The sequence below is a fragment of the Butyrivibrio sp. AE2005 genome (assembly GCF_000686965.1).
Taxonomy (GTDB): Bacteria; Bacillota; Clostridia; order Lachnospirales; family Lachnospiraceae; genus Butyrivibrio; species Butyrivibrio hungatei_A.
Window position 1 is genome coordinate 3836 of the sequence record NZ_KK366047.1, and the last position, 41127, is coordinate 44962.

Here is a 41127-nt window from a genome sequence, read left to right on the forward strand (position 1 = left end):
GTAGAAGCTGTACGGTGCGAAAAAGAGAACGAGCACCACACAGAATCATCGTGTAGAAGCTGTACGGTGTGAAAAAGAGAATATGCACCACACAGATTATTGGCATGGCCTCACGTAAGAAGTTTTCTTCGGCATTTTCGGAGGGACGGAGGGATAATGATTGTGCGCAGGTGACAGATTTTACTTATGAAACGAAAAGTGTTTATCGTTGCAAAGTTAAAATGATTCATATTATATTATAACTATGCTAACGTACGATTTTACAAAGGGGGAAGGTCCTCTTTATCAGAAGCTGTACAACTTTATAAAAGATGATATTACAAAGGGAGTTCTTTTGCCCGGAGAAAAGCTTCCGTCGAGGAGAAGCCTGTCGGAGAATCTTGGGATAAGCACGGTTACGGTTGATAATGCCTATGACCAGCTTGTGGAAGAGGGCTATATCAATGCGTTTCCCAAGAAGGGATATTTTGTAGCGGTAACTATGACGGTATCTTTTCCAAAGGAGAAAAAGCGCGAGTTTAAGATTGCGACAAAGAGATCGAAGGATGAGTACGACTTTGATTTTTCTTCAAGTCGCCTGGATGCGGAGTCTTTTCCTTTTTCCGTATGGGCGAAGCTCACGAGAGAAAACGTTGCGGGAAGAAGCGATAAGCTACTTGAGGTGTCTGAAAGTAGCGGCATATATGAGCTTAGAGAAGCTATAGCGGGGCATCTGTCGTCGTTTAGAGGACTTAATGTTTCACCGGATCAGATTGTCGTAGGGGCAGGAACTGAGTATCTTTACGGTCTTATCATCAAGCTCCTTGGAAAAGATAAGAAATACTGCGTTGAGGATCCCGGCTATCGCAAGATAAGCCAGATATACGAGACTGAAGGCGTTAGACACGCTTTTGGACGAATGGATGAATCGGGACTTCTTGTTTCAGAGCTTGTAAGGACAAAGGCGGATATAGCACATATAAGTCCTACGCATCACTTCCCTACGGGCATAACGATGCCGATAGGACGCCGCAATGAGATAATGGCGTGGGCGAGCGAGAAGGAAGGCAGATACATTGTTGAGGACGATTACGACAGTGAATTCAGGCTTCGAGGCAATCCGATACCGCCGATGCAGAGTATGGATAGGATGGATAAGGTCATTTACATAAACACTTTTTCAAAATCCCTTGCATCCACCATAAGAATTGGGTACATGGTGCTTCCGGAGCACCTTGCGGAGCGGTTCTATGAGAAACTTGCCTTTTATTCCTGCACGGTTCCAACGTTTGATCAGTATACATTGTCGGACTTTATCAAAAAGGGATATTTCGAGAAACACATAAACAGGATGCGTCATCAGTACACCAGAAAGCGTGAGAGTGTACTTGAGATAATAAAAAAAGAGCTTGATGGAATTGATTACAGGCTGATCGAGAACGATTCCGGACTTCATTTTATCTTGCAGCTTTTTACAAAGCAGACGGACAGAGATATTGAAGACAGGCTTAAAAAGAGCAAAATTAAAATATCAGCTGTTTCCGATTACTGCATGGAGACACCTGAAAAACAGCTCCAAGGCAGGTTTATAATAGACTATTCAAATCTTGATGTAGGTCTTTTGCCCGGTGCGCTGAAAGCGCTCAGAAAGTGCTTGTGAAAACTGGTATTTAAAAATAAAATATAATTACGTATTATACAAATACCAGTGAAGTGATATATTTTATCCTGAATTATTTAGTAAAAGGAGAAAAAATATGGATCAGGCACAAAACAATGACTTAAAGGGCTTTAAATATGCGAGATGGATCGCGCTGACAGGATTGTTTATGGGAATCAATATTATAATGTCGAGTTTCGGCATACCCGTTCCCGGAGGACACTTATATCTGTGCGACCTGATAATATGCACGGCGGCGCTTTTGTTTGATCCGCTTTCTGCATTCATAGTGGGAGGAATCGGATCTTTTGTCGGAGATATTCTCTTTTACCCGGCTCCCATGTTTGTATCGCTTGTTACACATGGACTTCAGGCGGCTGTCATTTCGCTCATAGTTAATTCGAAATTTGGCAGGAATAAAAAGACGCATTTTATTACGGCTTTGATTGCAACGCTTATTGGCGCTGTTATAATGGTTGTTGGATATACATTGGGCAAGATCTATGTGTATAGCACATTTGAATATGCCATGGTAAAGTTACCCTATGAGATAGCACAGGCACTTTTGGGAGTTGTCGGCTCGCTGTTCTTGTGCTTCAAACTTGGGCTTATCAAAATATTTAAGAGAATGGAATATGAATAAAGGGGATAATAACATGGATTTTAAAGAGATAACAGAGCAGAGCAGACAGGCAGTTACGGAGATACTTGAGAAAGCCGGTCTTACGCCCGGTTCGATTTTTGTGGTTGGCTGTTCATCAAGCGAGATATTGGGTGACCAGATAGGAACCGCGACAAATCTTGATTCTGCGAACGCAGTGTTTGACGGAATTGTTCCCGTTCTTGAGGAAAAGAAAATTCTTCTTGCGGCACAGTGCTGTGAGCACCTTAACAGGGCACTTGTCGTTGAAAGAGAGACGATGGAAAAGTACGGATTTGAACAAGTCAATGCGATCCCGCAACCAAATCATGCCGGCGGAGCTTTTGCAACCGTTTGTTATCAGAGATTCAAAAATCCTGTGCTTGTAGAATCTATTAACGGAAAGGCAGACGCAGGCATAGATATCGGAGGAACCATGATCGGTATGCATATGCATTCAGTTGTTGTTCCAATGAGAATATCTCTTAGAAAGATCGGAGCTGCTCCAATCATATGTGCCCGCCACCGTCCCAAGTACGTCGGCGGCCAGAGAGCCATCTACGACGAGAAGCTCATGTAAGGACAAGAGCAAGTCTAAGATTATATTAGTGGATGCGGTTTTGTTTTGAGAAGATATGAGATATTATACAAACGGCTGAAGTGTTTGTATAATATTTCATATCTGGTAAACGAAACATAGCAAACATCTTAAATTACTGTAAATATCAATTATCGTGCAATTCTTGTGATATAATATTTGTGATTGTACGATAATTGATATTTTTATTTGCGTTAATAAGGTACAGGTCGACAATTTTCGGAGGCTATAGAGACGTTATGAAGCAAATGGAAGATGTTATAACTATCGAAGAAAAAAATCATATAGATGAACTTACGGGACTGCACAATCTTACAGGTATCCTTGAGCATCTCCGGGGGCATGACAAATACTCTGCATCCGAAGATACAGTTATCATCTACATAAATGTTATGAATTTCAAGGTGTTCAATCAGAAATACGGCTTCGCGGGAGGCAACGATTTTCTGAGAGGAATGGCACATGAACTCAAAAACATTTTCCCTGATGAACTGGTTGCGCGAACAAGCGGAGATCAGTTTATTGTCCTTGGAAAATCCATTGATAAAGAAGAGCTTCTTGATAAATTGGATGATTTCAGAGAAGCCGTACATAATTACGAGAAGGGCCTTAAGATGAAGGTTAAGGCCGGTATTTACCGCGCCACGGGCACTGAGGAAGATCCCGTTATAATGGTCGACAGAGCCAAGATGGCGTGCGACGACATCATAAGAGTTTACGATAGAGACAACAACCTGTACACGGAGGAGCTGGACAAAAGAAATGAGCTTCGCCGGTACGTTATCGATAATTTTGAAAATGCTTTTAAACAGAGATATTTCCAGGTTTATTATCAGAAAGAAATAAGAGCGGTCACGAGAAAAGTCTGCGGATATGAGGCGCTTGCAAGGTGGCTCGATCCGACTTACGGTATCATTTCTCCGGCTGTTTTTATTGAGGTGCTTGAGAGCGTTCATCTTATACACAGGCTTGATATATACATGATAGATCAGGTTTGCTCGGATCTAAGGGATGACATAGATTCGGGATATGCCGTTGAGCCGATTTCCGTAAACCTCTCAAGGCTTGATTTTGAGCTTTGTGACATTATGAGTGAGATTGATAAGTGCAGGGCAAAATATGACATTCCCAAAAAGCTTCTCCACATTGAGGTTACGGAGAGTGCTATCGCATCCGGAGCAGATTTTTTGGGCAAACATATAAAGAAATTCAGGGATGCAGGATATGAAGTCTGGATGGACGATTTCGGCGCAGGATACAGTTCTTTTAACAACCTGAAAGATTATGACTTCGATGTTATCAAGATCGATATGGGCTTTTTGCGCGAGTTTGAGACGAATCAGAAATCGAGGATAATTCTTGCATCCATAGTAAATATGGCAAAAGAGCTAGGAATACATACGCTCGCAGAGGGTGTTGAGACGGAAGAACAGTATGAATTTCTTTTGAACATAGGATGCGAAAAGATGCAGGGATATCTTTTTGGCAAGCCTAAGCCTGTCTCTGAATTTGTAAGGAGTGTTGATTGCAGCTTTGAGAACAATGAGGAGTTTGATTTCAGCTCGTATTACGATGATATCGGTACAGTCAATTTCCTGAACAGCACGCCGCTTGAAACAAAGAGTATGGAGATCATGATAAAACTTCCGATTGCCATAGCGGAGCTACATGGCGATCAAGTGAGTTTTGTATACGCAAATGAAGCCTATATTGATTTCTTGAAGACTATAGGTGCGGAGAATCTGGACAGGGCAAATGAGATAGGAAGGTCCAAGGAAAGGGATAATGCCAGCGGATTTGCAAATATCCTGAAGATGGCGGAATCATCTTATAACCAGAGAAGTGAGGCCGACCTTGTTGCAAACGGTTATGTGATAAATACCAAGGTGAGGTTTCTTTCAAGACACGGGGAAAAAGCAGCATTTGCGCTTGTTTCACGAAACGTCACCGCGCAGAAGGAAGCACATTCCGCAGATGATTACAGTGCCGTGCTCATGCATCTTTTGAATTTGTATAACCGTATAGATCTGTTTAATGAGGAGGGAATGTTTGAAAATCTTTTCCTTTGCGGAAATCAGAAGGCTCTTTCGGATATAGAGAGAAAGGCCGTTTTAGCGGTGCAGATGTATTTGGATACGCATATCATGGAAGCTGACAGGGAACGGTTCAAAAAATTCTTTGATATCACTACCGTTCACGACCGGATTGAAAGTTCGGGCAAGCATTACCTCGTTGATTACTACAGGTCTGCGCTTCCCGGAGATGAGGACAGAATCCTGATGTACATCATTCTTCCTTTCCACTATAATGGTAAATGGAGATTCATTGCGGGATGCAGGTATATGGATGAACTTGATGAGCTGAAAAGAGTTCTTAAACAGATTGAGAGCACTTGACCGTGAATCTTTAAAAAGGCAGATTGAGGTGGCAGAGCATAAATGCTTAGGTTTTGTTTTGGGGCATCCGGTGCGGGGAAGAGCACGGGGCTGATAGAAGAGATAATTAAAAGAAGTTTTAATAACACCGGTAATGATTTTTTACTTATTGTTCCGGATCAGTTTACGATGCAAACGCAGAAGGATGTGGTAAGAATGCACCCTTCGCATGCGATAATGAACATTGATGTATTGAGCTTTGGACGTCTTTCACACAGAGTTTTGGAAGAGACGTCTAAAAGCTCTTTTTCTGTGCTCGATGATGTGGGAAAGAGTCTTGTATTACGCCGAGTAGCCGATATTCTGGGTGACAGACTTCCCGTAATAGGCGGAAATATGCATAAGCCCGGATATATCGATGAAGTTAAGTCCACAATTTCAGAGTTTATGCAGTACGGAATAGGAGACGAGGCGCTTGCCATCCTTGAGGAAAAGAGCTCTTCCAAGGCTGCACTCAATTCCAAGATAAAAGATCTTAGACTCCTTTACGGAGAATTTCTTCGCTACATCCAAGGAAAATTCATAACTACAGAAGAAACGCTTGATATTTTATGTAAGGCGATTCCAAAGTCACCTCTTTTAAAAGACAGTGTCATTGTATTCGACGGATTCACAGGTTTTACGCCGATTCAGTACAGGGTTATAAAAGAGCTCCTTCGGGTATCAAAGGAAGTGTGTGTGTCCCTTACTATCGGACCTAATGAAAATCCGTACGCAGGCTCTTTTGAAGAACAGGAACTGTTCATGCTCACGAAAAAGACCGTGCGTGACCTTGAGAAGATAGAATATGAGCTTTGCAAGGAAGCGGGTGCAATCTCGCAGGGAAGCCTTGATTTTGAAGCGTGGAGAAATATCAGAAACGACGAGATGAGCAAAAAGGCTTCGGGCGGGGATATCTTCATAAGAGATGAGAAGGTAATGAGGCTTAAGAATAACCCGCCGCTTGCGTTTCTTGAGCAGAATCTTTTCAGATATAATTCATGCAAGTACAGCAAAGAGCAGGATTCCATACAGATATTCGAGACGCAGACGACCGAAGAGGAAGTTCGTAGAACCATGATGAAAATCCGCTCACTTGTTAGGGATGAGGGATATGCATACAGAGATATCGCTGTGGTGTGCGGAGGTTTGAGCTCGTACGGTAATCTGGTGAAAAGAGCTGCGAGAAAGTTTGACATTCCCGTTTATATAGACCAAAACACCGGACTGCTACTGAATCCGTTTATCGAGTACATCACAAGTGCGATAAACATTGTTATATCGGGATACAGATACGAAGACGTATTTCATTATATGCGAAGCGGAATGACGGATTTCTCCAAGGAGGACACCGACATTCTTGAAAACTACGTAAGGGCACTTGGCATAAAGGGAAGAAAGCAGTGGGAAGACCGCTTTATGCGCAGGATGCCGACTAAGTTCAAGAGAAAAAAAGGCAAAGAAGACGATACATCGGAACTTGAGCTTATTGAGAAACTTGACGGAATGAGAGCTGCGATCAGTGCGGAGCTTAAGCCTCTTTTTGATGCAAAAGGAGGAACGGCTGCGGAGATCACGGAAGCTCTTTTCAAAATGATAGAGGGAAATGACTGCAGCACAAAGCTTGAGCGCTATAAAGAGAAGTTTGAAAAGTTCGGAGACAGGGAGAAGGCCAAAGAGTACGACCAGGTTTACAAGAAGGTTTCCGATATCCTGAAGCAGATTGCGGCGCTTATCGGGGATGATAAGCTGGAGCTTAAAGAATATAAGGACATTCTGAATGTCGGATTCGGAGATATTGAGGTTGGAACGATTCCTCAGGATGTGGACAGGGTCATTGTCGGAGATATTGAGAGAACGAGACTTCGTGAAATCAAAGCTCTTTTCTTTATGGGAGTCAACGACGGACTTATTCCGGCAAATACGGGTGGCGGAGGAATTCTTTCCGATATGGACAGGCAGTTTTTGCTTGACCTTGATACGGGAGTTGAGCTTGCGCCGACACCGAGACAGCAGATGTACATTCAGAGGCTCTATCTGTATATGAACCTCACAAAGCCTACGGACAGGCTTGTTTTGTCGTACTCTGAACTTGGAACCGACGGAAAGAGCGTGCGACCGGCTTATCTTATTTCGAAGATAGAGTCATTGTATGAAGGAATTGAGGTTGAGCGGCCTGAGGATGCGCCTTTTGAGGAGCAGGTTTCCTGTGTTAACGACAGTCTCGATAATCTTGCTGAGATGATGAGAGAATATTCACTCGGAATACTCGGAGATAAGGAAAAGACAGAGCTTTCAACGCTCTATGAGATCGTTGGAAAGAAGTATGAAGAGAAATCTCTTTTGGATAAGCTGACAGAGGCTGCATTTAAGCATTATGAAGACAAACCTCTTGCCAAGAATATTGCGCTTGCGCTCTACGGGGCAAATCTCGAGAACAGTGTGAGCAGACTTGAGAAGTTTGCTTCATGTTGCTATTCACATTTCTTAAGATACGGAATGGGGCTGTCCGAGAGAAAAGAGTATGACTTTGCTTCGGCAGATCTCGGAAATGTTTTCCATGAAGTCCTTGAAAAATATACAAGCGAGATTATAAACAGGAATATATCGTGGAAAGACTTGTCTAAAGAGGAGTCTGATGAGATATTAAATCGTGCCTTAACAGAAAGCGTCGATGCATACGGAGAGACCATCCTTTTAAGTAACGCGCGTAATGAATTCATGGTTGAACGCATAAAAAGGATACTTATAAGGACGGTTGATACGCTTAAATACCAGATTTCCAAAGGAAGTTTTGAGCCTGCGTATGTCGAGATGGATTTCAGGGAAGCGGGCAAAATCGAAGAGATCGATATAACTCTTTCGGAAGATGAGAAACGCGGAATAGTTGAGAGCATGAAATTGCACGGAAGGATTGACCGCGTTGATCTGTATGAAGATTCGGATCATGTTTATGTCAAGGTCATCGATTTTAAATCGGGCGGAAAAAAACTGAGTCTTGCATCGTTATATTACGGCCTTCAGCTTCAGCTCGTTATGTATATGAACGTAGCGACCGCCGCAAGCAAGAAAATCTATAACGGAAAAGAAGCCGTTCCCGCCGCTGTTTTGTATTATCATGTGGACGACCCGATGATAAGCGGTTCGGGAGATTTGCAACCGGACGTTATCAATAAAGAGATAATCAAGGCACTTCGTACGACCGGATTGGTCAACGGAAACAGGGATATCATAAATATGCTTGACAACAGCATAAACGGTACATCTGACGTTATACCGGTCGGCTTTAACAAGAGCGGAGACCTGACAGCGGCTTCAAGTGCCGTTTCAAATGAGGATTATTCCGCTATTTCCAAGTATGTAGATAAGAAGATCCGCGAATTCGGTAAGTCCATTTTAAACGGAGATATTAAGGTGAATCCTTATGAGATGGATGTAAAGGGATCTTGCAAGTACTGCGAGTATAAGGGAATATGCGGATTTGACGATAAGATTCCGGGATATTCCAGAAGAAAACTTGATCTTGACGATAAAGAAGCAATGGAGCTTATAAGGAATGAAAGTTGAGTTTACTGATGAACAGAAGGCGGTAATAAACGCCAGGAAATGTAATGTGCTGGTTTCAGCCGCCGCCGGATCCGGAAAGACGGCGGTTCTTGTCGAGCGCATCATACAGATGATAAATGAAGGTGTGGATATCGACCACCTTCTTGTCGTTACTTTTACCAAAGCGGCAGCTTCGCAGATGAAGGAGAAGATTACTCTTGCCATTCAGGACAAGCTTTTGGAGGATCCGGAGAATACACATCTGCAGAAGCAGGAGACGCTTATTCATAATGCCCAGATAACTACGATAGATTCTTTTTGCCAGTATATTATTAAAAATAACTTTAATTTTGTCGGGCTTGATCCGTCTTACAGTGTCGGAGATGAAGGTGAGCTCAGGCTTCTTCAGGAAGATGTTATGAAGAACATGCTTGAGGAAGAGTATACTAAGGCAAAAGAAGGCAGCAACGAAGATTTCATCTATTGCATGGAATATTTCGGCACGGGAAGCAACGACAAGGCCGTTGAAGAGTATATCGAAAGGCTCTATCGCTTTTCCATGAGTATGCCGTGGCCTGAGACTTATATCAAGGAGAGGGCGCTTGATTACGACATCGAGGGAAAGAATTTTGATGAGCTTGAATGGGTAAAAGAATGTGTTACTTCGGTAAAAAGAATGCTTCTTGAGGCGCAGGATAAGTTGAGCGCGGCTCATGAGCTGACTCTTTTGCCCGACGGACCGTATATGTACGGAGAGCTGCTTGAGAAAGAAGCGGAGATGATGGGGCGTGCTGCGGCTTACGAGTCGTATGATGAGCTGTATGACGCGGTAAGAGGGATTTCTTTTGACAGATTGCCTGCAAAGAAGGACGAGAGCGTATCGCCTGAGAAAAAAGAGCGCGCAAAGGAACTTCGTGACAGCGTAAAAAAGGACATAAAGAAAATCACCGAGAACTACCTGGTGCTTACGTCCGATATGGTCGCCGAACAGATGAAGCTTTGCGACAGGGCGGTGAAGGAGCTCTGCAGGCTGACTCTTCGTTACATACAGCTTTTTGATGAAAAGAAAAGAGAAGAGCGCCTGATCGACTTTTCCGATATGGAGCATTTTGCGCTTAATATTCTCATTGATTATGAGACGGGGGAGCCGACGCATGTGGCGCTTGAATATAGGGAATTCTTTAAAGAAGTTTTAATTGATGAGTATCAGGACAGTAATGCTGTGCAGGAGCTTATTTTGCAGGCAATATCAGGAATAAAAGCGGGATCCTCCGAGAGGTTCATGGTTGGTGACGTGAAGCAGAGTATTTATAAGTTTAGGCTTGCGCGTCCCGAGATTTTTATGAAGAAGCTTGCTACTTACAGTAAGGATGAGTCTGCAAGTGACAGGAGAATCGACCTTCATAAGAATTTCCGAAGCAGGGAAGAGGTTCTTGAGGGAACCAACTACATCTTCAGGAAGATAATGGGGAAGGATCTTGGAAGCGTTGAGTATGACAAGGACGCGGAGCTTGTGACGGGTGCGGGATATGACGAGCCCTCTTTTGACATGACTCCCGAGCTCATACTTATAGACGATCCCGAGGGGAAAAAAGAAAATGAGGCCCACGCGATAGGAAATAAGATACTTGAGCTCATGCGCGAGGATCCGGAGCTAAAGTTTAAAGATATTGTAATTTTGCTAAGGACGAACTCCGGATGGGACGATGTGTTTAAAAAAGCGCTGGAGGAACAGGGGATTCCCTCATATATAGAGTCAAAGAGCGGATATTTCGATGCGTGGGAAGTGTCTGTTATGCTGAATATTTTGTCGGTAATAGACAATCCTACCGTTGACATACCACTTGTTGCCGTAATGCATTCTCCTATAGGAGGCTTTACAGACGAGGAACTTGCACTTATTAAAATTACAATTAATAAAAATAAAGAGGACGATGCAGCATCTTCTTTGTATGAAGAAATATTGAAACTTGTTCGTAGAAACGGCGAAGATACGGGAGATATTCAAAATCAGTCGTTACTCAATAAACTCTCTGATTTTGTCTCACTTATAGAAGAACTTAGAGATATGTCCGCATATACCCCCGTACATGAGCTGCTTCAGTATATCATCGATGTCACGGGATTTGAGCTGATCGTAAGCGCCATGCCCGCGGGCAATCAGAGAAGGGCCAATATAGAGCTTCTTTTGTCCAAGGCTGAAAGCTTTGAAAAGACAAGCTTTAAGGGATTGTTCCACTTTGTCAGATACATTGAGCACATCAAGGTCGTACAGGTAGACTACGGCGAGGCAGGGATTATCGATGAGAACGCCGATGTTGTGCGCATCATGAGTATTCACAAGAGTAAGGGACTGGAGTTTCCTGTAGTGTTCGTTGCGGGAATGTCCAAGCAGTTCAACAAAATGGATACTAAGGGCAATCTCATTGCGGATATGGATCTCGGAATAGGTGTTAAATGCATCGATTCTAAGCTGCGTCTACGCTCAGAGACCTTAAAGCGGGTGATAATCGCAGATAAGATGAATACGGACAGTCTGGGCGAAGAACTGCGTGTACTTTACGTTGCACTTACGAGAGCAAAAGAAAAACTGATCATGACCGCTTCGGTCAAAAAACTTCCGGATGTACTTGCTAAGGAGCTTAAACGTCAGCCTGAGCTTGCACATGGAGTTTCACAGGGAAAAGAACTGATGCCTTTTTCGATAAGGTTATCGGCGGCGTGTTATCTTGATCTTGTTCTTCCTTCGCTTGTCAGGCATCCTGCGATATATGATATTGCCGAAAAGTACGGATTGTCGGAGCTTATAACGGATAAGTTTATGGACAACGAAGAAAGCGTGCCGAAATTCGCGGTTTCATCTGTAAGTGTAGATGAAATAAATGCCGGTAATGAGAAAGAGAGCGTTAAGGGGCTTATCCGTATGGACGGTATCGGAGCTTATTACGATAAGGAACTTGCGAAGAAGCTTGAAGACAAGATGGATGCGAGGTACGGATTTGAGCATCTTAAGGGGCTATATACCAAGACCACGGTTACGGAGCTTAAGAAACATATTCTGGAAGAGATGGGAGAGCACTTTACCAAAGAGGAAGATTATGGCGCAGAATATGATGATGGAAGAGGCGCCGGAAGCGAAAACGGAGGCAGAGCCGATGGGCTTGCGGGCGCAGAGCGAGGAACTGCGTACCATAGAGTTATGGAGCTTCTTGATTACAGTGTCGGAAACGGCATGGATGCGCTTGGTGTGTGGCTCGACGGTCTGGTTCAAAATGACAGGATAACCAGGGCATACGCTGACAGCGTTGAACTCAAGGACATATCAGCGTTTCTTGGAACGGGGCTCGGACAGCGAATGGCTACGGCTTTCAAGGCAGGCGTTCTCATGCGGGAGAAACCCTTTATGATGGGCGTTTCCGCAAGTGAGCTTGATAAAAAGTTCCCGTCTGAAGAGCTTGTCCTTATCCAAGGTATCATCGATGCTTGGTTCATAGAGGACGATGAGATTGTGCTTGTCGACTACAAGACAGATCATACCCGCGATTCGGCCGAACTTGTTAAACGCTACAAGATTCAGCTTGATCTTTATAAAAGAGCGCTGGAAGCGTCAACAGGCAAGAAAGTTAAAGATATATATATTTATTCCTTTGCACTTGGAAAAGAAGTGGCACTTTAAGACGGAGGAAGTGACTCATAAGGAAAGTGAGGCATATATGAAGCATAAGAGTGTGTATTTACTTGTTGCGACAGCTTTTTTGGCGGTCTGTGTAATGACCGGATGTGCAGGAAGCGGAAGCACCGATGCGGGTGTGACGGAAGAAACGGCCAAAGATGCAGCCGCGGCAAATGCGATTTTCTCTGCGGACAATGAGACTGAGGGTGGCGATTCATCGGACAGCTCGGCTACGGGCGAAGGTGAGGCAGAGCCGGAAGGCAAGGAGGTTGAAATGGAGACATGGAAAACTGCGATTGAGGGGCTTGCTGAAGACTTTATTTTTGGAATGGACGTATCTTCGCTACTTGTAGAGGAAAAAAGCGGAGTAAAATACTATGACTTTGACGGCAATGAGCAGGATGCGCTTAAAACCTTTGCAGATTCCGGCATTAACTACATCCGACTTCGAGTGTGGAACGATCCTTATGACGAGAACGGAAACGGCTACGGCGGTGGTAACAATGACCTGCCTACAGCAATCGAACTTGGCAAAAGAGCTACCGGCTACGGAATGAAAGTTTTGGTAGATTTTCATTATTCCGATTTCTGGGCCGATCCGCAGAAGCAGATTGTTCCCAAAGCATGGAAAGGTATGAGCTTGAGTGAGAAGTCATCGGCTCTTTATGACTATACAAAAGACAGCCTGGGACAGCTCTTTGACGCAGGCGTTGATGTGGGAATGGTGCAGATCGGTAATGAGATCAATAACGGCATGTCGGGCGAAACGAAGATTGAGAATGTCATTGAACTGTTAAAAGCAGGAAGCAAGGCTGTTCGTGAGATATCAAGCGAGCGCGGCAAAGATATAGGAATAGTGGTTCATTATACGGATATATCTCCGAAAGAAGGCGTTTTGGCGCTTATAGAGAAACTTGTAAACGGCGGGCTTGATTTTGATATGATGGGACTTAGCTATTATCCGTTCTGGCACGGTGATATGGATAATATGAAAAATGTTATCAAGTATATCGGCGAGCACTTCGGTAAGAAAGCGTTCATCGCGGAGACTTCATATTGCTATACTTTAGAGGATGGCGACGGTTTTGGAAACAGAGTTTCAAAGAGTGATCTTGTGGAAGGTTATCCCGCAACTATCGAAGGACAGGCCTCTTATATGCATGATCTTTATCAGAACGTAAACAGCGCGGGAGGCCTCGGCGTATTCTATTGGGAAGGAGCTTGGCTTCCTGTAGGGCCTGCAAACGCTGATAACTCATTAATCTGGGAGAAGTACGGAAGCGGCTGGGCGAGCAGTTTTGCTTCAGACTATGACAAAGATGCTGCGAAATATTACGGCGGAAGCTCCTGGGATAATCAGGCATTCTTTGACTTTGGCGGACATCCGCTTGAATCAATTAAGGTGTTTAAGTACATGAAGTAGAGCTATTTTGGGGAATAAATAGTAGTATTGGCTCTCATGCTATTCGTGCAAATTATGAGGATTGCATTAATTATGTTTGTGTAGTTAAATATTAAATTGTATCTATTTTTTTACTGAAACAGGAGAGAGTTTTTTGATATGCAACTTATTGCGAACATAATAGATTTTTTTGCCGCAATGATACAGATTGGGACAGGCGCGGTAAAAAAGAAGTCCAAAATACTGATATTACAGATAGTCCAGCTTCTGATGCAGGGAGTGGCTATGCTGCTTTTGGGAGGCATAACCGGTGCCGTAAACAACGTACTTTCATGCGTAAGAAACTTCATCTGCTATAAAGAAAAACTCAACCTTCTGTGGAAGATATTCTTCATAGCGGCATCTGTTGTTATGACAATCCTGCTTAACAATCAGGGCTTACTTGGAATAATCCCTGCAGCGGTATGCATAGTATATATTCTGTTTATGGACGTGAAAGATCCTCTCAAATTCAAGATGCTGGTAATGCTTACCTTCATCCCATGGCTCATCTATCATTTCATACTTGGTTCCTATACCGGCGCAGCTTCCGATGCTGCGACCATCATCGCCAACATAGTAACCATCATAAAGATGAGAAAAGAAAAAGCCGCACAGGAGAACTGAGAGTATCACATCGAAAAGTGAGAAGTGAGCGGCAGGGCTGCAGTCTTTTTGCTGCATTTCATCGAAATTATATTGGCCGGGGGGTGGATATATGCTGCGCGAAGTTGTCTGAGCAGATGCACCTAAGAATTACCATCTGTTCATGCAGATTCGTTATATCCTCTTGTTTTTCTGAAGGTCAAATCACTTTCCTTATTGCATGCTTCGAAAAGAACTTGCAGGACGCAAATAAAACCTATATAGGTCATGGTCATACGGCGCGTAGCGCCTAAAACAAATAAAAGCACAAATTCCGAGCTCTATGAGTTCGGAATTTTGTGCTTTATATTTGTTATAATAGTCCGCGTTGCGGACAATGACCATGACCGTTTAACTGTATAGAAGCGTCCTGCTTCAGACATCTTTCTCCGCATGCAGGAAAGTGATTTTTGACCTTTTGAAAAACAGACGAGGCTATAAAAATCATCTGCATGGACAGATGGAAAATTCTTGGTGCATATGTGAGTTTATGAAGCGCAGCATATGTTTATCCAATCCCACGGCCAATATAATGTTTTGAGATGATACAGCAAAAAGACTGCAGCCCGCTTTTTACTTCCACTTTTCGATATCCTTCTTTTCGAGGATGACCATGAGAAGATTATTCTCGGTGAGCTTGTGAGAAGGATTGATATATCTCCAGTTGCCGCCTTTTTCTTTGATAGCTGCGACGTTCATGTTGTGTTTTTTACGAAGATCGAGCTCGATAAGACTCTTTCCAAGCCATGCGTTTCTTGGCTGCAATTCAACCATGCAGAGGTTATCGTCAAGCTCGAAGTAATCGTGGATTGACTGTGAAGCAAGAATCCTGGCTGAGCGCACACCGCCTTCTTTCTCGGGATCGACAATCTTGTCTGCACCGACTCTCTGAAGAATAGTGGCCATGCGGGAAGAAGAGGACTTTGCGATTACAAGCGGAACGCCCTTTTCTTTTGCAATAGATACCGCCATGATGCTTGCTGCTATATTGCCGCCCATTGCGGTTATAACGATGTCCATGTTCTGGAGCCCGAGCGCCATAACTTCGTCCTCGTTCTCAAGGTCTGCGCATACTGCGGAAGTTACCTTGGATGAGATGTCTCTTATACGTCTTTCGTCTTTGTCTGCAACGAGTACGTCTTCACCGATTGCATACAGGCTCTTTGCCACGCTGCGTCCATATTTTCCAAGTCCTAAGACTGCTACTGATTTTTTCACTTCTATACCTCCGTTTATCCGACGTAAAATACTCCCTCGGAGTAGTTGATGTTGTTTTTATTTGATTCATTTCCGGAAAAGAACGCCACCATCGAGATGGGACCTGTTCTTCCGAGGAACATTGCAACTATTATTATGATCCGTCCTATAGGATTAAGCGCTGCCGTAAGATTTCTCGATAAACCGACGGTTCCGCATGCACTTATAACTTCAAACAATGCATCCTCCATCGGAACGGGATTAAATACCGAAAGAAGTACCGCGAGTGTGAGAGTTGCAAAAACGCTGACATAAACAACTGCGGCCGCCTTTCTCATCGAATCCACAGAAACACGCTTGTTGAAGATGACGTTCTGATTCGCGTTTTTTACATAAGAGCGCACATTCATAAAGAGCAGGAAAATTGTGACCGTCTTGACACCGCCCGCAGTTCCGATCGGCGAACCGCCTATGAACATGAATAAATATGAGACAAGGCAGGACGCAACCGTCAGGTTTTCCTGTGGAATAGTGGTGAATCCGGCAGTTCTAAGTGTGATCGACTGGAACAGGCTGTTTACCAGTTTCTGCCCAAAGCCCATGTTTCCTATGGTTCCGGGATTGTTATACTCGGTCAAAAGAAAAATAAGCGTGCCGCTCGTTATAAGTATAATCGTAAAACTGAGAACGAGCTTACAGTGCTCGGAGAATCTTTTTACCATAATGATGGGAGAGAATCTCTTTTTCATACCTTCTTTTATCGAATGAAGAACGTCAAACCAAACGACAAAGCCAAGACCGCCCATGATTATAAGAATCATGGTAGTTGCCATAACAATCGGATTTTCTCTGTAATTGGCAAGGCTGCCCTGCCCGATAACGTCCATTCCTGCGTTACAAAATGCCGATACAGAGTTGAAAATCGAGATCCACAGGCCTTTAATAAAGCCAAATTGCGGGATGAATACAAATGAATAGAAAATCACGCCGAGGCCTTCCGTTATGAAAGTTCCTTTTATTACCCTGGTAAGGAATCTGAGCAATTTTGTTCCCGAACTTAGATTAAAAGAGTCCTGAAGAAGCATTCTGTCACCGAGCGAAAACTTTTTGTGCGTTATAAGCATCAAAGTAGCGGCGATAGCTATCATTCCAAGGCCGCCAATCTGAACAAGTATCAAGATGATCAGCTGGCCAAAAAAACTCCAGTGTGCGTAAGTGTCAACGACCACAAGTCCCGTAACGCAGACCGACGTTGTTGCGGTAAACAGCGCGGTCAGAAAATCCGTGGGTTTTCCGCTTGCCGATGAAAACGGTAGCATAAGAAGCAGCGCTCCTACAAGGATTGTTATAAGAAAACTCACCGGAATTGTATGTGCCGGCGATAATTTTTTTGGTTTTGATATTTTATCTTTAGTTGATGAAAACAAGTCAATATTTCTCCCTGTCTTAATAACATGAAAAAGGCTGCGAAAATAGATTCGCAACCTTTAATGTTTTATTGTTATTATAAAAGCTGTATTCCGTTATTTTTTGCTTCTTCTGCCATCTCATCGGGCCAGATTGAACACTGAACCTCTCCGATATGGGCCTTTCTTAAGAAGAACATGCAGATTCTTGACTGACCGATTCCTCCGCCGATAGTGTAAGGAAGTTCCTTATTAAGGATTGCTTTCTGGAAAGGAAGCTCGGCTCTTTCTGTGCAACCTGCTTTCTCAAGCTGAGCCTTAAGTGAGTTCTCGTCTACACGGATACCCATACTTGATAATTCAAGAGCAATGTCAAGAACAGGGAAGTATACGATAATATCGGCATTGAGTGCCCAGTCGTCGTAGTCGGGAGCTCTGCCGTCGTGTTTCTCACCTGATGCAAGGAGGTCACCGATCTGCATGATGCATACAGCGCCCTTAGCTTTTGCAATGTAGTACTCACGCTCTTTGGGAGAGTACTCGGGGAACATGTCCTCAAGTTCCTGAGTTGTGATAAAGAAAATATCCTCAGGAAGGATTTCTTCAATATAATCGTACTGGATAGACATGAATTTCTCAGTCTTTCTGAGTACTTTATATACGTCTTTTACAGTTTCTTTAAGGAAATCAATATTACGGTCTTCTTTATTTATAACCTTTTCCCAGTCCCACTGGTCAACGAAGATAGAATGGATATTATCCGGAACTTCGTCACGGCGAACAGCGTTCATATCGGTATAAAGTCCCTCGCCGACATTGAAGCCGTACTTTTTAAGCGCATATCTCTTCCATTTAGCAAGAGAGTGCACGATTTCGGCAGGACGTTCATTTTCGTTGAGGATATCAAAAGAAACAGGACGCTCAACACCATTGAGGTTATCATTAAGTCCTGATTCGGGTGTTACAAAAAGAGGTGCCGTTACTCTCTGAAGATTGAGTCTGTTTGAGAGCATGCCCTGAAAGAAATCTTTGACAGTCTTGATACCTACCTGTGTATCGTGGAGATCAAGAGCAGATTTGTAGTTCTTGGGAATTTTAAGGTTTTCCATAATCTTTTCCACTTTCTTATATAGTTTCCTTTTTCACAGGAAAAGCATTCCCATGAAAAAATGTCTCACAGTTAATTAAATCGCTTTTTCCCTCATATTGCAAGAAAAAAATGATTATTTATGCACCTTTACATCAGTCTGATGAAGATGAACCTGAAGACGCAGCTTCTCTGTCTTTTATCATGTGCTGAAGAGTTACAAGGATCGCGATGACTATCTTTTCATGTTCTGTCTTGTATATATCTATGCAGTATTTGTCGTGAATTGAGAACATCTTCTGGGAAATGACAGCGATTATCTCACCGTTTTCATCATATAATTCGAAGTTTAAGCCCAGAATGTTGCCCTTAAGCTGCCAACCGAGTCCGACAATGTTGGTAACGTCCTTGATTATGTGCATGAGCTCATTTGAAATCTCGAAAGATGCGCCGTTTGCCATATAGACATAGTGTCTCTCGTGAAGTGAAAAGAGCTTTCTTTCCACATGTGCGACCGGATTGCCGTAAGCATCGGTTATATCTGTTTTGTCATGAAGTGAAGGAAATTTGGTCGAAGCGTGATAAATGACGTTTTCATAGCCGTCTGTGATATCAATAAGCTTGTGCAGCGTGAAAATCTTTGAAGTAGTAAATAAAGAAACTGCGGGAGTGCCAAAGCGCTCAAGGTTGTTGACGTTTGCCTGTTGTCCCGCTTCTCTGAATCTATGTATCTTAGAAAAAACACCCATAAGAATTGCCTCCGTTTTTAATCAATATCATAAGTATAATATTAACACTGCATGCAGGTAAATTGAAAAAAGTTTATTGAGTGTATGGTATTCATTACTTATAATAGTTAGAAATGTTGATTGAAAGCGTTGCGTTGACAATTAATTGATCAAAAGTCTGCAAGACACTGTACTAAGAAAAGAGGGCGGCTATGGAAATCAGATTCTACGAAGAAAAACCGGACATTGAAACATACTATGAGCTCAGGGCTTCGGTCGGCTGGGAGAACTTCTGTAAGGAGCAGTCAGAAAAAGCTTTGACAAAAAGAGACTATTTTGTCCTTGCCAAAGATGGCGAAAAGGCAGTCGGTATGGGAAGCGTCGTAGGAGATGGCATGTACATGACCATAGTTGATGTGACTGTAAGACCTGAATATCAAGGTCGGAATATTGGGGCCGGTATAATAAATAAGCTTGTTTCACTTATTGAAAAGTCCGCTCCCAAGGGCGCAAGGCTCAGTATTCAGCTGATTGCCGCCAAGGGAAAAGAGGGCTTCTATGAAAAGATGGGCTTCACTGCTCTTCCGTGCGAGAATTCCGGCCCGGCGCTGAGGAAGCTTATATATACGTGAAAAGCCTATAGAAGTATTTTATAAGGGGCAAGATACTTTTATTTAGAATAAAGAATATGATATTCAATTTTAAAGACGTAGTGATGGGAGGCTTGAATGAAGGCGCTTATAATAAATTGCAGTCCTGTGAAAACAGGGGCTACGGCCACGATTGCAGGGATAGTATCTGCGGAGCTGGCCGATAGATATGAAGTAAAAGAGATATGTATAGATGATTACTCTTTTTCTTTTTGCAAAGGATGCAGAACCTGTCATACTACGGCAAAGTGCGTTATGGACGATGATGTGAATAAGATAATGCAAGAGTTTGACAGCGCAGATGTTATTGTTTCCGTTTCGCCGTCCTATTGGGCTGACATTCCGGGAGAGTACAAGGCTTTCATCGACAGATGCACGCCTTGGTGCAATACCCACGAGCCACATGCCAAGATCTCATCAGGTAAAAAGGGCTACAGCATCGCGCTCAGAACAGGCCCCGGAATGCACGAGTGCGAGAGAATTATCCAAAGCATCGAGCACTTCTACGGACATCTCGAGATTGAATCCTGCGGAAGTATAGGTTTGTGTTCTATAGAATATAAGGAAGACGTCGAGCCGAGGAAGCAGGAGATAGTTGAGTTCTGCAAGGGGATTTGAGCGATTTTTATGATAAGAAGAGCAAATGAACAAGATATATCAAGAATAGCGGAGATACTCGTATTTGTGAAAAGAATGAAGTATAGAACAATCTTTCACAATGATGAGTTTTCTTTTGGTGAACTGCAAGTACTGGATGTGGCTAAGCAGTACATGGAGTGCTGTGAAAGCAATGATTCTGACAGCCAACCGGCAAGAATATTAGATAATATTTGGGTTTACGACGACGGAATAGTTAAAGGCCTCATCCACGTTGAGGGCAGTGAGGTTGTCGAACTCTATGTGGATTATTTCTTCTGGGGACAGGGCGTTGGTTCTGCTTTGTTAAAATTTGCGATTAAAGAATTTAGCGTAGACAGGCTTTGGGTACTTGATAAGAACACAGATGCCATAGACTTCTACAAAGCTTACGGCTTTATTGAAAGCGGTAAGAAGCAGTTTGTTGAAGGAACTGAAGAGATTGAGATTTTGCTCGTCAGGGAAGTTTGAGAGCTTTGTGTAGATTGTTGATGTGACTATAATGAAGAATATAAGGCATATAGCGAAGCATGCGGTATCATATGGCAACAGAACTAGTCATTGTTGCAGATAAGTTACGAGGAAAAAGGCTTTGAATATTTTGATAATCAGGCATGGGACAGTTGATTATAATATAAGAAAATGGAGCAATTCGGAAGAAGTTAATCATGATTTTGAGGCGTACAATCATGCTCCTATAATTTCTGCAAAATATGATGTTCCGCAAAGGGATTATAAGACATATTATGTCAGTTCTTTACCAAGAACACTGGAAACGGCAAAAGCTGTGTTTGGAGAGCGGGAGTATATCGCTACAGATCTTATAGACGAAGTTCCTATATCCGCGAGTATAAGCACGAAATTAAAGATGCCTTTTGCATTTTGGAGTATTTCATGCCGTTTGCAATGGCTGTTTAACAGTAAAAGGCAGAAAGAAAGCCAAAAAGATACTATAATCAGAGCAGAGAAGTTTGTAGATGGCCTTATTGCAAAAAATGAAGACTGCGCAGTGGTTACACACGGTTTTTTTATGATTACTCTTTTGAAAGTAATGAAGAATAAGGGCTTTGTGGTTGCCGGAAAAACTTTAGGTTTTTCAAATGGTGAGTTTGTAGAAGTGAAATTATGAATTTGCAGAGAGTGTTATGCAGGAGCACAGTACAGAATTACCGGAAGATAGCTGTACGGTGTGAAAAACAAGAATGCCACCGCACGGAATAGCTGAAAAGAAGATGTACGGTGTGAAAAGCAAGAATGCCACCGCACGGAATAGCTGAAAAGAAGCTGTACGGTGTGAAAAGCAAAAATCGCACCGTACATAATAGCTGGAATGAAACCCTACGGTGCAAAAGCCAAAAATCGTACCGTACAGGATAGCTACAATAAAATCATACGGTGCAAAAAGTCAGAAACAACAAAAAGGCGCAACAGCAAGGAACAATAAAACATGAAAAACGAATTATACGAAAACACCACAAAAATAGATAATGTAAGAGCCATCCTGGTGGGGCTCAACACGGGCAGGAGCGATGATGAGTTTGAGCGCTCGATGGATGAGCTGAAAGAGTTGACGAAGGCTATAGACATTGAGGTTGCATCGACGGTGACTCAGTCGCTCAATGCTCCGGATAAAGGTACATATATAGGAAGCGGCAAGGTGCAGGAGATTGCGGCAGCGCTTGATGTGCTGGATGCAAGCATTATTATCTTCAACGATTCGCTTTCACCCATGCAGGTAAGGAATCTTGAGAAGATACTTGATACGGAAGTTATCGACAGGACGGGACTTATCTTGCAGATCTTTGCAAAGAGAGCGGGAACAAGGGAAGCAAGGCTCCAGGTTGAGTCGGCGCAGCTTCAGTACATGCTCCCAAGGCTTGTCGGAATGGGGAAGACTCTTTCAAGACAGGGCGGCGGAAGCGGAAGACTTTCAAATAAGGGATCCGGCGAGAAGCAACTTGAGCTTGACAGAAGACGTATAGAACACAGAATAAGTGAACTCTCAAACGAACTCAAAAATCTTGAAAAAGAAAGAACGACTCAGAGGAACAGAAGACTTAGATCAAATATTGCACGTGTCGCGCTTGTCGGTTATACAAATGCAGGTAAATCAACGGTTATGAATAACTTGCTTCGCTTGTATGGCGCGGAGAGCGCAGATGACAAAACTGTCCTTGAAAAAGATATGCTGTTTGCGACACTTGACACAACTGTCAGAAAGATAACTCCTACAGGAAGAAGACCATTTTTGCTTTCCGATACGGTAGGTTTTATAAGCGAACTTCCGCACGCACTTGTCAAAGCATTTCGGTCAACGCTCGAAGAAGCAAAGTATGCCGACGTTTTGTTGGAAGTGATTGATTTTTCGGATCCCGAATACAGATTCCATATGGAAATAACAGAGAAAACTCTTGCTGAGATTGGTGCAGGAGATATTCCTATAATATATGTATTTAATAAGTCCGATCTTGTTCAGAGAGAACAGGAGGAGAACGGACGCCTTATTATGGAGATTCCGAAGGCTTCGGGCGACAGAATCTATATCTGTGCAAAAGATGACGTTTCTCTTGATGAACTTATCGCAGCAATAGAGAGAAAGTTAAGCGAAGGTGAGAAGGAATGCGAGCTTCTTCTTCCTTATACAGAGGGAAGCATAGTGAATATCCTTGAAAACAGAGGTGTTGTGAAAGAGACGAAATATGAAACCTCCGGAATTCGCATTAAAGCGATGCTTCAAAGGGCTGATATTTCACAGTATAGTGAGTTTATAGTGAGTTGATTAAATGAATCGGAATAATATTACATAGAGCATAATAAAGAAGATCATCAGACGGAAATGGTTCGATGATCTTCTTTTATCTGTTGGAAAATGTTCTTTTATTTCTTGATGTAGCTTCGATTACCCAAGCTGGACGGCCTTTCTGATATCTTTTTCGTTTGCTTCCATCTTGATACGCTTGAGAGTGCTCTTAACAACGGGAATACACAGGATAATTACAGTAATGATACATTCAGGTACGATGTATGTTGCGTTGTAAGTGATGCTGTAAACAATCGGTGATGTTCCTTCGGGTGCATAGTAAGCAAAGAATATTACGCCTGATAATACTGCAAAGAAGTAACGACCGAGAACTCCGGTGATATAACCTTTTATCATGCCGTATTTCTTTTCATAGAATAATCCGCCAAGGCCAAGTGCGCCGAAGGCGAGGATATAGTCACAAAAAAGCTGTGGAATACTTACTATATAAGGGTCTTCAATGAGCTGTAAAAGCCCGTAAGCAATACCTGAAGCTATGCTGACTCTGGGACCGTAAATATATCCGATATATGTGACGAAAAACATGCTGAAAAGTGTTATTGAGCCGCCCATCGGGAGCTTTGCAAATTTGAAGTGAGAAAGAACGAATGCAAGAGCAAGGCAAAGTCCGGATACCGTGATCTGCTTGATGCTAAGTTTTCCCTTGCCGTCCTTATTTACGAAGAAGCTCATTATTGCAAGTGCAGCAAGTATCATAAATACCAGACCTACATATCCCATGGGAGTTAAATTGTATACCACGCCCTCATCAGATGAGATTTCTTCAAGAAAAAGATTCATTGCTTTTTTCCTCCTTAATGGCAAGCCACATTGAAAAAATGTAGTCTTATATTCAAGTTGTGATTTTATATCAATTAAACTATCAGTATTGCGATTTGTCAATGTTTTCGGGCATTTGTTCAATATTTTACATTGGGAAAAGAAATCCGGGTAATAATAAAGACATAAATTCTCCGCAATTTTTTCACAGTATTTTAACAAATTTCCATTTACATTTCCTTTCAGAGCATGTATATTTTTATAGGTTAAATTTAAGTAGTGCAAGTGGTACAGAAAGGAAGTAACATTTGATGTTAGGATGTATTAAGAGAAACATTATGTTGAGCCCTAATCAGGTACAGGACTTCGTCAATGCCGCAACTAAGTGTGACTTCGATATAGATATATATTATAACAGATATGTTGTGGATGCTAAGTCGATCCTCGGAGTATTTGGACTTGATCTTTCACAGACTCTTACAGTAGAGTATCGCGGATACAACAGCGATTTTGAGAATTTTTTACAGAAATTGGCAATTGCCAGCTAATTGAATGAAACGTTCATCATTTGATTAATTTTGAACGATTCAGTATACTTATCATGAGAGGTTGAGTAATACCTTTCAAATAAGAAAATAATTGTTCATTGTGGTAGTAAAGCTCTCCATGGTATAAAATATGCCATGGGGAGTTTTACTATTATGGAAAACTATTCGATAGAAATTTCAGTCCGCAGGCTTGTTGAGTTTGTACTGCGAAGCGGAAGCATAGACAACAGAATACATCAGGTTTCCGCCGACGCGATGCAGGAAGGCAGCAGAATACATCGCATGATACAAAAGAGCATGGGACCTGATTATCATGCCGAAGTGCCGCTCAAGTACACGTATAACACGGGCAGATACGACCTTGTTATAGAAGGCCGTGCCGACGGTATTTTGGATAAATTCTTTAATGAAACTTCATACGATGCTCAGGAATCTCTTTTTGAGGCCGGAAAAGAGCTCCCTCTCGTTGATGAGATTAAGGGAACGTACAGAGACCTTAACAAGATGAAAGAGCCGGTTGAAGTCCATCTTGCGCAGGCGAAGTGTTACGCCGCGATCTATTTGGGGCAAAAGAACTGTCCCGGAATCAAAGTCAGAATGAGTTATTGTAACATGGATACTGAAGAAATGAAGTATTTTGACTTCAAGTACTCATCTGAAGAAATAACAGCATGGTTTGAAAATCTTATAAAAAAATATTTGAAGTGGTCAGACTTTGAGTTTGAGTGGAACGAGATAAGAACAAAGTCTATAAAGGCTGTGCAGTTTCCTTTTTCGTACAGAGATGGTCAAAAAGAGCTTGCCGCCGGCGTTTACAGGACTATTGTCCATGGGAAAAAGCTTTTTCTTGAGGCACCTACGGGAACGGGCAAGACGATCACGACTGTTTTTCCCACTGTTAAGGCAATGGGAGAGGGGAAAACGTCCAAGATCTTCTATCTGACAGCCAAGACGATAACAAGGACCGTTGCGGAAGACGCTTACAATACACTGAGAGAGTCACAGAATCTTAAGTTTAAGACCGTGACTATAACGGCGAGAGATAAGATATGCTTCTTGGAAGAAGATAAAAGAGAATGCAATCCCGAGGCCTGTCCGTATGCAAACGGCCATTATGACAGGATAAACGATGCGATATACGACCTTTTGACGAACGAGGACTCTTTTGCCAGGGAAAAGATAGTAAAGTATGCGGAGAAACACAAAGTATGCCCGTTTGAGATGTCGCTGGACATGAGCCTTTGGGCTGACGGCGTTATCTGCGACTATAACTATGTTTTCGACCCTTTCGTGTATCTTCGCAGATTTTTTGCTGACGGAGTTAAATCTGATTACGTATTCTTGGTCGATGAGACGCACAATCTTCTGGACAGGGGAAGGGACATGTACAGTGCGGCTCTTCGCAAAGAGAGCTTCTTGGAATTAAAGAGCACGATAAAGGAGTTTCATCCCAGAATCGCGGGACATCTTGATAAGTGCAACAAGGAACTTTTGGAGCTAAAAAGAAATTGCGACGGTTGTACTGTTATAGACAGCATAGAAAAGTTTGTAAATGCCTTAAACCGCTTGTCGGGAATATTGTCGGAGTATCTTGAGGAACACACGACAGGCCCTTGCAGAGACGAGCTCTTGCTGTTTTATTTTGATATTTCAAGATTTCTTACAATATATGACAAGGTAGACGATCATTATGTGATTTACAGCGAATTTGCGGAGGACGGAAGCTTTATACTGAGGCTTTCATGTGTCGATCCTTCCTTGAATCTTGCTGAATGTATGGGGCGTGGGCGCTCGTCGATTCTCTTTTCCGCGACACTTCTTCCCATACAGTATTACAAGAAGCTGCTCGGAGGAACGGACGAGGATTTCGAGATCTACGCAAAATCCGTATTTGATCCAAACAGACTTGGAGTTTTTGTGGGAAGGGATGTGACCAGCAGGTATTCAAAGCGAAGCAGCGAGCAGTACTACAATATCGCTTCATATATCCACAATATTGTTGATGCAAGAGGCGGGAATTACCTTATATTTTTCCCTTCACACAGTTTTTTGGATGAGGTTTACGACATTTATGAAAGAGAGTTCTGCAATAGCGAAGCAACTGAGCTTCTGGTTCAAAAAAGCTATATGACGGAGGAAGCCAGAGAGTCATTCCTTGACAGATTCTCAGAGGGAAACAATGTCGATCTTAATGAATACATACACATGGACATAGAGGTTGAGGAAGACAGGAATATTCTTGGATTTTGTGTTATGGGCGGAATATTCAGCGAAGGAATCGACCTTAAGAATGACAGCCTTATAGGAGTAATAGTTGTCGGAACGGGAATACCGCTTGTTTGTAATGAGCGCGAGATACTGCGTAATTACTTTGAGGAAAAGGGTGTTGACGGATTTGATTATGCCTACAGATATCCCGGAATGAACAAAGTTCTTCAGGCTGCCGGAAGAGTTATAAGAACGGAAGAAGACAAGGGAGTAGTGGCTCTTCTTGATGACAGATTCACGCAAGCCGGATACAGAGCGCTTTTCCCGAGAGAGTGGATAAAAATGAAGACTGTTTTGACTACTACGGTCAAAGAGGCGATATCACAGTTTTGGAGCGGGTTTGATGATTAAAAAGAGCTGATATTGACGTTATATTGGTGGAAAATGAAGTAGTAGGTTTACATATAAATCAAAAATGTAAATTTATGTAAACCTGACATTATACTGAATTGTTTCTATATGCTACACAATTTGGTATAATGACCGAAAAATCATACAAAAGTCATATATGAATGACGTTAATGTCATGTGGATAACTTTGTGGAAATGGGGGATTACTCACAAACTAATATACGGGAAGTCCCGAAATAACAGGGGTTATGTGCTGTGGTAAAATTAAGCGGAATACAGTGCAAAAGTAATCTTATGACCGAGCAGGTCAAGCAATATATGTAAACCACATTTTTTACCTGTCACTTGTGTCAGGTGCGTTCATTCATCTTGCAAGACTGAAAAGTATGATATAAAATTAGAAATAATCAGAATAGCGTATTTTTGCTTTTTTTAAATAGGTTACAGGTACATGAATATTCAAAACTATGATAACGAAGTTCAAACTTTAAATCGCGAAGTGATGACTGCCAGAGCAAGTATGGCAGATAGTTATGTTGACGCAAGTGACAAACTCCTTCAAAAAGCCAAAGAGATCGATGATGTTAATCTTTTGGGATATTCCTATTATTATCTCGCTGATGCGTATTATCGCGTGAGCGCAGAGTATCTTAATTTTAATGCGAATCTTTTGAAGGCGATCGAGTATTTACAGATATGCGGAGATAAGGAGTATATCGTAAGATGCTACAATCTTCTTGGTATTGACGCCATTAACCACGGCAATATTGAGCTGGCGCTTGATTTCTTTATGACGGGAATAAGAGATTGCAGTGAACTTGAGAAGAGTTCTGCAGTCGGTTTTATTGAGTGTAATATTGGAGTAATTTATCAATCAATAGGCGAATATAAGACCGCGCTTTCTTACACTCAGTCCGGTTATAAACATGTCAGAAGAAATAAAGAAGACAGCTTGTATTATTTGAATATTCTTTTTTGCTATTGCTACGAAGCCGACGCTTATTTGGCCATGAATAAACCTGAATCTATTAAGAAGTGTTTGCTTGCCATAAACAGACTTGAATCTGATCCGAGAGTTCGAAGTGAGTATTTCCAGGACATTCTTGTTCAGGGTGTGAGAATGCGGGGAAATTATGCACTTGGAAATATGGAAGAATTTGAGAAATATTCAGATAATCTTTATAAGACGCTTTGTTCGGAAAGATTTTCCATTGATAATATTGATGATATTTATGCAGTGTGCCGCTTCTATATGAAGATAGGCCAGCTTGAAAAAGTTTCCGATATTGTGGATAACATCAAGGAATCGGTAGATGACATAAATATTGCATATCTGAAAAAGCAATACGCCAAGATCAAATGCGAATTGTATACTCAGATGAATAATGTAGAGAAGATGCATGAGGCACATGAAGAATTCTATATTCATTCAATGGCTCAGGAAAAAGAAGGTATCGTAAACTACAAGTTCTTTACCGAGATCAGGGCTAAGCTCAGTGAGATGGAGCGTGAGAATTTAGCTCTTATGAAAAAAGCTGAGACGGATTCGCTTACGGGACTCGGAAACAGATACGGTCTCAATGAATATGCGGATAAAGCTTTTGATGCGGCATATGCAAATCAGAAGTCTCTCGCTGTTGAGATTCTCGATGTTGATAATTTCAAACAGTACAATGATACTTTCGGACATCAGGCCGGAGATACCTGCCTTAAGACAATAGCAGAGATAATAACTGAAAAATGCAGCAGTAACGACAGGATACACGCATTTAGATACGGCGGAGATGAGTTCGTTATTGTTTATGAAGATATGACTGATGAAGAAGTTATGTGGTATGCTTCAAATATCAGAATGGGTATAAAAGAACATAATCTGGTGGCTCCTTCACATGAGTACGGTAAGCTGGTTACGATATCACAGGGAATATGCAACTCTATTCCCGTGTCAACAAACAAACTATGGGATTACATGTATGCCGCAGATAATGCTCTTTATGAGGTAAAAGAGCATAGGAAGGGCGAAATTGTTATGCTTCACAAGGCACTTATTTCTCAGGAATCGCTGGACGAAGCAAAATACAGTTGATTTTATCCTTATTGGGGAATAAGGGCGGGTTATGAGAAAAATCAAATGGACAATGCGTCGTGCAATTCTCGGCATGGTCATAGGATGCACACTTTTTGCAGTGATCGCGCAGACGGTCGCGTTTGAAGTGACATCCAGACAGCAGATCAGAAGAGAAAGTCTTTTGAATAACGATGAGACGCTTCAGCGTATTGAGAACGAGCTTAATTCGTATATTCACGGACTTATTGTAAAGATGCAGACCATCTATACGGAAACTGAACTAATTGCCGCTATGAGAAGGGACAGTTCGGCGCAGGGCGAGATATTGAATTATTATTGGAGCGCTTGGCGCCTTTCTGAAGCGCGCTTCGATTCTGCAGATCAGCTTTTTGCCATGTATATTTACAACAATGAGGATAAGCTGATCAGTTCATGGAGAAAACAGCCTATTGCGTATCCAAACGATCTTTACGCTGGCGAGCAATATGTCAATGAATCTCATCTAAAAAGATATCTTGAGTCGGATGATTATGCGGTCATGATCTCGGGATATCATAACGAAGTCGCAGATAGCGATATTTTGCGGTTTTGTCTTAAACTCCATACATATGATGATAAAAGAACTCAATACGGATATATAGTTTGTGATTTTAATGCACAGAATATATCTGACCTTATGAGCAAATATATTTCATCAAGAGATGTGTACGTGTGGCTCCAGCCAAGAGGAGATATTTCTATTGCTCAGGTTGGGAATATCACAAAGGAAGAGAGCAGGATCTTTTCCGATTTGACACAGACAATTGCAACCGCTTCAAATGAATTTCCGGAATTTGAAAATGAATATGGATCTTTTTATCTGAACAGCATTGCTTTGAGAAAGTATAACCTTCATATAGTTATGCTGACGCCGCAGTCACTGCTTCTTGAAACTCAGAGTGCGTTGGTTCGAACTCTTTTGGTTATAGCGGGAATAATCATTTTGCTGATGCTTTTTCTTGGAACGCTTATTTCGGGATTTATCTACAGACCCGTGGAAGCGCTCAGCAGTACGATGATAAGGATCAAGAACGGAGAAAAAGAGCTTAGAGTTAAGACGGACGGATGGAGCGATGAACTCAAGGTAATGGGGGAAGAGTTCAACGAAATGCTCGACAGGATTCAGAAGATGGTCGAGGAGGAATATGAGGCCAAAGTACTGATGGAACGAACGCAGTACAAAGTTCTGCAGGCGCAGATAAATCCTCACTTTCTCTATAATACGCTTGATACGATGAGCGGAATAGCCGCTTCGCAGGATTGTATGCTTGTGAGCGGTCTGTGTCAGTCTCTTTCAGCTATTTTCAGGTACAGTCTTGATATTTCCGACACTCAGGCGACATTGCAGCAGGAGATGGCGCATGTTCGAAATTATCTGTATGTTATGGATGTGCGTAACGGCAACTCCGTAAAATACACTTATCACATTGATACGGACACGCTTCAGGACAGTATTCCGAGAATAACGCTTCAGCCTATAGTGGAAAATGCGCTTCAGCACGGGCTTCGTATGACAAGGAGAAAAGACAAAGAGCTTATAATCACGGCAAAGCACAATGACGGAAGATTGTTTGTTACAATAGAAGATAACGGCGCCGGAATGGACGCGGATGCGATGAATGAACAGCTTGAAAAGGCTGATATAGGGCGAATTGAGATGGGGCGCTCAATTGGTATTATGAATGTTAATGCCCGCATCAAAAATGTATATGGGAACAATTACGGTATTCACTACGAAAGTGATCAGGAAACGGGAACCAGGGCAATTATCATATTGCCTACGGTAAAGATGGTTTCAGATATTGATTGACGTCGCAAGGAGACTGCGGCGCGGCAGATATATTGAGGAGGCAATTAGGGTGAAGGCAAAGTATAGGGTATTGGCGGCAGATGATGAACTTTGGAGCCGTGAAAATATAAGATGTATGTTACCGTGGGAGGACTATTCCATAGAATTCCTCGAGCCGGCATGTGATGGGGAAGAAGTGCTTGAGAGAATTCCGAAAGAGAAGCCGGATATTCTGATCACGGATATCAATATGCCGTTTTTGAGCGGCCTTGAGCTTCTTGACAGGGTAAAAGAGGAATATCCCGATATCATTACACTGGCTGTAAGCGGATATGATGATTTCCAGAAGGTAAAGGGCGTCTTTATGTCCGGAGGTATCGACTATCTTCTAAAACCTGTGAGCAGGGAACAGCTTGTCGATTCTCTCAGCAAAGCGCTTAAGACACTTGAGGAAAGAGAAGCGGAGAAAGCGGTAAAAGAGGACAGTCGCCTTAGGGAGACATATGTTTCATCATTTCTTGAGGATGATGAATTCTCATCTCTTTTAAACGGCAAACTATTCAGACCGGGAAAAGATTTCCATGTTCCGAGCACAAAGGTCTTTTCCGAAATGTCTACTATCCTTGTGAAGTTTCACGATGTTGAGATCTTGAAGCAGAGCTATGAAAAAGATGTGCTTCGCATGTCATACAGCCTGAAAGAAAAGCTTCGCAAGATTGTCGGAAATGAAAGAACCATCGTTTTCAACTACACCGATAAGGTAAATGAGTTCGTGATAGAGCTCAATGCGACGCCGACGAGGCTACATTTTATCGCGGACCGCATTCTTGAGGCATTTCCTGTTGAAGAACAGGGACCTATTACCATAGTGCTACATGACAAGGCGACTTCGCTCGATGATATCGCCGCTGTTTACAGAGAGATGATCGCAAATCTTGTTACAAGGCCTTTTGGACGTGAGCATAGCACGGTAGTGTGCACGGGCAGTAGGAAAGCATCGGCTTTTAACGACAGATATACAAGCCGTATCGAATCGCTTCTTGTCGACAGTCTAGGAAAAGGAGATATCGGACGCGCAAAGACCGTTCTTATGGAAACGGCGGGGCTTGATAAGTGCGACGAACAGAAGTGGAGTCTTTTTGAAGTTACGCAGTTTACGACCGGAGCGCTCAATACAATAGCGGATTCTGACAAGAACAGCGATGAGCGGACCTATGAGGAAGTTCAGGATGCGATAAACTACGGACTTCGTTCACTTAATAAAGAGATAATAACTGACAATATGGAGCTTGCTCTTTCCATAGCGCAGGGCGAGTCTGCAAATGAGAATAACTCCATAAGCAGTCAGGTTGAGAATATCAGGGATTACATAGAGACACATTATATGGAACATCTGTCTCTGTCGGGGCTTGCGGAGCAGTTCTTTGTCGAGCCCAGCTATCTTTCACGTAAGTTCTCACAGAAATACAACGAGACAATCACGACCTATATCACAAGATGTCGTATGGACAGGGCAAAAAAGCTTATGGAAGATGAAAAGAACAAGCTCGAAGCGATCTCTTTCGAAGTCGGATATGATGACTATAACTACTTCAGCCGCGTGTTTAGAAGACTTGAGGGTATAAGTCCCAGCGAATACAGAAAGAAGAATATGCAATAGACGAAAAAAGCAGAGGTGGGAAAATGGGAAAAACAAAAGAAAGTAAGTTTGGAACGAGGCAGATTGCGACAACGGCGGTTCTTCTGGCAATCTGTATCGTAAGTCAGGTTTTTAAAAATCTTAGCATTTTTATTACAGGCCCGATCGTTAACACGTGTATAGTTCTTGCGGTGCTTATGGTCAACCTGCCTTGTGGGATTATTTTGAGCATCATCACTCCGATTACTGCGTATATGATCGCGATGAGCCCTGTTATGATGGCGGTTCCGGCAATAATTATTTTCATAATGCTTGGAAATATCGTGCTTGCCGTGGCGGTGGAATTTCTTTTCAAAAAGTCGTTCATGGGTTCCGGAAACAATGTGTTTCGGATATCAAACATGGCAAGGGCAATCCTGTGTTCACTGGCAAAAGGCGTATTTATGGGCGCCACGATCTCTATGTGGCTGCTTCCGGCATTTATTCCGGAGCAGAGCCCTTTGAGAAATAAATTGCCTGTGTTTCAGAAGACGTTTTCTGTGTTTCAATTTTTGACGGCTTGCATCGGATTTGTCTATGTATTTATTGTTTATACAGTGCTAAAACGCGCAGTGGAGCGGGATTTATCACTTTTTCAAAAAAGTGATAGTTAGATTTTCTAAATTGTGCTAATTAAAAAATAATTAAATTGATAGAATAGCTTTGTAAACAAGAAATATTATTTCATTTCTGTTTGCAAAGCTTTTCGTTTTTTACAGAGCGAAAAAAGAATAACTTCTTTCGGGAGGGGATAATCGGTGTTTAAATTTAGAAAAACTGTAGTACTTGCGACAGTAGGGATGAGCATACTTCTTGCACTTGCAGGTTGCGGTGCGGAGAAAAAAACACAGATAAATACAACCGACGGAATCACAAATATTCTTGATTATGTGACTGTCGACTTTAACGGCAAGAACGGTGAAGGCACCGCGTTTGTAAATGTCGACTACGACGGAATGGAAACAGAGATGGTCGGAGGAAAAGAGAAGATTGAGGAGCTCGATGAACTCGGAGATCTTACCGAACTCACAAAGTATATAAATGCTGTTTCATCCATTTCGGTAAGCATAGATAAGAATAAAGAACTCTCTAACGGAGATGAAGTAGTTGTTTCCGTTACATATGACGAAACGGCAGCTGAGTCGGCGGGTGTTGTTTTCGGAGATGAGACCAGTAAAAGCTTTGAAGTAAAAGGTCTCAAAAAGTAAATAAGGTTCCAGGTCGGATTCGTGGAGACGAACCGATTATTATATTCATTTCATATTTTTAATTTTCAAAGGAGGTAAATCTATGAAAAAGAAAATTAAAAGATTAGGTGCAATGCTCCTTGCGGGAACTATGGCTGCATCTATGTTGGTTGGTTGTGGTTCGGCAGCCGGTGGCGCAGCACCTGCAGATAGTTCAGGGGGGAACAGCAGACGGCGCAGCAGCACCCGCTGCAGCAGGCGATATCAAGATCGGTGTATCAATCTGGAGTTCAACTGACGTTCTTGGAAGCCAGTGTAAGAAAATCGTTGATAAGGCTGCAAAGGCAAACGGCGTTGAAGTTCAGTATGTTGATCAGGGACACGTTTCAGAGCAGGTTACAGCTTCTGTTGAGCAGCTTTGTGCAGCAGGATGTAAGGGAATCATTATTTGTAACTCAGCTGATTCAGAGATGACATCCGCAATCAATACATGTACAGAAAACGGCGTATATATCGCACAGTTCTTCCGTATCATTTCAGAGGAGAACAGCCCTGAAGTATACAAGACAGCTTGCAATTCTAAATATTATGTTGGTGCAGTTCATGAAGATGAGGTAACAAACGGATATACACTTGTTAATCTCCTTCTTGAAAAGGGCGACAGAATGATCGGTCTTGAGGCTTGGACAGTTGGTGATGCTACATTCCAGCTTAGATGGAAGGGATATCAGAAGGCTGTTGAAGAGTGGAATACAGCTCATCCCGATGATAAGGCTACACTTACTGAGCCCGTATATGCAAACACATCTTCAGAAGAAGGTGCTAAGGCAGCTATGTCACTTTACAATTCAAATCCCGGAATGGACGCTCTTATCGTAGCAGGTGGCGGCGGAGATCCTCTTGTAGGTTCTATCGGTGCATATGCTAACGAAGGTCTCACAGGTAAGATCGACGTTGTATCAACAGACTTCCTTGATGACCTTGCAGATCAGCTTAAGTCAGGCGGCATGTTTGCAGAGTCAGGCGGACACTTCTGCGATCCTCTGTTTGCATTCTTCCTTGTACTTAACGCAGTTAAGGGCAACTATGTAAAGGATGAAGGAACATTTGGTTATGAGATTCTCTTCCCTTATCTTTATGTATCATCACCCGATGATTATGCAAACTATGAGAAGTACTTTGTAAATGACGATCCTTACACAGATGAAGAGATGGTAGAGATGGCAGGATACAGCTTCGAAGATCTCAGCAAGGCTGCTTCAAATCTTTCAATCGACGATGTTATTTCTCGTCACAGCAACTAATTTAATAAACAACTAAACGCTTATAAAAGATATATATATTTAAGGAAAAAACATGGATATGCCGTATTTTCCGCAACCGGAGAATACGGCATATATAAAAAACAGTTTCTGGACCAAAAACTCTTGCGGGAGGATTATATGAGTAAGTTTCAAAAATTTAAACAGAGCCAGGCATTCGGGCTTTTGCTTTTGATCTTTATCGCGTTTGTATTCTGGGCGTTCTTCAAGATGTTGGCACCTCAGACATTCGGCGATTTTAATAAATTACAAACCTATTTAAAAACAGCCCTTTATTATGCAGTTGGTGGTTGTGGACTTTATTTTATCTGCGTAATGGGACCTTTTGATATGAGTGTGGGCGCAAACATCGTACTTTCATCTGTGCTTGCGGTAAATATGAGTAAACAGTGCGGTTATGCAGGCCTTTTGATCGCGCCTATCGTTAGCGGAGTTCTCGTAGGACTTCTCAACGGAATTGTATATATCAAACTTAGAATTTCATCTCTTATCGTAACTGCAGGATTATCTCTTGTTTATGAGGCTCTTTCCATCTATGCGACAAACGGAAAAGAAGCAATCCTTGCAACTAACTACAGAGCATTCGGAGATTATCCCTGGAACCTTGTTCTTGCACTTGCAGCGTTCTTCCTTTGTGGATTCATCCTTAAGTATACAAAGATAGGAACATACACCTATGCTATCGGTTCAAATGAAGTTGTTGCCAAGAACATGGGTGTTAACGTAGACAAATATAAGGTTGTGGCATTTACTCTTTGCGGTTTATTTGTTGGAATTGAATCAATCCTTACAATTTCATACGGAACATCAATGACAAGTGCTTCAAACCTTGCATCAATGAGCCGTAACTTCCCGCCTCTTATGGGAACGTTCTTCGGACTTGCATTCAAGAAATACGGACATCCGATAGTAGCTATCGTAATAGGAGAGTTCATCATTGAATTGTTGTTCGAGGGATTCGTTGCTCTCGGAGCTCCTACAACAGTACAGAATATCGTAACAGGTATCGTACTTCTTGCAATCGTAACTATGACCATTAAACCCGTTAAGGGTGCAGTTGTTAAATAAAGGGGGCAGACATGAGCGAAGTATTATTGCATGCCGAGAAAATCGACAAAAACTTTGGTGTCACACATGCCGTTGATCATGTCACTCTTGATTTCTTCAAGGGAGAAATCCATGCACTGATCGGCGAGAATGGTTCCGGCAAATCAACATTTACATCCTGTCTTACAGGAATTTACCATAAGGACAGCGGTACATTTACATTAAACGGAAAAGAAGTCAATGCCAAGAACCAGGTAGACGGAAACTACCAGGGAGTTGCGGTTATCGTACAGGAAATCGGAACATTGTCAGGTCTTTCCGTTGCTGAGAATATCTTTCTCGGAAAAGAAGACGAATTTACAAATTTTGGCGTAAAGAACACAAACGCCATGAACAAAAAAGCACAGGAACTTCTTGATTCCTATGGATTTAATTACATCAAGGCTACAGACCTCATAGACAATTACAACTTTGAGGACAGAAAGCTTATCGAGATCGTTAAGGCTACACACTTTAAGCCCCAGATCCTTGTTGTCGATGAGACTACAACGGCTCTCGGTGAAAAAGGAAGAATCGAGCTTTTCAAGGTTATGAAGCAGACACGTGATGACGGAAGATGCGTTATCTTTATCTCACATGATCTTGATGAAGTAATAGAACAGTCAGATAACATAAGTGTTCTTAGAGACGGTGTGTTTATCGGAACGGTTAAGAGTTCGGAAGTTGATACGGACGATCTTAAGAAGCTCATGGTAGGACGTGAGATGAGTAATAACTACTATCGTACGGACTATAACGAGAGAGTTTCCGATGAGGTTGTATTAAAAGGGGAACACCTCACAGTACCCGGAGAGATCGATGACTTTAGTATCGAACTTCATAAGGGCGAGATTATCGGTATCGGTGGTCTTTCCGAATGTGGTATGCATGAAGTCGGAAAAGCTCTTTTTGGAGCATCTTATGACAGAGAAGGTAGTGTAACTCTTGCAGACGGAACTAAGATAAATGACATTAAGACCGCTATCGATCACAGTATCGCATATGCGTCGAAGGACAGAGATAACGAGTCTCTTGTAATAAATGACACTATTCAGGACAATATTTGTCTTCCTTCACTTGAAAATATCAAGAAGAATCACATTCTTCACGCAAAGGATGAGAAAGCATTTGCAGAGAAGTTTGCTAAACAGATGAGTACCAAGATGGAGGGCGTGCATCAGTTCATGTCAGCTCTTTCCGGCGGTAACAAACAGAAGGTTGTTTTGGCAAGATGGATTGGTAAAGATTCAGACATAATCATCCTTGATTCACCTACACGTGGTATCGACGTAAAGGTTAAGGCAGATATTTATCAGATGATGGATACAATGAGAAAAAATGGTAAGTCTATCATCATGATCTCTGAAGAAATCTCAGAGCTGCTTGGTATGGCAGACCGTATCATTATCATGAAAGACGGTCGTCAGAATGGTGAGTTTAAACGTTCAGAAGATCTGAAAGATACAGATCTTATTGCGAATATGGTATAAGGGAGGCCGATTATGGAAAACGAGAAAAAAATCAAAACACCTTTCATGGAGCGGCCAATCATAAGAAACATAATGCCTTTTGCCGGATTTATATTCATTGTGTTGCTGTTTGCTGTACTTACTAAAGGTCAGCTCTATTCAATGGGAAGTCTTAAGCTTCTTTTGTCACAGTCATATGTACTTCTTATTTCATGCGTTGGCGTGTTTATGGTTATGACAATGGGCGGACTTGATTTCTCACAGGGTTCTATGTTGGGAATCTGCTCGGTTGTTGTGTGCTACTTGTCAAATTACAATATAGTGCTTGCAATTTTGTGTGGTGTGCTTACAGGCGGAATCATTGGATTTATAAACGGATTCTTCAATGTAAAGCGTAAGATCACATCATTCATTGTTACTATCTGTAACATGTACCTTATAAGAGGTATCGTTGCTTATGCAACAACAAAGACTCCCGTATACGGAGCATCAAACATTACTTCTTATAACACACTTGCGGTAAATCTTACATTTACGATAGCAATCCTCCTTATTGCTTTTGCTGTATTCCAGTACACAGGACTTGGAAACAGACTTAAAGCTATCGGTGCAGGTGAGACTGCAGCAAGATTTGCAGGTGTAAGAGTTGAAAAGACCAAGATGCTCGTATACGCGGCAGCAGGTATGATCACAGGACTTGCAGCATTCATCAACAGTATCAAGGTTGGATCTGTTACTTCAACAGCAGGTAATCAGCTTGAGACACAGATCATGATTGCACTCGTTCTTGGTGGAATGCCCGTTAACGGCGGTGCTAAGGTTAAGTTCTACAACATAATCCTTGGCGCAATGACCTACAAGATCCTTATCGCAGGACTTGTAATGCTCGGCATCGAGCCCAAGACACAGCAGCTCATCATGGGAATTGTCTTCCTCGTAATGGTAGCAGTATTTGCTGACAGAGAGACAGGTATGATCGTTAAGTAAATTAGTTAAATATCCTTATTTGGAATATAAAGCATTCCAAATAGAATTTAATATAACAGCCGGGGCCCGCGGGGGGCCTCGGTTGTTTTTTGTGTGAATGTGAGGGGGCTATTGCCTCCCAATACGTTCCGCAAGGATGTAGCTCTTTGTTCCGTAAATATGAGGGGGCTATTTGTCTCCCAATACGCTCCACAAGGATGTGCAGATGAAAAGCGCAGGACGGCCTATACGTACCGGTTGAGGCAGAATATAGGAAATTAATAAGGGATACATTTCCTACAAGAGGGGCGTTCAGAGGAGAAAAATTGGGGAGCACCGTACAGGAAAGATACGAGCAAACGGTACGGTGTGAGGTTTGCTATTTGCATCGCATATGGATAGTAGAATGAAGACGTACGGTGCGAGAGTTGTCTTTTGTACCGCACAGGAGGAGTAGAATGAAGGTGTACGGTGCAAGATCTGTCTTTTGCACCGCACATGGAGGGTGGAATGAAGACGTACGGTGTGAGGTTTGCTATTTGCACCGCATATGGATAGTAGAATGAAGACGTACGGTGCGAGATTTGTCTTTTGCACCGCACAGGGATAGTAGAATGGAGACGTACGGTGCGAGATTTGTCTTTTGTACCGCACATGGAGAGTGGAATGAAGATGTACGGTGCAAGGACTGGTTAAAAGAATTATGATATTATGTGGATATGAGTAAAAAACGGAAAGGAAGAGACAACATGGAATTGTTTAGCGGAAGACCTGAAAATACAGAAGGAAGACTTCAGAGAGAAGTTCGTACATATGACTTCTTGGATGAGCTCGGAATAGAGTATAAGAGGACAGATCATGAGCCTGCAAATACGATGGAAGCGTGCAATGAGATTGATAAAGTGCTTGAAGTTCTGATATGCAAAAATCTCTTTCTTTGCAATAGGCAGAAGACTCAGTATTATCTGCTCATGATGCCGGGAGATAAGAAGTTTAAGACAAAAGAACTCTCATCGCAGATCAACTCTGCAAGACTCTCTTTTGCAGACGCGGATGATATGCTTAAATTCCTTGATATAGAGCCGGGTGCAGTAAGCATAATGGGGCTTATGAATGATAAAGAACATGCCGTGCAGCTGCTAGTCGACGAAGATGTAAAGAAGGGCGAGTATATCGGATGTCATCCCTGTGTTTGCACATCGAGCTTGAAGATAAAGACGGATGATATATTCAATAAGTTCCTTCCTAAAGTCGGACATGAACCCGTGGTAGTGCATCTTGTCGGGGAAGACTGAGGTAAGGCTATACTGAGATTAGACATAGCATGAGAAATAGATTTTTAGAAAGCGATTGGACTAACTATGTGGACTATAAAACAGATATTTGACGGTGACTACGGTTGCGAGGAACTTCAGCCGGGACAGAAGCCTAAGGTCTCAGTAACGCTTGAGAACGAAGCGGGAGAAGTGAGATATCTCACGGTTGAAGATGAGTGGCTAACAGAAAATAATCTTAATGTCGGATCAAAATGGGACAAAGAGTAAGTGTTCTTTGTCTCGTTTTGGTCATAGTAAGGTTCTGATTGTTATTCTGACATGAAGTCATCTGAGAACATGTCTATCGCTTGTATAAAAGAGTCCCACTTATCATTTGGTGGAATGAGTAAAACTGTATCGCCTATTTTATTAACTATTACCTTATCAGAAGAAAAACGGCAATTTTCAGGCAATATTACAGTCTGGTTTTCTCCGGTTTTATGAACTTTTGCAGTTATCATGTGAATTACCTCCTTCTGCCAATAATACCAAAATATATATTACGTTAATGAAAGTGTATTGCCATTATTATTTTACTACGGCTTTTTCTATTTCATATCGATTGTTTAAGTGACAAATAGTTAAAAAAATATTGACTTTCATTAATGAAGCGTCAATATATCACTGATGCTATTCAGTATTATAACTTGTGTTTCCCATAACAATCGAGTTAAATATCGCTATTGAAATAAACCTGCTAGCGCCCTGACCCAAAATGCTAGTGGGGGTGTTTTTTATGTTGTTGCATTTAAGTTCTAATAATCGTATATTTTTTGTGTTAAGTATTACTTTGTGATATTTAACATAAGAGGGGTATTACAGAAAAATGGGTTAGTTTTGAATTTTGATAACAACGTATTGGAGGTTGTGGTGAGTAGAATCGGGGATTGCAGAAGAAAGATTGAAAAAATCAGAGAAGATATCAGAGCAATGAGGGAGAAACAGACAGTTATCGACGGCTATATCAGACAGATTGAGACCCAGAAAGATACACTTGATGGAATAGATTTAAGCAGAGCAGGCGAGTGGATTGGCGTTAACGAGCAGAACGCAGTTAAGGCTAAGAACGTCTGCGTTTTTAGAATGGACGGAGCAAAGGGCGAGTGTACGCGGCTTAGAAGTGCCATAGATAAGATGATAAGAGAAGCCGAGTCTCAGAT

33 protein-coding genes are annotated in these 41127 nt (G+C 42.2%); 27 read left to right on the forward strand and 6 right to left on the reverse strand.

The genetic code is table 11. The features are described 5' to 3' along the window. Positions 1-244: 244 nt before the first annotated feature. From pdxR to DL92_RS0117465, 8 genes are all read left to right on the forward strand, one after another. Positions 245-1639 (forward strand): MocR-like pyridoxine biosynthesis transcription factor PdxR, encoded by a 1395-nt coding sequence (gene pdxR / locus DL92_RS0117430; RefSeq protein ID WP_026654068.1) that lies wholly within the window; start codon positions 245-247, stop codon positions 1637-1639. A 97-nt stretch (positions 1640-1736) separates the two neighbouring features. Then, positions 1737-2282: an ECF transporter S component gene (locus tag DL92_RS0117435; RefSeq protein WP_034461875.1), complete on the forward strand. Its 546-nt coding sequence runs from the start codon at positions 1737-1739 to the stop codon at positions 2280-2282. Next, positions 2275-2859 carry a TIGR01440 family protein gene (locus tag DL92_RS0117440; RefSeq protein WP_242827250.1) on the forward strand — a complete coding sequence of 195 codons (585 nt, stop codon included), beginning with the start codon at positions 2275-2277 and terminating at the stop codon, positions 2857-2859. Before DL92_RS0117435 ends, DL92_RS0117440 begins: the two co-directional genes overlap by 8 nt. Before the next feature lie 257 nt (positions 2860-3116). Then, positions 3117-5273, forward strand: a complete 2157-nt coding sequence (locus tag DL92_RS19860; RefSeq protein ID WP_051199251.1) for a bifunctional diguanylate cyclase/phosphodiesterase — start codon at positions 3117-3119, stop codon at positions 5271-5273. 42 nt (positions 5274-5315) lie between these two features. Then, positions 5316-8858: a PD-(D/E)XK nuclease family protein gene (locus tag DL92_RS0117450; protein ID WP_026668437.1), complete on the forward strand. Its 3543-nt coding sequence runs from the start codon at positions 5316-5318 to the stop codon at positions 8856-8858. Next, positions 8848-12513, forward strand: coding sequence for a helicase-exonuclease AddAB subunit AddA (addA, locus tag DL92_RS0117455; protein WP_026654072.1), 3666 nt, complete (start codon positions 8848-8850; stop codon positions 12511-12513). Before DL92_RS0117450 ends, addA begins: the two co-directional genes overlap by 11 nt. Positions 12514-12550: 37 nt before the next feature. Further along, positions 12551-13933 carry a glycoside hydrolase family 53 protein gene (locus DL92_RS19865; protein WP_081811957.1) on the forward strand — a complete coding sequence of 461 codons (1383 nt, stop codon included), beginning with the start codon at positions 12551-12553 and terminating at the stop codon, positions 13931-13933. Between the two features lie 138 nt (positions 13934-14071). Beyond that, positions 14072-14578, forward strand: a complete 507-nt coding sequence (locus DL92_RS0117465) for a YgjV family protein (protein WP_026654073.1) — start codon at positions 14072-14074, stop codon at positions 14576-14578. Between the two features lie 591 nt (positions 14579-15169). On the opposite strand, the gene DL92_RS0117470 is transcribed toward DL92_RS0117465, so the two are convergent. The 4 genes from DL92_RS0117470 to DL92_RS0117485 all read right to left on the reverse strand — a co-directional run bounded on the left by DL92_RS0117470 (position 15170) and on the right by DL92_RS0117485 (position 19035). Next, entirely contained in the window at positions 15170-15814 is a 645-nt protein-coding gene (locus DL92_RS0117470) for a potassium channel family protein (RefSeq protein ID WP_026668438.1), read from the reverse strand. 14 nt (positions 15815-15828) lie between these two features. Then, entirely contained in the window at positions 15829-17154 is a 1326-nt protein-coding gene (locus DL92_RS0117475) for a TrkH family potassium uptake protein (protein ID WP_330371130.1), read from the reverse strand. A 143-nt stretch (positions 17155-17297) separates the two neighbouring features. Next, the gene (gene asnA / locus DL92_RS0117480; protein WP_026654075.1) at positions 17298-18308 is read right to left on the reverse strand and encodes an aspartate--ammonia ligase; all 1011 of its coding nucleotides are present in this window, start codon (positions 18306-18308) and stop codon (positions 17298-17300) included. A 133-nt stretch (positions 18309-18441) separates the two neighbouring features. Beyond that, on the reverse strand, positions 18442-19035 hold the full coding sequence (locus DL92_RS0117485) for an LURP-one-related/scramblase family protein (RefSeq protein WP_026654076.1): 594 nt from the start codon (positions 19033-19035) through the stop codon (positions 18442-18444). A gap of 191 nt (positions 19036-19226) precedes the next feature. On the opposite strand from DL92_RS0117485, the gene DL92_RS0117490 reads away from it, so the two are divergent. From DL92_RS0117490 to hflX, 5 genes are all read left to right on the forward strand, one after another. Next, entirely contained in the window at positions 19227-19646 is a 420-nt protein-coding gene (locus DL92_RS0117490) for a GNAT family N-acetyltransferase (protein ID WP_034469691.1), read from the forward strand. Between the two features lie 96 nt (positions 19647-19742). Then, the gene (locus DL92_RS0117495; RefSeq protein WP_026654078.1) at positions 19743-20282 is read left to right on the forward strand and encodes a flavodoxin family protein; all 540 of its coding nucleotides are present in this window, start codon (positions 19743-19745) and stop codon (positions 20280-20282) included. 9 nt (positions 20283-20291) lie between these two features. Next, complete coding sequence (locus tag DL92_RS0117500) at positions 20292-20771, forward strand: GNAT family N-acetyltransferase (protein WP_026668441.1); 480 nt, start codon at positions 20292-20294, stop codon at positions 20769-20771. 121 nt (positions 20772-20892) lie between these two features. Then, complete coding sequence (locus DL92_RS0117505) at positions 20893-21429, forward strand: phosphoglycerate mutase family protein (RefSeq protein WP_026668442.1); 537 nt, start codon at positions 20893-20895, stop codon at positions 21427-21429. 318 nt (positions 21430-21747) lie between these two features. After that, positions 21748-23079, forward strand: coding sequence for a GTPase HflX (gene hflX, locus DL92_RS0117510; RefSeq protein ID WP_034469694.1), 1332 nt, complete (start codon positions 21748-21750; stop codon positions 23077-23079). Between the two features lie 120 nt (positions 23080-23199). Here the strand turns inward: hflX and thiT are convergent, their stop codons facing one another. Beyond that, positions 23200-23901 (reverse strand): energy-coupled thiamine transporter ThiT, encoded by a 702-nt coding sequence (gene thiT / locus DL92_RS0117515; RefSeq protein ID WP_026654082.1) that lies wholly within the window; start codon positions 23899-23901, stop codon positions 23200-23202. A 317-nt stretch (positions 23902-24218) separates the two neighbouring features. Here thiT and DL92_RS0117520 point away from each other — a divergent pair, with 317 nt between their 5' ends. The 13 genes from DL92_RS0117520 to DL92_RS0117580 all read left to right on the forward strand — a co-directional run bounded on the left by DL92_RS0117520 (position 24219) and on the right by DL92_RS0117580 (position 40195). Further along, complete coding sequence (locus tag DL92_RS0117520; RefSeq protein WP_242845883.1) at positions 24219-24428, forward strand: HPr family phosphocarrier protein; 210 nt, start codon at positions 24219-24221, stop codon at positions 24426-24428. 153 nt (positions 24429-24581) lie between these two features. Then, the gene (locus DL92_RS0117525; protein ID WP_026668445.1) at positions 24582-27047 is read left to right on the forward strand and encodes an ATP-dependent DNA helicase; all 2466 of its coding nucleotides are present in this window, start codon (positions 24582-24584) and stop codon (positions 27045-27047) included. Positions 27048-27567: 520 nt separating this feature from the next. Continuing rightward, entirely contained in the window at positions 27568-29133 is a 1566-nt protein-coding gene (locus DL92_RS0117530) for a GGDEF domain-containing protein (RefSeq protein WP_026654085.1), read from the forward strand. A 31-nt stretch (positions 29134-29164) separates the two neighbouring features. Then, the gene (locus DL92_RS0117535) at positions 29165-30964 is read left to right on the forward strand and encodes a cache domain-containing sensor histidine kinase (protein ID WP_026668446.1); all 1800 of its coding nucleotides are present in this window, start codon (positions 29165-29167) and stop codon (positions 30962-30964) included. Between the two features lie 49 nt (positions 30965-31013). Beyond that, positions 31014-32603: a response regulator transcription factor gene (locus DL92_RS0117540; RefSeq protein ID WP_034469700.1), complete on the forward strand. Its 1590-nt coding sequence runs from the start codon at positions 31014-31016 to the stop codon at positions 32601-32603. A 23-nt stretch (positions 32604-32626) separates the two neighbouring features. After that, the gene (locus tag DL92_RS19870; RefSeq protein WP_034469703.1) at positions 32627-33235 is read left to right on the forward strand and encodes a hypothetical protein; all 609 of its coding nucleotides are present in this window, start codon (positions 32627-32629) and stop codon (positions 33233-33235) included. 144 nt (positions 33236-33379) lie between these two features. Continuing rightward, on the forward strand, positions 33380-33829 hold the full coding sequence (locus tag DL92_RS0117550) for a hypothetical protein (RefSeq protein WP_026668448.1): 450 nt from the start codon (positions 33380-33382) through the stop codon (positions 33827-33829). A gap of 155 nt (positions 33830-33984) precedes the next feature. Next, the gene (locus tag DL92_RS19875; protein ID WP_242845884.1) at positions 33985-35112 is read left to right on the forward strand and encodes a sugar ABC transporter substrate-binding protein; all 1128 of its coding nucleotides are present in this window, start codon (positions 33985-33987) and stop codon (positions 35110-35112) included. Positions 35113-35250: 138 nt separating this feature from the next. Next, positions 35251-36198, forward strand: a complete 948-nt coding sequence (locus tag DL92_RS0117560) for an ABC transporter permease (RefSeq protein ID WP_026668449.1) — start codon at positions 35251-35253, stop codon at positions 36196-36198. Positions 36199-36209: 11 nt separating this feature from the next. Then, positions 36210-37706, forward strand: coding sequence for a sugar ABC transporter ATP-binding protein (locus DL92_RS0117565; RefSeq protein WP_026668450.1), 1497 nt, complete (start codon positions 36210-36212; stop codon positions 37704-37706). A gap of 12 nt (positions 37707-37718) precedes the next feature. Continuing rightward, a complete protein-coding gene (locus tag DL92_RS0117570; RefSeq protein ID WP_026668451.1) occupies positions 37719-38672 on the forward strand; it encodes an ABC transporter permease in 954 nt (317 codons plus the stop codon). A gap of 728 nt (positions 38673-39400) precedes the next feature. Further along, on the forward strand, positions 39401-39946 hold the full coding sequence (locus DL92_RS0117575; RefSeq protein WP_026654094.1) for a prolyl-tRNA synthetase associated domain-containing protein: 546 nt from the start codon (positions 39401-39403) through the stop codon (positions 39944-39946). Positions 39947-40012: 66 nt separating this feature from the next. Beyond that, positions 40013-40195, forward strand: coding sequence for a hypothetical protein (locus tag DL92_RS0117580; RefSeq protein ID WP_026654096.1), 183 nt, complete (start codon positions 40013-40015; stop codon positions 40193-40195). A gap of 41 nt (positions 40196-40236) precedes the next feature. On the opposite strand, the gene DL92_RS0117585 is transcribed toward DL92_RS0117580, so the two are convergent. Beyond that, positions 40237-40428: an antitoxin gene (locus DL92_RS0117585; RefSeq protein WP_026654097.1), complete on the reverse strand. Its 192-nt coding sequence runs from the start codon at positions 40426-40428 to the stop codon at positions 40237-40239. Between the two features lie 409 nt (positions 40429-40837). On the opposite strand from DL92_RS0117585, the gene DL92_RS0117590 reads away from it, so the two are divergent. After that, positions 40838-41127, forward strand: a 290-nt coding sequence (locus tag DL92_RS0117590) for a hypothetical protein (RefSeq protein WP_026668452.1), incomplete at its 3' end; no start/stop codon positions are given.

Coding starts and splice junctions, on each gene's coding strand:
- addA (WP_026654072.1), top strand. CDS start 8,848: ATGAAAGTTGAGTTTACTGATGAACAGAAGGCGGTAATAAACGCCAGG.
- DL92_RS0117565 (WP_026668450.1), top strand. CDS start 36,210: ATGAGCGAAGTATTATTGCATGCCGAGAAAATCGACAAAAACTTTGGT.
- DL92_RS0117500 (WP_026668441.1), top strand. CDS start 20,292: ATGATAAGAAGAGCAAATGAACAAGATATATCAAGAATAGCGGAGATA.
- pdxR (WP_026654068.1), top strand. CDS start 245: ATGCTAACGTACGATTTTACAAAGGGGGAAGGTCCTCTTTATCAGAAG.
- DL92_RS0117580 (WP_026654096.1), top strand. CDS start 40,013: ATGTGGACTATAAAACAGATATTTGACGGTGACTACGGTTGCGAGGAA.
- DL92_RS19870 (WP_034469703.1), top strand. CDS start 32,627: ATGGGAAAAACAAAAGAAAGTAAGTTTGGAACGAGGCAGATTGCGACA.
- DL92_RS0117485 (WP_026654076.1), bottom strand. CDS start 19,035: ATGGGTGTTTTTTCTAAGATACATAGATTCAGAGAAGCGGGACAACAG.
- DL92_RS0117585 (WP_026654097.1), bottom strand. CDS start 40,428: ATGATAACTGCAAAAGTTCATAAAACCGGAGAAAACCAGACTGTAATA.
- DL92_RS0117530 (WP_026654085.1), top strand. CDS start 27,568: ATGGCAGATAGTTATGTTGACGCAAGTGACAAACTCCTTCAAAAAGCC.
- hflX (WP_034469694.1), top strand. CDS start 21,748: ATGAAAAACGAATTATACGAAAACACCACAAAAATAGATAATGTAAGA.
- DL92_RS0117450 (WP_026668437.1), top strand. CDS start 5,316: ATGCTTAGGTTTTGTTTTGGGGCATCCGGTGCGGGGAAGAGCACGGGG.
- asnA (WP_026654075.1), bottom strand. CDS start 18,308: ATGGAAAACCTTAAAATTCCCAAGAACTACAAATCTGCTCTTGATCTC.
- DL92_RS19860 (WP_051199251.1), top strand. CDS start 3,117: ATGAAGCAAATGGAAGATGTTATAACTATCGAAGAAAAAAATCATATA.
- DL92_RS0117525 (WP_026668445.1), top strand. CDS start 24,582: ATGGAAAACTATTCGATAGAAATTTCAGTCCGCAGGCTTGTTGAGTTT.
- DL92_RS0117465 (WP_026654073.1), top strand. CDS start 14,072: ATGCAACTTATTGCGAACATAATAGATTTTTTTGCCGCAATGATACAG.
- thiT (WP_026654082.1), bottom strand. CDS start 23,901: ATGAATCTTTTTCTTGAAGAAATCTCATCTGATGAGGGCGTGGTATAC.
- DL92_RS0117570 (WP_026668451.1), top strand. CDS start 37,719: ATGGAAAACGAGAAAAAAATCAAAACACCTTTCATGGAGCGGCCAATC.
- DL92_RS0117535 (WP_026668446.1), top strand. CDS start 29,165: ATGAGAAAAATCAAATGGACAATGCGTCGTGCAATTCTCGGCATGGTC.
- DL92_RS0117575 (WP_026654094.1), top strand. CDS start 39,401: ATGGAATTGTTTAGCGGAAGACCTGAAAATACAGAAGGAAGACTTCAG.
- DL92_RS0117435 (WP_034461875.1), top strand. CDS start 1,737: ATGGATCAGGCACAAAACAATGACTTAAAGGGCTTTAAATATGCGAGA.
- DL92_RS0117440 (WP_242827250.1), top strand. CDS start 2,275: ATGAATAAAGGGGATAATAACATGGATTTTAAAGAGATAACAGAGCAG.
- DL92_RS0117495 (WP_026654078.1), top strand. CDS start 19,743: ATGAAGGCGCTTATAATAAATTGCAGTCCTGTGAAAACAGGGGCTACG.
- DL92_RS0117560 (WP_026668449.1), top strand. CDS start 35,251: ATGAGTAAGTTTCAAAAATTTAAACAGAGCCAGGCATTCGGGCTTTTG.
- DL92_RS0117520 (WP_242845883.1), top strand. CDS start 24,219: ATGTTGAGCCCTAATCAGGTACAGGACTTCGTCAATGCCGCAACTAAG.
- DL92_RS19865 (WP_081811957.1), top strand. CDS start 12,551: ATGAAGCATAAGAGTGTGTATTTACTTGTTGCGACAGCTTTTTTGGCG.
- DL92_RS0117490 (WP_034469691.1), top strand. CDS start 19,227: ATGGAAATCAGATTCTACGAAGAAAAACCGGACATTGAAACATACTAT.